The organism is Erwinia rhapontici (assembly GCF_020683125.1).
Taxonomy (GTDB): Bacteria; Pseudomonadota; Gammaproteobacteria; order Enterobacterales; family Enterobacteriaceae; genus Erwinia; species Erwinia rhapontici.
On record NZ_CP085628.1, the window covers coordinates 57,002 to 107,282 of the forward strand.

The window sequence follows — 50,281 nt, forward strand, 5'->3', positions numbered from 1 at the left end:
CAGCACCAGATGGTTGGCATCGTTGAATACTTCATAATGCGATGCCTGACCGGCGCTGATGTACCAGACAGAGAGTGGCGTCCAGGCCGCGCATGTCGCGGCAATGGTGGGAATGGCCACACAGGGCACATCCAGCCGCCGGGCCAGCGCTTTGGCGGTGTCCAGCAGGGCACCTCCACCGACACCGATCACCACCTGGCGATCTTCACCGGCAGCCTGTGCCAGCGCGATGAGATCCGGATCGGTACAGTGCCCGCCAAACGGCAGGTGACGTGCACCCGGCAGAGAGAAACTTTCGGGTAAAAAGGGGTGTGTCGCGGCAATGGCACGTTCACCATAGATCCAGACGGCGCGGGAAAGCTGTTCCTGATGATAAAAATCGTCCAGACGCAGCAGGGCACCAGGATGAGAATAGTAATTGGCCGGGCCGACCACGACCTGAATATCGGTATTGTTCATAAAAAGTCCTTTGTTTCTTTCTATCCTGGGGCTGTGGCCGGTGTGAGGCTAATACTTTTTTTATAGCTTTATATTCTTTTTACTTCTTTGTCAGTGGGTTGGCTGCTGTGAAAAAGTGACAGGCCGGGCCGTCAGCGACTGCGGCCACTAAAAACGATACGTCACTTTTCTTATTCCGCTACAGGGATTTTTACATGAAACCACTTATTCCTTTACTGGCACTCTGGGTTGCCAGCGTTTTACCGGTTCACGCCGCCACGCTGGTTCCGGTACCTGAAAAAATTGCCAGCCATAATGGCCCGGTACGTATTGCGGTGATCCGCAATCTGGGGTCGGACGATAACACGACTCAGTTCGTCCAGGGCGCAACCCAGCAGGCGAAAGCGCTGGGGTTTAAAGTCAGTACCTTTTTAAGTAACGGTGACGATGCCCGTTTTCAGGACTTCGTGAATCAGGCCATCAGCCAAAAATATGACGGTATTATTTTGTCTCAGGGGCGCGCACCTTATTCCAGTGCCCTGATTAAACGCATTGCCGACAGCGGTATTGCCGTGTCGGTATTTGATACGGCGGTTGATGGCGAGATCCCGGGTGCCACCGTAACCCAGCAGGACGATGCCTCGCTGACCACGCTCTCCTTTGGCCAGCTGATCAAGGACCATAACGGCAAAGCCAACATTATCAAGCTGTGGGTGGCGGGCTTCCCGCCGATGGAACGTCGCCAGGCAGCCTATAAAGCGTTGCTGCAGGCGAACCCGGGTATTCATGAGCTCGAGTCAGTGGGTGCCGTCTCGTCCGATGTACAGGGCGATACCGCTAACAAAGTGGGCGCCTTACTGGCCAAATATCCCAAAGGGAAAGTGGATGCGATCTGGGGAACCTGGGATGCTTTCACACAGGGTGCAGTCAAAGCGTTAAAAGAGAACGGACGTACCGAGATCAAAGTTTACAGTATCGATGTCTCTAATCAGGATTTGCAACTGATGCGTGAAGCCGGCAGCCCGTGGAAAGTCACTGCGGCGGTGGATCCCAAGTTGATCGGCGCCACAAACGTGCGTCTGATCGCACTCAAACTGGCGGGTGAAGTGACACCTGCGACCTATGACTTCAAAGCCACTGTGATCCCACAGGCGCTGCTGGTCAGCCAGCCAGGTCCGGTAAATGTGGCGGGTCTGAGCAAGGTGATCCCGGGCTGGGGCCAGACGGAAGATTTTATCGCGCCGTGGTTCGCCACGCTGGAAGCGAAGTACAAAAAATAAGGAGTGGCAGATGAGTAACGCGCTTCCCGTGCCGGAATACAGCCGCAATATGCGGCTGATCGGCCACAGCGATCAGGGTGGACGCCCTGATGGTGTCCAGCTGATGGTCCATCGTGGCTATGCCTATATCGGCCATATGGTGTCACAGGGTTTCTCGGTGGTTGATGTCCGTGATGCCAAAAATCCCCGTACGGTGGCGTATATTCCCGCGCCGCCAGGCACCTGGAATGTGCATCTTCAGGCTCATGACGACCTGTTATTGGTGATTAACGCCCGCGATCTGTTTGCTGACGTCCGTTTTGCCGATGAAAAGGTGTACTACACCCGTTCGGTTGGTGAAACGGTCAGCGATGTGAAGGACAAAGGCTGGAGTGCCGGGCTGCGCATTTTCGATATCTCCACCCCTGACAAACCCCGTGAGATCAGTTTCCTCTCCCTTAACGGCATCGGTATTCACCGTATCTGGTACGTGGGTGGCCGCTGGGCCTATGTCTCGGCACTGATTGACGGCTTCAGTGATTATATTTTCCTGACCATTGATCTGGCCGATCCGCGTAAACCGGAAGTGGCCGGGCGCTGGTGGTTGCCGGGCATGAACACGGCTGCCGGAGAGATGCCGGACTGGGAAGAGGGCAGGCGCTACGCCCTGCACCATGCCATCATCAGCGGGGATGTGGCCTACGGCAGCTGGCGTGACGGCGGGCTGACGCTGCTGGATGTCAGTGACCGGTCAGAACCTAAGCTGATCAGTCACCGTAACTGGAGCCCGCCGTTTGGGGGCGGGACGCATACCGCGCTGCCGCTGCCGGACCGGGATCTGCTGGTGGTGCTGGATGAGGCGGTACTGGACAATCAGGAGGATGGTGAAAAGCACATCTGGCTGTTTGATATTCGCGATAAAGCCAATCCGGTCAGCATCTCTACCTTCCCGCAGCCTGACGAACGGGACTATGTGGCAAAAGGGGCGCATTTTGGCCCGCATAATCTGCATGAGAACCGTCCCGGCAGCTTTATCAGTTCGACTCTGATTTTTGCCACCTGGCAGAATGCTGGTGTCCGGGCCTTCGATATCAGCAACCCTTACCGCCCGGTGGAAACCGGTGCGCTGGTGCCTGCTGCACCGGATCGGATGATGGATACCCGTCCCGGCCGTCCGCAGGTGATTCAGTCCTGCGACGTTTTTGTTGATGCTCAGGGGGTTATTTACAGTACCGATTATAACGGCGGGCTGTCGATTATTGAATATCTTGGGTAATGACTGAACCCTCGCTGAAGGCGCCGATCCCGGCGCCTTTTTTATTGTCACGCCATCGGGATACTCTGCTTATGATGCTGCTATTTAAATTGTTATGATATAACATACATATTATCTCACTCGTCATATTCAGGATCACACGGCCGATGCAGCGCATACCCTTAACCATCCTCAATGGATTCCTCGGCGCAGGGAAAACAACCCTGCTGAAAAGCCTGCTGTTGCAGGCGCACCGGCAGCATCTGTTGGTCAGTGTGATCGTCAATGATATGAGCGAGCTGGATATCGACGGTGTGCTGATTGCCAATACGGAAATTGTCGGACGTGAAAAACACAATTTCATCACCGTGTCGGCCGACAGCATCAGCAGCCCCGGCGGCATAGCAAAACTGGCCACCGCGCTGGATGAGCTGATTGCACAGAACCGGCCGGACCATCTCTTTCTGGAGACCTCAGGCAGCAGCCACCCGCTGCCGCTGATTAAGCTGTTGCGCCACCATCCTCATGTCAGGTTGCAGGGGCTGCTCTCCCTGATGGATGCCGTGATGCTGGAAAATGATTATGCCGGGGGGAGTACGCTGCTTCCCCGCTGGCAGGAGAATGTCCGTCAGCAGCGGCGGGGGGTTGAGGATCTGTTGGCCGAACAGTTGCTGTTTTGCAGCCAGTTATTGCTGACCAAAGTCGACCGTCTGCCCACCGACAGCGTGATAAATATTGCCCGCACGCTCCATACAATCAATCCCGGCGTGGCCATTGTGGCCCTCCCCTGGGGCAACATTGAGCTGGACGATGTGCTGGCGATGCCCGACTACGATTTTCAGCGGGTCGCCACACTGATTGAGGAGCTGGAAGTGGCGATTGAGCATCCGGCAGACCACCAGTCGTACGATATTGAATCGCGGGTGATCCACGACGAACGTCCTTTCCACCCGCAGCGCCTGTGGGATACCTGGCAGCAGCATCTGGGTGAGGGCATTCATCGTAGTAAAGGCTTTTTCTGGCTGCCTGGCCGTGACGATCTCGCGCTGCTGTGGAATCAGGCCTCTGGCAGTATCAGCCTGGAGTTTATCAGCTACTGGAAAGCCGGCGTGCTGGCACATAAAGACAATCGTCTGAATGACGAGGAGCGCCATATTTTACAACAGCAGCTGGAAGCGATGCCCGGACGTTTTGGCGACCGTCGTTGCAGCCTGACGGTGATCGGGCAGCGCCATCAGCTGGATGATTTTTGCCAGGCGCTGCGACGTTGTTTTCTGACGGAAGAGGAAATTGACTGGTGGCAGTCCGGGGGAGAATTTATCGATCCCTGGCCACAGCGGGTAGGGCGGTTGAAGAGCTAAAGATCAGCGTTAGATTTATTCCACAGCGCCCCTACTTGCCTGAAAGGTGCTGTGAAACGTCATCAATTGCACTGACTACCCTGGCAGAATTCTCCTGAATCTGAACGATAATCCCCCCGGCCTCCTGCACCAGCGAAAGTCCCTCGTTGGCACTGACAAGGTTTTTGATAATATTATTCTGTGCCTGCACGGCTATTGCCTGATTTGTCTCAAGCACGCTGGCTATCTCCAGGCTGGCTTTATTCATGTTAGCGGCCAGCAAGCGGACTTCATTCGCCACCACAGCAAAACTGCGCCCATGCTCTCCGGCTCTGGCGGCCTCTACAGCAGCATTTAGTGCCAGAAGATTCGTCTGTTCAGATATCCGGCTGATCGTCTTAATCAAATTCCCGATGCGGAATGATTCGCTATTTAGACAGGAAATGTTCTCAGAAACGCTGTTGAGTCCTGCCACTACGGTATTCACCTTGCCCGATGTTTTTTCTATAATATCGACGCCTGCCAGTGTGTTTTTACTGCTTTCCTGTGCGGCGTTATAGGCATGATTTGCGGCCTTTCTCTCCTGTAACTGTTTAAGGACCTGAGGGGTGACGTCGGTCGCAAATTTGACAATTTCATTCAGATTTTTTTCTTCATCAAATACTGGATTATAGGTTGCCCGCAGCCATACGGCACGCCCTTGCTTGTCCGAACGCTGGAACTGTCCTGAGACAAAATTTCCTGCGCGCAGCTGCTTCCAGAAATCCTCATACTCACGGCTGTGCTTAACCTCTGGTAAGCAGAAGATACTGTGATGCTGACCAATAACCTCGCCAGCGCTGTAGCCCATGGTTTTGAGGAAATTGCCGTTGACTCTTTTAACGTTGCCCTCCAGGTCAAAAGCAATGACCGCCATAGAACGTTGTATGGCGTTTGTCATTGCACGTTGCTCCTGGGCATCGGCAATCCGTTGGGTAATATCAGATGCAAGCTTGACTATTTTTATCGTTTTCCCCCGGTCGTTGAGGACAGGAACATAATGAGCTTCAAGCCAGACCGGCTGACCGCTCTTCGTCAGTCTGAGGAACTTATCGCTGAAGCTCTCACCTGCAGCAAGGCGTTTCCAGAACCGGTCATAGTCAGGAGAAAGCAATGTTGATTGGGCACAAAAAATACGATGATGCATGCCAGCCACATCGTTCAGTGAGTAACCCATCTTTTCGAGAAACAGGGTATTTGCTGTTATCACCTTACCTTCAGGGGTGAACTCAATCATGGCGATGGCGATGGCGTTGGCAAGCGATGAAAGCGTGCTTCGTTCTCATGACGGCCGCGAGAACAGCCTGTTAAAGAATTTAAAAAGGTTCTTAGCAGCGTACCGGCTTCAAAGGGTGGCAACTCATGTGCGCACCGTTTAGTTGCGCACAGGGAGTAATTAATCAGGTTACATTTATATAGCTCGCAAGTATATAGCGCGCTATAAATATAGTTACTGTGAGTGTATCTTCATATCAGGAGGCCGAGTTACCCGTACCAGCGGGTGTGAACTGCCATCTGATCTAATAATTTAAAACTTAAAGGGAGGCGTGTTTCTTTGTCCTGTGCGCCATGCCCTTTTTCACAACCACTGCTTTGCCTCGCCTCATCCCAACAATGAGCGCAAGCAAAATTATTGCTATGGAAGCCCAGCCCCAGGCACCCGGTTTTTGATGGATGATGAAAACAGAGCTAATTGTTCCAAATACAGGGATCAGCAGTGACAACGGCGCCACTCGGGATGCCGGATATTCACGCAGCAGCAGATTCCATCCCCAATAGCAGAAATGGGTGGCTGCATACACCTGGAATGTCAGAGAAAAGACTTCCACGCTACGCATACCAGGCAAGAGAGCGTAGAACGGGGCGGTCCCGTGCCACCACCATGTCATCACCAGGAGAGGGATGGGGGAAAAAATGCTTGCCCATACAACGAAAGCGAATATCTCTTTGACTTTGGATAGCTTGATGATGATATTGCCAACACTCCAGGCTACCGCACTGATCATCACCAGAATAAAACCGATTGTCGTGGATTTTCCCGGGCTTTCCATCAGTATGCAGACCAACCCGATTGCAGCCAAAAAAAGGCCGATCAGTTGTGGCCATGTCAGACTTTCACGAAACAACAACACACCCCAGCCAAGTGTAAAAAACGCGCTAAATTGTATTAGCAGAGCTGCACTACCGGGCGGCACCCCCATTGAAATACCCAGATTGATCAATGCCCACATGGCTGCGCCGAAGATCAATCCATATGCAACCAGCCAGCGCAGTGCAACCTGGGGGCGTTTAATAAAAAACACCAGCGGAAATGCGGTAAATGAAAATCGTATAGCGGTCAAAAGCAACGGATCAATTCTGGCCAGCCCAAGTTTGGTTATTGGGAAGTTGATCCCCCATATTGCCGTGACCAATATGGCAAGGATAATGTGTTTTCTGTGCATGACTGGCGACCCTTATTCTCGAATTATGAAAGACTTCCTTTAATATCCGACAAAGATGCCATCGACCGGTGTGGCCTGCTTTCTTTTTTAGGTCGATTATGTTTAAAATTGGGCCATGCAAACCGATCCCTGTGATGTATACGAAGACACGCCTCTCGATCTGGTGGTGACGAAGAAGGACTACGCTGATGGCGAACTGTTCCCCAGGCATAGCCATCTGAGGGGACAGTTCGCTTATGCTGCCTGCGGTGTCATCACCGTCGAAACTGAACGGGGTAACTGGGCCGTCCCACCACTCAGAGCAATCTGGGTGCCTGCGGGTATGCCCCATGCCATGCACATGCGCGGGCCTGTGACTATGTTGAATACCTATATTCGTCCGGACGCTGCGCAACGCCTGGGTTTTCCCCTTCATTGCCAGGTTTTTGGTGTATCTCCACTGGTCAGGCAACTTCTTGAAAACGCTGTTGACGTACCGGCTCTCTTTCCTGCCAGCGGGCGTGATGGTTACCTGTTGGGGCTGCTGCTCCATGAGATCGCCAGACTACCCCCGTTATCGCTTAACGCTCCTATGCCTGATGAACCGCGTCTTGCCCGTGCGTGCAATGTGTTTTTGAATGCACCTTCTTTGGAAATGGGGATTGACGATATGGCAGAATGCTCTGGTATGAGTCGGCGTACATTCACGCGGCAGTTCCGCCTGCATACGGGAATAAGTTTCATCGAGTGGCGACAGCAGGCTTGTCTTCTGGCTGCTGTGGTTCGTTTAGGGAACGGGGAGTCCATCACGCGCGTTGCCCTGGAGCTTGGATATAGCAGCCCTGGCGCTTTCTCGACGGTCTTCAAAAGTGTGTTGGGTGAGAACCCAAGTCGATACTTTTTCTGATCATGTAAAACAAAGGAATGAAGTAGATGAAAATCGTTGAGTTATTGCAGTGTGGCCGACGTTTTCGGACTTTCAACGTCGTCGATGATTTTAACCGTGAAGCTCTGGCTATCGACATTGACCTGAATATCCCGGCGCAGCGGGTCGTGCGGGTGCTGGACAGAATAGTAGCAAACCGTGGATATCCACTGAAGATGCGGATGGATAACGGGCCGGAACTGATATCACTGGCACAATGGGCTGAAGAGCGTGGCGTGATGCTGGGATTTATCAAGCCGGGTAAGCCAACACAGAACGCGTTTATAGAACGGTTTGCTCGAACGTACCGGACCGGAATACTGGATTTTTATCTGTTGAGAACACTGAATGAAGCACGGAAAATAACGGAACGCTGGCAGACTGAGTACAACAGTGAGCTACCTCATGAGTCCCTGAATAACCTGACGCCGCAAGAATACCGTCTGATGGCTGAGAAACAGGAAATCTCAAAAAGTGCCCGGAACTAAAGCTGTGATACTTTCAGTAGCAGCATGGGTTTCATTCACGATGTTCAAACGATATAAATCTCGCTGATAAAATCATTCATCACACACAAATAGCCATCACCCCAAAAACCTGTCAGTATACATTCCATATATGTTTCGTATAGGTGCCATATGGGAATCGTCAAAATTTCCGACCTGATGCATGAGAACCTGCGCATTGCCAGCCAGGCGATGAGTCGTTCGATCAATTCACAGGCGGAGCACTGGTTAAAAATCGGCATGCTGGCCGAGCTCTATCCCACGCTCACGCATCATGAACTGGCCAGAGCGCTGGTGCAGGCAGAGCTGGATGGGGGGATGGAGATGGCCCGTATTCTCAATGGCGACGTGAAAACAGAAAAGGCGGTCTGAAAACGATGGTAACTCTCCACTCTGCTGATGAAATCGAACGTGCACGCGCAGCGGGCCATGCCGCGGCACAGGTCCTGGCAATGATCGTTCCCTTTGTGCAGGCCGGTGTGACGACCGATGAACTGGATCGGCGCTGTCATGACTATATTGTCAATGAACTGGGCATCATCCCGGCGAATATTGGCTATCACGGCTACACCCGCACCCTGTGTACCTCCGTGAATCACGTGGTGTGCCACGGCATCCCGGATAACAAGGCGTTGCAGGAAGGGGACATCGTGAATATTGATGTTGCGGTAATCAAAGATGGCTGGTTTGGTGATACCAGCCGCATGGTGTTTGTCGGAAAACCTTCAGAACAGGCGCGGCTGCTGGTTGAAGTGACTTACCAGTCACTGCTGGCGGGGATCCGGGCGGTACGTCCGGGTGCCCGGCTGGGAGATGTCGGTGCTGCCATCCAGCAGGTGGCGGAAAAAGCCGGTTTCTCGGTGGTGAGGGACTACTGCGGGCACGGTATTGGTCAGGTTTATCACGATACGCCAGATGTGCTGCACTACGGCACGGCAGGGCGCGGGATGCGACTAAAGCCGGGAATGATTTTTACCATTGAACCGATGATTAATGCTGGAAAGGAAGAGACCGATGTACTGTCCGATGACTGGACGGTGGTGACGCTGGATGGTTCGTTGTCCGCACAGTGGGAACACACGATTGCGGTGACGGAAACGGGGTTTGATTTACTGACGCCGTGGCCGGATGGCACGGGGCAGTACCCGGCGGTGTAAACAACAGGGTGAAGCTTCTTCACCCTGTTTTACAACAAGCACTGATAGCTGCCTTTTAAACTATCTATTTTTATTGGTTTTTTTCTTGGCCATAAAAAAATTACAATACAGCTGATTAGTAGTATGGAAATGCTTGTTAAAAACCATCTATCGGGAGAAAGTATAAATGAAAGTAAACAAACGAAAATGACATATAACTCAATAAAAAAATAATCAATAAGTGATTTTATGAAAAAGTTATTTTTGAGCATTTTTGTTTTCTGCTTTTTGGAAGATAAAGCGCGAAATTAAGTATGATACTACACTTGATATTACCAACAGTAGAATAAAAAACGAATCAAAGTCGCTCTCAGAGCTAAAAATGTTTGTTGTTTTGGCAATGCGGTAAATTATATCAGATGGAAAGAATTTAAAGATAAGAATGAGGGCAGTGGTGATGACCACTATGAATGTGATTAGCAAGGTTAGTGTGAAAAAATCCATTTCTTCAAAGTACAAACTCCTGTATTGTAATTTCCGCATATAATACTACATCTGATAGAAAAGGAAATCTATTATGTGATTAGCATCACATCTTAAAGTTAAAATGGAATCGGAACGAAGCGCAGCGCTGGCTCTGGATAAGGCTGCAGAAGCTTTCAGAACGGGTAGTACTCAAGTTCTTAATGATGTTAGAGGTGGATTTGAGAGGGCAACCTGGTACGGTTCATGCCTGTTTGACAGATATAATGATGTATGTTCTGAACTCAATAATGAGAATAAAAGGTTTTTCTTATCTATTTCTGAAGTTTATAAAAGAAATGATGTGATATTAGATATGGTAAAAATATATTTGAACTATGAATTGGACAAAGTTGATGGGAAAAACAATCTTATTCAAGAGTTAGATGGAAAAATACTACGCGTAAAAATTATGGAGGATTTATTTTGTCTAAATGGATATCAAAGAAGCTGAGTTTTGTCTTTATTTTCATGTTATTTACCATTGCTTTTTTTGAACTATTTTTTAGATTTATTCCAATAGATATCGCTGATAAGTTTGCATCTTATTCAAATCCTTTTTACATCTTTAGTAATCTTAGTGTCATTGTCGTCGCGCTTATATTGATATCTTTAGCCGCAACAATATTTCTACATTCGATAATATTTCGAAAAAACAATAAGTGATATAAGGGTGAAACTTCTTCACCCTGTTTTGCTATACGCAGCTTACGCGGCGGGCACGAAAGGTTCGCCCAGCGTCAGCATCAGGCGGTTGGCCCAGGCGAAGAACGCGGTGGACTGCACCAGATCGAGTAACTCCAGTTCGCTCAGCCCCTGGGCGCGCAAGGTCTCCAGCTGTGCCAGACGGGGTGTCGGCGGCGTGGCTGAGAGGGACGCGGCAAGGTCGATGATCGCCAGCCAGCGGTCATCCTGATCGGCCGCCAGCGGCTGGCCCGGCGCGATATCAATAAAACGCTGCACGTCTTCCGGCTGTTTCGAGAGTTGTCCCGCCTTACGCGCATGAACAGAGGCGCAGAAGATGCAGCCGTTGACTTTACTGGCCACCGTTGCAGCCAGCTCACGCTCTTTGCGCGGCAGTCCGGCTGCTGTATAAAAAATCCCTTTATCCGTCAGCGTGCGCTGTTCCAGCAGCGGCAGGTTACGTGCCAGCAGGCGGAAGTAATCAGACTCTGAGTGACCGAATTTTGCCAGCGTGGCCTGCTCGACCGCATTAAATTCCGCCAGAGGTTTGGCGGCCAGCCACGGTTCCCAGCCCAGCTCATCACGGGTAAAGCGCACGGGCGCCTGCTGGCCACTCAGCGTGTGCGGTTCGGTGCGCCAGACGGCGGCCGGAGTCCGCTCGACAGTGCCTGCGGCCACATCTTCGCCACCCAGCAGGCGCAGGCCGCGTAATAGACGGCTCTGGAAACTCACAAACGCCACCAGCTGTGACAGCGTCACGATAGCGGCGGCTGACCATCCTGCCTGCTCCAGCTCGCGCAGATGCTCAGGCTCAGCGGCTGCGGGTTTAAATGTCAGCCGCTCCGCGTGAGCCAGTGCGCTTTGCCACTTTGTTTCCGGCTGCGCCCCGGCCTGGCGTGCGGCGTAATGCTCTGCCAGGCGTGATTCGCCGTGCCAGTGGGCCACCTGCTGGGCAATCGCCAGCCGTGCGATCAGGGGGAAGTCATCGCCGTTGTGTACAGAGAACAACACCTCGTAGCTGCCCTGAGTATGTTCAGTGGCGGCATCACGCGTCTGGCGTGCGGCGGCCAGTGCACTTTCCGGGGCGATCCCGGCCAGCTGTTGCAGTAAATCAATGGACTGTGTCATACGGTTTCCTTGTGGGAGAAGGCGGTAACAGGGGCGCGCCAGCCAAGCGCCGGGGCGACGTCAGTGGCCAGCAGCTCAATGGAGGTCAGGATCTGCTCGTGCTGTGGATCGATCGAATGCACCTGGAACGACACGTCAGTGACACGGGCCAGGGCGGTGTCGCGCTGCAGGGATGTGACCACCTGTTGCGGCGTACCGAGATGCACATCGAAGGCGGCAATATAATCGTCCAGCGTATTCCCCGGCACCACATGGCCCGCTGCACGATGTTGCATAGCCTGTGCCGTCAGGCCTGGCAGTGCCAGGCGGCGTGCTTCTGCCCCGTCGCGACTGACGAAAGCCGTACGCGAGGCAAGAATGCGGGGAATCGTCCCTGCGGGGAGCGCCGCGAGATAGGCATCGATCATCGGGTTCTGTATCTCATCCAGCGGCAGAAGAGGGGTGCCGACAGGCCGCGGCTGCGTGCGCGACAGCATCAGGCCATGCCCGGCTGCACCGGCGCGGGCGGCACCCGCCACGGAGAAGGTCGCCTGCCAGATGCGTTCTGCCAGCTGTGGTGCGGCCGGGTAGAGGCGGTTGTCGTCATGGCCCAGGGTATCACCGCCCCAGGCCTGTAGCAGGGTGTTCAGCCCGGTATTAAAGGCGGCGGCGCGCTCATCAAAGGTCAGCCCGAACGGCAGAAATGACGTGTGCGTTCCGCCGGAACCCAGCCCCAGCTCCAGACGCTGGTGGCTCAGCAGGTCGAGCACGGCGGCGTCTTCTGCCACGCGCAGGGCATTTTCCATCGGCAGAGTGATAATGGCCGTGCCCAGGCGGATACGCGAGGTCTGCGCCGCCACACTGGCAAGAAACAGCAGCGGAGAGGGCAGGCCGCCTTCGTTCTCATGAAAGTGGTGCTGGGCGATCCAGGCGGTATCATAGCCCCAGCGCTCCGCGTGCTGGATCTGCAGGGTGGCGAGACGATAGCGTTCTCCGGCACTGGTTTTATCCAGCAGGCGGGTGAAAAACCCAAGGCGTTTGGTGGTCATGCGGTGTCCTTAGCGCGGGTCAGCGCAGGGATGGCGGCGATCAGTTCACGGGTATAATCGCTGGCCGGAAGCGAGAAAATGTCGGCAGTATTGCCGCAGTCAACCTGTTGCCCGGCACGCAGTACCGAAACGCTGTGCGCCAGCTGGCGAACCGTGGCGAGATCGTGAGAAATAAACAGATAGGTCAGCCCCAGCTCCTGCTGCAACTGTTGCAGCAACGTGAGGATCTGCGCCTGAATGGTGACATCCAGCGCGGAGGTGGCTTCATCCAGCACCAGGATCTGCGGCCGCAGCACCAGCGCCCGGGCAATGGCCACGCGCTGGCGCTGGCCGCCGGACAGTTCATGAGGCTTACGATCCAGCAGGGCGAGAGGCAGCGCCACGCGGCTGGCCACCTCTTCCACTCGCTGGCGGCGTTCTTCCCGGCTGACCGGAGCAAAGTTCAGCAGCGGCTCTTCAATCACCCGAAACAGCGTCTGGGAGGGATCGAGTGAGGCAAACGGGTTCTGGTACACCAGCTGGATCTTCTGCCGCAGCTGGCGCAGGGCTTCACCGTGCAGTCCGCTGATATCAATGCCGTCCAGCACGATGCGCCCGCTGTCAGCCTGCTGGAAGCCCAGCAGAATGCGGGCAAGAGTGGTTTTACCCGAGCCGGACTCGCCTACCAGCGCATGAGTGGTGCCACGTGCCACGCTGAAGGACACGTTGTTCAGCGCCTGAAAACCTTCCTCTTTGCCCAGGGAAAAGTATTTGTTCAGGCCGCTGATCTCGATGGCGGGCTGGGAAAAACTGGCTTCAGGCGGCGTGGCGAGCGTACCGGAAAGCGCAGGTGCATCGGCAAACAGCTGGCGGGTATACGCATGCTGCGGGCGGCGGATAATCGCATCGGTGCTGCCCTGCTCCTGAATCTCCCCCTGGCGAAACACCAGAATGCGGTCGGCTCGTGCCGCCGCCACCGCCAGGTCATGGGTAACAAACAGCACCGCCGTGCCGGACTCGCGCCGTAGCTCGTCAATCAGATCAAGAATGCGTTTTTGTACCGTAACGTCCAGCGCACTGGTCGGTTCGTCAGCAATGATCAGGGCCGGTTTCAGCGCAATGGCGATGGCAATCAGTACCCGCTGTTTCATCCCGCCGGAAAGCTGGTGCGGATATTGCCGTGTGCGCTGTTCAGGGTGTGACAGGCCGACGCGGGCGAGCAGGGCGATCACCCGTGCTTCGCGTTCCCGGCGTGACAGTCGTTCATGCAGCAGCAGGATCTCACCCACCTGGTCGCCAATGGTTTTCACCGGGTTCAGTGAACTGCCAGGGTCCTGTGGGATCAGGCTGATGCTGGCACCGCGCAGGGCATCCAGACGTTTTTGCGACCAGTGGGTGATCTCGGTACCGTTGAGCCAGATTTTCCCGCTCTCGCGTTCACCGTTTTGCGTCAGCAGGCCGATAATCGCCTGCGCGGTGGTGGTTTTACCGGAGCCGGATTCCCCCACCAGCGCCACCACTTCTCCACGGTTCACCTGGAAGGAAACATTGTGAACCACGCGTTTATGCTGCTGGCCACTGCGGTAGGCGATGTTGAGGTTCTCGATTTTCAGTACCGGAGTGATGGATTCGCTCACCGGCGGCCTCCTGAATAGTGATGGCTGATACGGTTAGCGGCCAGTACCACTGCCACGACGATCACGCCGGGGAAGGTGGTCAGCCACCAGGCGGTGGAGATGTAATTACGGCCTTCGGCAATCAGCAGGCCCCATTCCGGGGTCGGCGGCGGTGTACCGTAGCCAAGGAAGCTCAGCGTTGAAATTGCCAGAATCGCGCTGCCGAACTGCAGCGCAGAGAACGCCAGCACCGGAGTCAGTGAGTTCGGCAGGATATGACGCCACAGCACGGCGATAAAGGTGCCCCCGCTGCCGCGGGCAGCTTCAACGTATTCTGAGTGACGTACGCGCACCACTTCCGAACGGGCCAGACGTGCGAAATTCGCCACTGAGGTGATACCCACGGCAATGGCGGCGTTGACCGTGCCAAAGCCGAGCAAAATAATAATACTTAATGACAGCAGCAGGCCGGGGATCGCCAGCAGAACGTCGACCAGGCGCATAATCACGCCCTCGCTACGGCCGCCCAGCGATCCGGCGGTTACGCCCAGTAAGGTGCCGACCGTCAGGCCCAGGGCCACGGCCACCAGTGCCCCGCTCAGTGAATGGGAGGCGCCCCATACGATGCGGGCATACACATCGCGGCCCAGCTGGTCCGTACCCAGCCAGTGACCGGCCTGCGGTGCCAGACGCTGCGCGCCGGCAACGCCTTCCGTGCTGCTCCAGTCGGTGAACCAGCCGGGCACCAGTGCCCAGAGGATCACCAGAACCATCACTGCCCATGCCAGCGTCAGGCCCGGGTTCAGGCGCTGATACCACCCGCTGCCTGCACGGCGATGGCGGGTTCCTGTGATGCTGTTCAAATCCACCAGGCTCATGATGTCGCCCTCGTAAAATGTTTCAGTCGCGGATCGAGCAGCGGTGAGAACAGATCGACCAGCAGATTAATCAGCACAAACCCGGTCGCTGAAATCATCACTACCGCCTGCAATACCGCCACATCCTGATTGTTGACCGCCTGCTGAGTCAGCTGGCCGAGGCCGCTGAGACCAAAGACCGTTTCGGTGATCAGTGCGCCGGCAATCAGTTCACCCAGCAGCAGCCCGGCGATGGTCAGTACCGGTAGCAGGGCGTTGCGCGCCACGTGATGCCAGAGTACGCGCCGCTGGCTGGCACCTTTGGCACGCGCGACCGCCACGAACGGCTGGGTCTGGACCTGGTCAATACTGCGGATCAGGATCTGCGCCAGCGGGGCGGAAATCGGTACCGCCAGCGTGATGACCGGCAGGATCAGTCCGACCCATTCGCCGGGGTTAATAATCGGGATCCAACGTAGCTGGAAGGAAAATACCTGGATCAGGGCAATCCCCAGCCAGAAGGTCGGCAGTGAGATAAACAGCGACGGTAGCGCCTGCAGGGCATTACGCAGCCAGCGCAGGCCCACCAGGCTGGATGAGAAGGCAATCAGCACCGCCAGCAGGGTAGCCAGCAGAAACCCCGGCACGGCCAGGCGCAGGGTGGCGGGGAAATTCTCCGCCAGAAGCTCACTGACCGGCACCCCGGCCTGCACGGAGAAACCAAAGTCACCGTGCAGCATGCTTGCGAGGGTATGCAGATACTGCTGCCAGAGTGGCGTACTGGCACCGTAGGCCTGACGCATCTCTTCGATCTGTGCCGGGCTGAGGCCAAGGTCAGGATTCTGAAACTTAATCAGGATCGCATCGCCGGGCAGTACCTGGAGCAGAATAAAAGAGACGGTAAACGCCGCCCACAGTACCAGCAGTGCCTGCCCCAGCCGCCGGGTAAGATAACCGGTCATGGTGGCTTACCCCCGTTTTTCCAGCCAGACAGCATAGAAGCTTGGTCGGCCGACGGCTTCAAACGTCAGACCTTTCAGCCACGGCGCGCCCGCAAACACCTGCGGTTCTTCGAAGATAGGAATGTTATAGGCGTTATCGATCAGATAGCGCTGAGCGTCGCCCGTGAGTTCCAGACGTTTTTTCGCATCGGTTTCGCTGGCGATGCCGTCCAGAATGGCATTCAGTTTGTCGTCGCGGAAGTTTTTCACCAGGCTGCTGGAGCCGCCTTTCTGAAGCAGCGCATCACGCACGGTCGGATAGAACGAGCTTTTCACCACATCCGGGTCGGCGCGGCCCACTTCGGTCACATTGAGCGGGGTTTTCAGCGGATCAAGGCTGTCGACGGTTTTGCTGCCCGCATCGCCTGCACGCACAGTCAGGGTGACCCCCACCTGCTTCCACTGCTGAGCCACCAGCTGTAACACTTCTTTATTCTGCGGCTGTGGCAGGGACTCATACACCGCCAGTGCCAGCTTTTTACCGTCTTTCTCACGGATGCCGTCGCTGCCCGGTTTCCATCCTGCTTCATCCAGCAGTTTTTTCGCCAGTACCGGATCAAACGTCAGTCGATCGCTGAGGTCGACGAAGCCTGCGGCTGAAGTGGCCAGTACCGACTTCGCCTGTGGGTAATTTGGAGAGAACAGCGTATCAACGATCTGTTTGCTGTTGGTGGCATGTAACAGCGCTTTACGCACCTTCACATCGGCGACCAGCGGGTTATCCGGGCGGAAGCTCAGGCTGTCATTAACACCGCGTGTCGGAGCCGCATAAATCGGGAAGTTCTGCTGCTGTGCCTGTTTCTCATCATAAGCCTGCACCTGGCGGATGGCATCCGCCTGGCCTGCCAGCAGCGCGCCGATGCGCACACTGTCTTCCGGCGTCACGATAATTTTGATGCCATCGAGGTTCGCCCGCCCCTGCTGCGCGAGGTTTTTTGGCCCCCACTGATAGTCTTTGCGCACCGCCAGATCGACTTCACGCCCCAGCTTCTCGCCACTGACAACAAACGGCCCGGAACCGATGATGTGGCGGGCATCGCCCAGGGCATCAAAGTTACGTGCCAGCGTGCTGAGTGATACCAGACCGGAACCGATGGTGGCGGTACCCTGCAGGAAGCCAGGAGACGGCTTTTTAAAGAAGAATTTGACCTTCAGCGGGTCAACCACTTCGCTGTGATCGTAGTTATTGATCACCTCTGAAACGGGCAGACGCTGGGCTTTATTCCCCAGGCCGTAAGTATCAAAGTTTTTCGCTACTGCTGCGGCGTCCAGCGGTGTGCCATCGGAGAAGGTGACGCCCGGGCGGATTTTGAAGGTGTACTCGGTATTATCAGCGTTGTGCGTCCAGCTCTCTGCTATCCACGGCTCCACCTGCAGGGTTTCCGGGTTCTGCCAGGTCAGCTTATCGGTGATCTGGTTCAGAATCCCGCCGTTCGGATAGAAGCCCCCGGCCGGAGGATAAAGATTGGTGTGAGCCTGCTGCTCCAGATACACCAGGGTGCCGCCCTGTACAGGTTTGTCTGCGGCCAATGCGGCGGTGGCGTTCAGTAAGGCAATGGCCCCGGCAAGTGCCGTCAGGCGAAGAGCAACGCGCATGGTGAATTCCTTTATTGTCAGTGTGCTAAGTGGCTGACAATAAATATCAGGCCTGACAAGGGGTCAGGAGAACCAAGAAATTCATCTGGCTATTTGCGTTTTTTGCATAACGATCAGGCGTATTTTTGCACACAGGTCATTTCAGGGGTGATCGCATCTCCCTGCTGGTTGCACACCCGCAGCGGTGCCAGCGGTTTACCGCTGGTGGTTTCCAGTAAATCGGAATGGGTTTCACCGGCAGCAAACAGATGCTGTTCCCCAAACTGTTGCAAAGAAACAATCAACGGAAACAGGTCCCCGGCGCGGTCGGTCAGCACATACTCCTGCCAGGCCGAGCCATCAGAGGCCGGTTGCACCCGCAGCAGTCCGGCTTCGACCAGCTTTTTCAGCCGATCGGCGAGAATATTGCGTGCCACCCCCAGGTTACGCTGAAACTCGCTGTAGCGGCGCACGCCGTCAAACGCATCGCGCAGGATCATCAGCAGCCAGCGATCGCCAATCAGATCAACACTGCGTGCGACCGGGCAGGACGACTGGCTGAGAGGTAAACGGTCAGTCATGATTTTTTCCTCGTCAATTTAGTTGCATTTTAAAACCACTTGCGGCAGGCTGCAAATGGTTTTAATTTGAAACCAATTGGGGCATGGCATGAATACATGGGTAGCGAAGAGCGCGGACAGTACAGGCTTATCGTCATTGCAGGTAAGTCTGTTTGCCTGCAGTAGCGGCCTGAGCGTGGCGAACGTCTATTATGCGCAGCCGCTGCTGGATGCGCTGGCGCACTCTTTTTCCATCTCCTCTGCGGCTGTCGGTGGGGTGATTTTTGCCACCCAGGTGGGTTGCGCACTGGCGTTGCTGCTGCTGGTTCCGCTGGGGGATGTGTTTAACCGGCGTCGACTGATGCGCTATCAGCTTGCCGGATTAATTCTGGCGCTGTTACTGGTCTCTGTGGCCACGCATGTGCTGATGTTACTGGCAGCGATGTTGCTAATCGGCCTGCTGGGAACGGCAATGACGCAGGGCATGATTGCCTATGCGGCCGCGGCGGCCAGCCCGGAAACGCGTGGGCGTGTGGTGGGTGCCGTTTCCGGTGGCGTGGTGATTGGATTACTGCTGGCGCGTGCGGCCGCGGGTCTGGTGTCAGATATTACCGGCTGGCGTGGCGTTTACGTCTGTTCTGCGCTGGTGATGCTGCTATTGGCGGCGATCCTGTGGCGCAGGCTGCCTGATTTACCTCAGGCTGCGCCTGTACGCTGGTCACAGGTAATGTTTTCTCTGTGGCGTCTGCTGCTTACTCACCGGGTATTGCAGGTGCGTGGTGTGCTGGCGTTACTGATGTTTGCCAGTTTCAATATTTTCTGGAGTGCGTTGGTATTACTGTTGCGTGCCCCGCCCTGGCAATTGACCCATGGACAGATTGGTGCACTGGGGCTGGTGGGCGCGATCAGTGCGCTTATCGCGGGTCGTGCCGGACGCTGGGCTGACAAAGGGCTGGCAGAACGCACCTCTTCGCTGGCGCTGGTGGTACTGCTGATGAGCTGGTTGCCACTGTGGCTGGGGGCAGGGTCATTGCTACTGCTGATGGCCGGGATCCTGCTGCTGGATGCAGCCGGGCAGGCATTACATGTCAGCAGTCAGAGCCTGATTTTTGCCAGTCAGCAGGAAACCGGAGGGCGGTTGATTGCGGGTTATATGCTGTTTTATTCCGCTGGCAGCGGCGCTGGAGCGCTGATTTCAACCCAGGCGTTTGCCTGGGGAGGGTGGGACGCGGTGTGCCTGTGCGGCGCTGCCGTCAGTCTGCTGGCGTTACTGTTTTGGGTGATGATGCGATTAATACGAGGTCAGTTATGAACGAACGGGAATTACTCTCTGCCGCAGATGCGCGTGCCCTGAGCTACAGCGCCTCGCTGGCTACCCGCCGGGTGTTTCCCGATGCTGCGGCGCTTGCCGGGCTGGCGCGTTTTGATGAAGCGCTGCCGGTGAACGGGTTACCCGCAGAGCAGACGCTGGCGTTGTTGGATGATGCCGGATCGCCCGCCACCACGGCATCCAACGGCCCGAACTATTATGGTTTTGTTATCGGTGCCTCACTGCCCGTGGCCGCGGCAGCCGAGCGGCTGATGATTGCCTGGGATCAGTGTGCTTCTGGCTGGGATAACTCACCCGTTTCCGCCACGCTGGAGCGGCTGGCTGGGCGCTGGCTGCTGGAGGTCCTCGACCTGCCACGTGACAGTACGGTAGGGTTTGGCACCAGCGCCACGGCCTGTACGCTGAGTTGCCTGGTGACGGCCCGGCGTGAGTTGTTACTGCGTCAGGGCTGGGATATTGACCATGACGGGCTGGCAGGCGCGCCGGAAATCAGGGTGGTTGTGTCCGAACTGACGCATATCACGGTGAAAAAAGCCCTGCGGGTTCTGGGCTTCGGACTGCGTCACCTGAACGTTGCGCCGGTGAACGGTCGGGGACAGATTGATGTGACGCGCCTGCCCGCCCTTGATCACCGCACGATTCTCTGTTTACAGGCTGGCGAGGTAAATACCGGCGAATTCGATGATTTCTCGGCGCTGATCCCGGCGGCGAATGCTGTCGGTGCCTGGGTACACGTCGATGGTGCCTTTGGTCTCTGGGCGCGCGCCTCAGCGCTGAAAACGCTCACGGAGGGTGTTGAGAAGGCGGACAGCTGGACGACTGACGGACATAAGTGGCTGAATACCCCTTATGATTGCGCCATGGCGATCTGCCGTCATCCGGGTGCGCTTGCCTCGGCGATGAATGCTGATGCGGCCTATGCAGTGGCGGCACCGGATGCGCAAAAAAATCTGACGCTGGAGTTTTCCCGTCGCCCGCGGGGTATTCCGGTCTGGGCGGCATTGCGTACGCTGGGTCGTGAGGGCGTGGCCACCCTGGTTGAGCAGCATTGTGCGCTGGCGTGTCAGATTGCGTCAGGTCTGCAGGACGCCGGGTTCGAGATATTGAATCGGGTGATACTCAATCAGGTTTTATTTCGTGCACAGGACGATGAACATACTCAGCGCGTACGTGAAGCACTTCAGGGATCCGGAGACGCCTGGTTTTCAGGGACGTTGTGGCAGGGAAAAGCGGCATTACGCATCAGTGTGTGTTCATGGCGAACGCAGGAGGAACATGCGAAGAAGCTGGTGGTATTATTGAGGCAGTTGTTTGAGCAGACGCAGTCTGTCAGCTGAAAATGCATCCGGCCGCCTGTCAGGCGGCCGGTTGGCATTTACTTGATCAGGAAATCTTCAAGTTTTTTGCCGGCATCCAGTGCCTGCTTAATCACAGCCGGGGTACGCCCCTGGCCGGTCCATGATTTCTTCTCGCCATTTTCATCAGTATATGAATATTTGGCTGGGCGTGGAGCACGTTTAGCGCGAGTCTTACCCGTCGTATTATCGGCAGCAGTCAGTTCGCTTAAGTCGATACCGTCTTCCAGCAGCATCTGGCGATATTTAGCCAGTTTCTCTTCTTTTTCTTTAATCTCAGAAGCAATAGCGGCTTCTGAGTCACGTCTTTCGTTCACTACCGCTTCAAGTTTTTCCAGCATCTCTTCCAGTTCAACTAAAGACACTTCACGAGACTGGGCACGAAGGGTGCGAATATTATTTAATACTTTCAGCGTTTCGCTCATAACGGAATCCGTAACCTGTAAGTTGGTTTAAATTAGTAACTATTGTGACAAGACTCAGTGTACAGACAAATGAAGAGTGAAAAAACACTAAACGAAAAAAATGTTAGTTCAAATGTTACCTGGATACCATTTTACTCTGCTATTGGGTAAGTCTGGGCGTCATTATATTTACAACTTATGGGATAAATCTTAACAATAATTTTGATCGAGGCATTTACTTCTGAAACTTTGATCCTATTCGCCACGCGTAAACCCTACTATATCTTCCATGGTCACGCTCTTTACAACATGTTGTAATAAATGATTTTTATGTTTTTCAATATAACTACTTTGATGCATTTCTCACATCGTGTTAGTTACGGCATCACGCAATATGGCTGAGTACCGTCAGGCAACCATCAAGTCGTTGTGTATTGCAGATTGGGAAATTGAGCGTGTTCTTGAGGGAAGTAAAAAATCGATGTCATTTCGACGGATTTTTATCCGTGTGATAGGAACCGTTCATCCTGTTTTCCTATTTTTACCCTGGTTCGGGATGAGCATGAATGTTGCGTCAGGTATTATCACTGTTGTTTGAGGTCGATTGGGACGGGGTAAAAGACAAAGGAGACGCGTTTTTTTCGGGATTGGGAGTGACTTATACTTTTTAGTTACAACATGCTTTTGCGTGAAATATAACCTGACCTGCGACTATCTTCAGTATAGTCGCCTGGGTCTTTCAGTATAAAAAAGGTTAGTTTCCTGATGAAACCTTCTTTCCGGGGTTAATCTATCTTCTCCTCTTCGCCCTATATCCTGTTCGTGCGTTCTGCCGTAGGGTGGCTGAATTAACACAACAGAGTGCGGGCACTCTGAATGAAATAGACCGGCGAGTTCGATATTTCGTTTGTGTCGCCCTTTTTGATTGGTCATTTCCTGCTCCGGTTATCCTGCTGCCGGACATTTCCTGGTATCCATCCACTGTCAGTGACAGGTCATTCCTTCGGCTTATTCTTGATTGTCGTAAAGGGGTATCGATAAGGTAATAAATGCGACAGCGGCAGATACTGGGGAGGGGCTAATCCGATGTAACAATCAGTGCTGCATGCCCCGATGGGATAAGGAACATGTCTTCGACATGTTAAGGTATAAAAGAGATGCCCTTGTTTCCATAATGCTGGCCAGATGAGGTGTCCGAGATCTGGCCGGGGAAGAGGTAAACCGGGTGGTCGGGCTTGATATTCTTCATGGCCTGTCATCCTCTACAAGAAATCGAAGTGAAAGCGCTGTGTAATCTTTATGACTCCAGACCTATTAAGTCTGGAGTCATATGCTTTTACGCGATAAAATCAACCTCTCAGTAGCGTTAAAAGCCCGTTGGCAATGTCTCCGAAAGGTGAAGATGATAAAATCATATGATAAGAGAATCTCAGGATTACAGGATGTCTGAATCCCAGAATCCTGAGGTTCTTACTTCTCCGCATGTCGGGCGTCATGTGGTGTTGTGGCTGAACGCGGTAAGTACGTCATCCCTGACCGAGCTGGAAGCCAGCGGCGATGAAGGGTCTGTGGCGCAGGTGATGAAACTCTGGGTCAGGTTGTCGCTGCTGCAAACGCGCCGCCGCCCGGAGATTGCTATCTCATCCTTACTGAAGCATGTGCTACCGGCGATAGGTGAACGTCCCCTGTCATCCATTACACGACTTCAGCTTAACCGGTTGTTTAATATTCTGATCGCCGACGGCAAAAAAGAAGAGGCGCGGCGGGTGTTTGCGTTGTGCAAGCAGTTCTTTGCCTGGGCCGAAATGCAGGGCTATCTTGAACACTCCCCCCTCAGTGCGATGAAAAAACGTGATGTCGCGGGCAGAAGTGCGCCTCCGGGTAACCGTACGCTCAGCGATGCTGAAGTCTGGGTCTTCTGGCACGGCCTGGATGCCTGGGACCTCTCAGAACAATGCCGCTGGGCACTTCGCTTCTGTTTACTGACGGCCCGCAGGCCGGATGAAGTGGTGCAGGCGCGTAAAGACGAGTTCAATCTGACTTCCGGGATCTGGCGGCAGGGCACGCGTAACAAATCGCAGCGCGAACATATTCTTCCGCTGACTCCTCTGATGCGCGTCTGTATTCACGCGCTGATGCAGTCCAGTCCGGAAGAATCACCCTGGCTGGTGCCGTCCCCCGTGACGTTGTCACAGCCTTTATCACGCGGTGCCATTACACAGGCACTGCGTCGTATGATACGGGCTGACCGTGGTCTCGGAATTGCCCCCTTTACCACCCGTGATTTGCGGCGCAGCGCGCGTTCAAGGCTGGCCGCATTGAACACGCCGAATGATGTCGCCCGTAAGATCATGAATCATGCGCTGGAAGGGATTGACCGTGTTTATGACACCCACAATTATTTGCCGCAGATGCAACACGCGCTGAATGCGCTGTCTGACAGTATTGAACATATTATCGCCGCTGAGTCTTACCACCTGCTGGAACATCGCTATCCCGGGGAAAAACTTCAGCTCGACGAACGCGCACTGCTATACATGGAACCTTAACATGACCACATCACCGGTTTATCGTAATGAAAAGTTCATCCCACGCCATTTCACGGGCAGCATTGTGGAAAACACGCAGTTCATCAACTGCGATTTCTCGGGCTGCGACCTGACCGACACGCGTTTTCTTCACTGCCAGTTTTACGATCGGGAAAGTGAGCAGGGTTGTAACTTCAGCCGGGCAACATTGAAGGATGCCAGCTTTAAGCACTGTGATATCTCGATGAATAATTTTCGTTCTGTCAACGCGTTGGGCATTGAAATCAGTGAATGCCGAGCGCAAGGGGCTGACTTCCGCGGTGCCAGCTTTATGAACATGATCACGACAAAGAGCTGGTTCTGCAGCGCGTTTATCACCAAAACCAATCTGAGCTATGCCAACTTTTCCAAAGTGGTGCTGGAGAAATGCGAACTGTGGGAGAACCGCTGGGTGGGTACCCATGTGCTGGGGGCGACCTTCAGCGGTTCCGACCTCTCCGGCGGTGAATTCAGCGCATTTGACTGGCGTTCGGCTGACTTCACCCACTGTGATTTGACACGTTCCATCACCAGCGAACTCGACCTTCGCAGCACTGACCTGGAGGGGGTAAAGCTGGACAGCGCTCAGGTCAGCATTCTGGTTGAAAGGCTTGGGATTATGGTCGTGGATTAACCGTCTTCAGCGGCAGGAAACCCGTGCTGTCGCGCCGACAATATGATCAGCCACGTCAGGATAAGTAACACCAGTAAAACCGGTGAGAAAAGGGTGGGACCAAAGCCGTTTAGTATCGCGGCACCCGCCAGCCCACCGCCGGCAATCGCCATATTCCATGCGGTGACCAGCATCGACTGCGCAACGTCAGCGGCATCCCCGGCGCTGTTTGCCAGCGCGGTCTGAAACAGGGCCGGGGCACCTCCGAAGGCCAGCCCCCAGACGCCTGTTGCAAGATAAATCACCAGTGGATTTCCCGACGTCAACGCCAGTGCTGACAGTGCGAAAAGCGCGGTAGCCAGCAAAGACAGCCCTCTCAGCCCGCCGTCCACTCGCGTCCCGACAACCCCTATCCCCAACAGTGACGTCAGGCCAAACACCAGCAGGATCAGGCTGATGCTGTTGCCCATCCCTGCATGCTGGAGAAACGGTGAGATATAGGTGTAAAGGATGTTATGCGCCAGCACGAATATCAGGGTAACCAGCAGGATGGGGCGCACCCCCGGAAGTCGAAGAACATTCAGCAAGCGCTGACGTTTTGCCGCTGCCTGACCGGGGAAATCAGGCACGCTAATCATTATCCATCCCGCCAGGACCAGAGTCAGCACGCTGATCGCCAGGAAACAGCTCCGCCAGCCGATGATCTCACTCACCCAGGTGCCCAGCGGAATGCCTATTGATAACGCCAGCGGCGTGCCGACCATCGCCAGGGCAATGGCGCGTCCTTTGATGGACTCGTGCACCATTCTGGCGGCATAACCGGCAATCAGTGCCCACAATAATCCCGCCGAAACACCGGCAATGAAGCGTGCGACCAGCGTCAGCGCATAGTGGTGGGAAAGTGCCGTGAGGGTATTAGCGACAGCAAACCCGGCAATGGCGCTTAACAGCAGAGGCCGGCGTCTCAGCGTTTGCGTAGCGAGCGTTAATGGAATGGCGGCCAGAAGAGAACCGATGGCGTACACCGTGACCAGTTGCCCGGCCAGCGCTGGTGTAATCAGCAGGCTGCCACCGATCTGTGATAACAGACCCGCCGGAAGGGCTTCGGTGAGAATGGTAATAAATCCCGCCGTGGCCAGCGCGAGCAGGGCGGAGACAGGCAGTTTTGAGGATACATCCATCATTTTCATACGCCGTACACCGTATCACGTTGCTCATCGATGGCTTGCTGTACCACGGTTTGGAAGGCCGCCGGGAGGTCATCAGGGCGGGCCAGTGAAGATAAAAGGGTGTGCATCAACAGAGTCTCATCATCAGTAAGGGGATCGTCATCACACCTTAATCGACACCTCATTAAAGAAAAACCAGGGTATAGTTCAGTTAACTACGGAATAAAATTCTTGAATGGAGTAATGATGGACAGTCTCAGTGGATTTAGCGTCTTTGTGCAGGTGGCTGATACCCGTAGCTTTGTGAGCGCCGGTCGTCAGCTGGGTCTGTCGCCTTCAGCGGTGGGGAAAAATGTGGCGCGGCTGGAAGAAAAACTCGGTGTACGTCTCTTCCACCGCAGTACCCGCAGCATCACCCTCACGGCGGAAGGGGCACTGTTTCTGGAGCGCTGCCGTCGTATTCTGGCGGAGGTTGAGGCCGCGCAGCTGGAGCTGTCTCAGGCGAGCGGAAAACCCACTGGTCGCCTGCGTATCAGCCTGCCGATGGTGAGTACGCTGATGCTGCCGGTGCTCGGTGATTTTATGCGCCAGTATCCGGATATTGCGCTGGACCTGGATTTTACCGACCAGTTAGTGGAGGTCATTGAAGAGGGATTCGATGCCGTGATCAGAACCGGTGAACCGGCTGATTCGCGCTTATCGGCCAGGCATCTGGGCTACTTCAGCGCTTTGCTGGTTGCCTCTCCGGCGTATCTGGCAGAGAAGGGAACGCCTCAGGCTCCTGGCGATCTGCTCCGACATCACTGCCTGCATTATCGTTTTCCGCATACCGGTAAGCTGGAAAAATGGCCGCTGCGCGGGGCGGCCGACCTGGCGATCCCCACCTCAATGGTTTGCAATAATATCGAAACTCGCGTCTGCTTTGCACTGCGTGGACTGGGGATTGCCTGTCTGCCGGATTTTGCCTGTCGTCATCTGGTGGCTGACGGCAGTCTGGTGCCGATCCTCGGAGACTTTGTCGAATGGCAGGGGACGTTTCATATCCTGTGGCCCGCCAGCCGCCATGCTTCACCGAAAATCCGTGCGCTGGTTGATTTTCTTGCTGCCAGAGTGTTTCCGTCATGAGAGCGGGGCAGGTTAGTGCGCCGGGTACCCGGCTTTATGGTAAATTAACCCGTTTTTTGTGAGCCGAAGAGGGAAAATGAATACTCCGTTAAACCGCACCACCCGTGAAATGCGCAAAAATAATGTTGCGCGGGTCGTTCGTACGCTGAAATCACTGGGCCCGGCGACCAAAGGTGACGTGGCAGCCCAGACAGGGCTGAGTGCGGCCACCTGCGGAGCCGTGCTTAACGAATTGACGCTCAGCGGAGAAGTGCTGGCGCTGGAACATGAGGCTTCCCGTGGCGGCAGGCCTGCACAGCGTTATGCCTGTAATCCTGATTTTTTCTCTGTCCTCAGCCTCTACGCGGCAGGCAGTGATGATGACGCTGAACTGGTCTGGTCGTTAACCTCTGCCACCGGCCGCCTGCTGGCAAGCGGCGACCGTCCCTTTTTGCCGCTAACCGCAGAGACGTTTTATCAACTCATCGATACACTGCTGTCTGAGTTCCCTGGCGTACAGACCATTGGCTTAGGTCTGCCCGGGGTGATCGTCGATGGTGTGGTCACGTCCTGCGATATTTCACTGTTTACCGACAGGCATATTGTTGAGGAAATCCGTTTAAAGTCAGGTTGTTTCACTGAAGTCGGCAACGATATCAACTTCACTGCCTGGGGCTTTTACCGCAGCAGCTGCGCGGGAGTCAGCGCACCGGTTGCCTATATCTACAAACCGGAAGTCCCCTGCACGGGATGTGGGATTGTGATCAACGGGCAGGTGCTGGCCGGCGCGAATAATTTTGCGGGGGAAGTGTCCCGGCTGCCCTTTTCTGCCACCGCGTTAACGCTGACGCAGGAACTGGCTAATATTGTTGTCTCGCTGGCGGCGCTGATCAATCCTGTGACGGTCGCGCTGTCAGGGCCTCGTCTGTGCGAAGCAGATTTGCCCGACATCATGCAAATCTGCCAGCAATCTATTCCGCAGAAACATCTTCCTGCGCTGATCTATCGCCCCTCGATTCGTCAGGACTATCTGCAAGGTATTGCGGAGCTGACGCTGGAAAACTACAACTTCCATCGCTTGTTTATCGTGTAGATCCTGCTCTTCATCCCTCGGGTTCTGTGTTAAACCTTTCCGTCGCCGATTGACATCCTTTTCGCTCACGCTTTATACTTTTACTTATTAAATGTCTTTTAATAAGTAATTAAAGAAAAGGATAAATTGCCGATGACAGTCAAAAACGACCCGCAAGAGACAGGAAGCCCCGCCCGGTGTAGGGCTACCCGGGCCATTTTTTTTGTCACGGGTATGGCAATGGGGTTATGGGCCGCACTGGTGCCTTATGCTCAGATGCGAACCCATGCCGAAGCGGGTCAGCTGGGCCTGTTGTTACTGTGTCTGGGCGGCGGATCGCTGATAGCGATGCTCGGATCAGGACGTATTATTGGCCTGGCAGGGTGCCGACGGGTGATTATCGCGGCGGTGGTGTTGTATTGTCTGACGCTGCCGTTGCTGGCAACGCTCAGTGATATCCGTTTACTGGCCATCAGTCTGTTTGTTTTTGGCATGGGAATCGGACTGGCAGATGTGGCGATGAATGTGCAGGGAACCCTGGTCGAGCAGGCCGCCGATAAACCCCTGATGTCCGGGTTTCACTGTCTGTGGAGCGTGGGAGGGATTGCCGGAGCCGGTGGTGGAGCCATGCTGCTGAGTGCCGGTCTGACGCCGCAGGCCACGTCATTCTGGGCGATTGCGCTGGTTGCGCTGGTGACCGCCTGCTCTTTTCCCGCCTTACTTGCTGCCAGTGGCGAAACCTCGCAACAGGAGAAGGGGAACGCCAGCCGCCCCAATTTCCGTCTGGTGCTGATGGCGATTATGGCAATGATCTGTTTTATGGCCGAAGGCGCGATTCTCGACTGGAGCGGTATTTTCATCACGCAGGATCGCCAGATGGCGGTTGAACATGCCGGATGGGGGTTTGCCACCTTTGCGATTGCGATGTCCCTGATGCGTTTTATTGGTGACCGTGTGGTAAAGCTACTGGGGCGTAAGCGCGTGCTGATGTCGGGTGGAATACTGGGTATTGCGGGTTACCTGATTGTTGTGCTGCTACCGGGATGGGGATCTTCCCTGTTCGGCTTTGCCCTGGTCGGTATCGGTGCTGCCAACATTGTCCCTGTCCTGATCACCCTGGCAGGGCAGGAGAAAGCGATGCCGGTGCATCGATCCGTGGCGATGGTCGCTACGCTGGGCTATTTCGGGGTGCTGGGCGGTCCGGCCGTGATTGGCTGGATTGCCCATCTGGCCAATCTCTATGTGGCCTTCTCTCTGGTCGCGATGGCATTTGTGGTGATCGTTCTCGGTGCCTCTAAGCTGAAATACGCATAAATTAACGAGGAGTGGTAATGAGCATCAAACTGATTGCGGTGGATATGGATGGCACGTTTCTGAATAGCCAGGGTGACTATGCACGCGCCCGTTTTGCTGACCAGTACCAGCAGATGAAGCAACAGGGGATTAAATTTGTGGTCGCCAGCGGTAACCAGTATTACCAGCTGAAAAGCTTCTTCCCGGAGATTGATGCTGACATTGCCTATGTGGCGGAGAATGGGGGTTACATTGTTGACAGACAGCAGGAGGTCTATTGTGGCCGGCTGGCACCCGATGACGTCAACAGAGTGATCGCGACGATTGGGGCGATGACCGGCGTCCGTTTTCTGGTCTGCGGTAAAAAGGGCGCGTATATGCTGTCCAGCGCGGGTGAAGATTTCTTTGCCGATATGCGTGTTTTTTATCATCACCTCGACAGGGTTGATGATTATGCAGAGATCGACGATACCGTTTTTAAGTTTGCCCTGGGTTTTCATCAGCCCGATGTCAGTGAGCTGATGGTGAATATTGAGCGAGAACTGGGCGATATTGTTGTACCCGTTTCCAGTGGTCATGGCTCTGTCGATTTGATTATCCCCGGAAATCATAAAGCCAATGGGGTGAAACGCATCCAGCAGCGTTACGGTATCGAAGATAATGAGGTACTGGCATTTGGTGACGGTGGAAACGACCTGGAAATGCTGCGCCATGCGGGCTTTGGTTTTGCCATGAGTAACGGATCAGAAGCAGCAAAAGCGGCCGCTGGCTATCTGGCACCGTCGAATGATGAAGAGGGGGTGCTTCAGGTTATTGAGCGCTGCTTGTCTGGAGAAGGTCTTTTTACGACGAACGTATAAAGTGAATGTTGCTGAATCGGTTACCGATGCTTAATGTATCGATAACTGACTCAGTGATATGTATGTTGTAACTATAATGCGTTACTTGCTCAACCAACCCGCCTCTCTTCCGTCTTTATCGCAAACTGGTTCTCAGGCTCACTCAACCCCAGTTGTTCACGCAGAGTATTGCCTTCATAGTCGTGACGGTACAGGCCGCGCTGTTGCAGGATCGGGATCACCTGATCGACAAAATCATCAAACGCCGTTGGCGTTCCGCCGCGTACGATAAAACCATCGGCCGCGCCACGGGTAAACCACTGTTCCAGACCATCCGCGACCTGTGCTGCCGTGCCGGAAAAAGTCGGGCGCGGAGTGGCCGCTTCCAGCGCAGCCTGACGCAGGGTTAAACCACGGTCGAGCGCCTCTTTCTTGATGGTATCGGTGGTACTGCGAAAGCTGTTCTGCCCCAGATCACCAATATCCGGGAACGGTGCATCCAGCTCATGCTGGCTGAAATCGTAATGTTCGAAGTAACGGCCAAGGTAGTCCAGCGCTTTTTCCGGCGTGACCAGCTGTGCCGTTTGCTGATAACGACGCTCAGCATCGACACTGTCGTCACCGATAATGACACTGATGCCCTGGAAAACGCGGATATCATCGGCATTGCGCCCGCGCGCCACCATCTGGCGACGCACATCTTCACGAAACGCCCGGGCAAGCTCCGGAGTTTCCTGGCGGGTATAAATGGCATCGGCGGTTTCGGCGGCAAACGCTTTACCGGCCTCAGACGCTCCCGCCTGGAAGATCACCGGACGCCCCTGCGGCGAACGGCCAACGTTCAGCGGCCCCTGCACAGAGAAGTAATGACCTTTATGGTTCAGCGTATGCAGCTTCTCCGGCGCAAAGAACTCGCCGCTCTGTTTATTACGCACAAAGGCATCTTCCTCCCATGAATCCCAAAGACCTTTGGTGACCAGTAAATATTCGCTGGCGATACGATAGCGTTCGCTGTGCTCAGGATGCTGGTCACGGGAAAAGTTCTTCGCCGACCCTTCCAGTGGCGAAGTCACCACATTCCATCCGGCACGTCCGCCACTCAGCTGATCAAGGCTGGCAAACTGGCGGGCGACGGTAAACGGCTCGCTGTAAGAGGTGGACAGCGTCGCCACCAGGCCAATTTTCTGCGTGACCAGCGCCAGCGCTGACAACAGCGTGACAGGTTCAAAACGGTTGAGGAAGTGTGGGATCGATTTGGCATTGATGTACAAGCCATCCGCCACGAACAGGAAATCAAATTTTGCCCGTTCTGCCTGCTGCGCCAGCGCGGTGACATATGCAACGTTGATACTGGCATTGCTGACCGCATCAGGGTGACGCCAGGCCGACATATTGCCGGATGGCCCCTGGATAATGGCGCCCAGACGGATGCGGGTTTGAGTCTGACTCATGATAGAACTCCTTTCAGGGATAGCTCAGGCAGCGCGGCCGGGCAGTGCCGGTAGCGCTTCCAGTAATTGTCGGGTCCAGGGATGAACAGGGCGGTTAAACACCTGTCCGACCTCACCGCTCTCCACCACACGGCCTTCTTTCATCACCAGTACCCGATCGGCAAGGTGGTGGATCACGCCGAGATCATGTGAAATAAACAGCAGTGCCGTCCGGTGTTCGGCCTGCATATCGGCCAGAAGATCGAGGATCTGCGCCTGCACAGAGACATCGAGTGCGCTGACGGGCTCGTCGGCCACCAGCAGTGCCGGATTAGGCGCAAAGGCACGGGCGATGGCAACGCGCTGACGCTGACCGCCGGAAAGCTCTCGCGGGTAGCGCGTCAAAAGGCTCCGGCTCAGACTGACTTCATCCAGCAGCTGTATCACCCGCTGCCGGCGGGCTTCGCCATACACTCCTGCGGCATCCAGGCTCTCACCGATCAGCCGTTCCACGTTGTAGCGCGGGTCAAACGAGCTGAGCGGATCTTGCGCAATCAACTGCAACTGCTGACGGCGTGCACGGCGCAGTGTTTCCGGCTGGTGACTCCAGCGCTGCCCGCCAAGGGTGATCTCACCGCGCTGCGGCTCCGTCAGCCCCAGCACCAGCCGGGCCAGCGAGCTTTTGCCGGAACCCGACTCACCCACCACACCCAGGGTTTCCCCGGCGCGCAGTTCAAACGACACATTGTTCACCACATGCCGGTCGCCATAGTATTTGTGCACGCCATTGACGTTAATCAGCACGTCACCGGGAGGCGCTTTCTCCGGTAATCGCTGTGGTTCGGGCGAGGCCAGCCGCAGGCCACGGTTCTGTGGTCGTGGGATAGCCTGCAACAGACGGCGGGTCCAGGGATGCTGTGGCTCCGTCAACAGCGCGTGGGTCGGACCACTCTCCACCACTTCACCTTCACGCATCACCAGCACACGATCAGCGAGCTCGGCCACCACCGCCAGATCGTGACTGATAAGCAACAGTGCCTGACCCTGTTCACGCCGTTTGCGCAGTAAGGTGAGGATCTGCTGTTGCACCGTCATGTCCAGCGCCGTGGTCGGTTCGTCCGCCACCAGCAGGGCAGGTTGCCCGGCCAGCGCACAGGCAATCAGCACCCGCTGACGCAGGCCACCGGAAAGCTGATGCGGATAAACCGACAGCCGCTGTTGCGCATCAGCCATACCTGCTTCGTGCAGCAGTTGCAGGCTGCGCGCCTTAATCGCTTCAGGCGGGGTTTGCCGGGCAGCCCATAATGCATCGGCCAGCTGTTGCCCAACGGTACGCAGCGGATCGAGTGACACCAGCGCATCCTGTAGCACATAACCGATTTGTCGCCCGCGCACCGTGCGCCACTGACGCTCAGAATGGTTCAGAGCCGGTTGCCCCATAAGGCTAAACGTCTCAGCGCTGAGCCTGGCCTCCGCGGCCTGTAACCCCAGCAGCGCTCGCGCCGTCGCCGTTTTACCCGAACCGGACTCCCCCACCAGCGCAACCGATTCACCGGATTGCAGGGTCAGGCTGAAATCGCGCACCGCGTGGTGGCGCCCAAAATGAATATTAAGGTTGTGAATATCAATCAGTGCCGTCACGGTCGTTTCCCTTCAAAATGCGCCTGCCAGTGGCGGCCGAGAGTATTGACCGCCACAACGGTTAGCGTGATGGCGACACCCGGCCAGACGCCGGTCCACCAGGCGTTGCGCAGATAGTTACGCCCTTCCGCCAGCATAAGTCCCCATTCCGCTGTCGGCGGCTGTGGCCCCATACCGAGGAAACTCAACCCGGCTGTACCGATAATGGCCGTTCCCAGCCCCAGCGTTGCCAGCGCAGGCACCTGGGCTATCGCATGGGGCAGCACATGGCGCCATACCAGCACCCGCCAGGGCAGGCCAAAGGTACGGGCCTGTTCCACGTAGCCCGAACGCGCCACCAGGAACGTCTGCGCCCTGACCACGCGGGCAAAGCGCGGCACCGATGCCACACCCAGCGCAATGATCAGGTTGGTTGTCCCGGGTCCGGTAAACGCAATCAACATCAGCGCCAGCAGCAGATCCGGGAAGGCTGAAATCACATCCAGCGTGCGGCCAATGGCTTCATCGAGAACACCCCGCGCCAGCCCCGCCAGCAATCCCAGCAGACAGCCACCCAGTACCGCCAGCATCATCGCGGCAACGGAAATCAGCAGTGAATAACGGCTGCCGTAAATCACACGGCTTAGTACATCGCGCCCCAGCTGATCGGTCCCAAACCAGTGCTGCCAGGAGGGGGCCAGCATGGCGTTAACCGGGTCAGCTAGCAGCGGGTCGTCCGGTGCCAGCCAGCCGGGGAAGCAGGCTGCCAGCATCAGAACGGTAAGAAACAGCAGTGACAGCAGCAGCCCAACGGGCAGGCGCAGCGGTACGCGTAAACTGGTGATATCCGACATTTTTACTCCTGTGCCTGATGGCGTAAGCGGGGATCCAGTAACAGATAGAGAATGTCCACCAGCGTGCTCATCACCACATAAATCAATGCGGACAGGATCGCCACGGCCAGTACCACCGGCAGATCTTTCCCCAGTACCGCGTCCACCGTCACTTTGCCCAGACCGGGACGGCTGAACACCTGTTCGGTGATCACCGCGCCACTGAGCAGACCGCCCACCAGCCAGCCGGTGAGGGTGACCGCAGGCAGGGCAGCATGACGCAGGGCATGGCGCAGACGTATCTGCAGATTACCGATGCCCCAGGCCCGCAGCGTCAGCGAAAACGGCTGATCGAGCGCATCTTCCAGACCGCGACGCAGCACCTGAGACACGACCGCTCCCTGGGCCAGCCCCAGCGACAGCGCCGGCAATACCAGCGCGGAGAAATTGCGATCCCCGGCCACCGGAAACCAGCGCAGCGTAAAACTGAAAACAAACAGCAGAACAATGCCCAGCCAGAACGACGGGGTGGAAGCCAGTACCAGCTCCAGCCCGCTCGCCAGCCGGCGTCCCCAGCGACGATGCGCCGTGGTCACGGCGACGACCAGTGCAAAGATCACGCTGACCACCAGCGCTGCACCGGTCAGTTTCAGCGTGGGCAATAACTGTGATCCCACCAGCGGTCCCACATCGACGTTCAGCAGATAGGAACGACCAAAATCACCATGAGCAATTCGCCACAGATAGCTCAGATACTGCTGCCACAGCGGTTGATCCAGCCCCCACTCGGCGCGGATAGCCGCTTCGATGGCCGGTGTACGTACCTGCTCACCCACCAGCAGGCTGACAATGTCACCCGGTGCCAGCCAGACGCCAACAAACGACAGACTGACCGCCGCCCACAGCACCAGAACACCACCGCCAATGCGGCCGCTAATACGCCACCACAATGTGGTGGCAGGGGCCGGACGTGACCGCACGACATGCTTCAGGAGGGGCGTGGTTTCGCTGCTCATGATGTTCGCCTTTAGTGATCGCTTAACCAGATGTCGTACGCATTTTCCGGCATCTGTTTGAAGGGACGGAAGCCGGCACCCTGCACGTAGCTGGCGGCGGCAATCTGATCTTCCGGCTCATATAACGGGATGGCCACCGCCTGCTGCACAATCGCAAACTGTTGCAGCTGGCCATAGAAGCCGCGACGCGCAGAGGTATCGAGCGTGGAGGAGGCGGCTTTCAGCCACGGCAGCAGTTCAGGTGCCGATGTGCGGCTGTAGTTAATAGCCCCTCCCGCCTTCACCGGCAGGTAGTGGTTTTCAATATCGATACCGTCAGTTTCGGTATTGGAGTTGGCAATCGAGCCAAACTGCCCGCTGTTACGCAATTCGCTGTAGGTGCCGGAGTCGACATAACGCAGCTTCAGCTCAACGCCCAGTCGCTGGCGCGCCTGGGCCTGAATGGCCTGCAACAGCACGTCACGCTGATCGCGCACCGTGGCCTGCGCCTGAATAATTTCAATGCTCAGTCGCTGACCGTCCTTCGTACGGAACCCTTCCGCATCCCGCGATGTCCAGCCCGCTTCGTCCAGCAACTGGTTACCCAGCGTCGGGTTATTGCCGTATTTGCCTTCCAGACCTGCGTCATACAGCGGATCAACCGGTGAGGTGATGCCCCAGACGCGGGTGCGTTCGCCGCGATAGATCGACTTCAGGATCGGATCAATATCCAGGCCCTGTAGCAGCGCCTGACGCACTTTCTTCTCACGGGTCGGGCCATATTCCACATTCAGGAAGAGCGAGTAAGGCGTGCCGGCATTCAGCGCATGCTGATAGCTGAAGTCAGGGTTATCTTTAAATTCAGCCGCATCGTTCCCGGAAACCCCTTCAATCAGATCCACCTGACCTGATAACAACGCCCCGGTACGCACTGAAGATTCAGGCAGGAAACGGTAGGTCACACCATCAAGCCAGGCCGGCCCCTGATGCGCCGCGTTGGCCGATGCCCAGCGATAATCTTTGTTTTTCACATAGACAATCTGCTGGCCTTTTTCGTAGCGCTGGAGAATAAACGGCCCCGTTCCGGCGAGATCGGTTCCGCCTGATTTCAACTGCGGCGACTGCCAGGATTTTGGCGAAATCAACTTCAGCCCGGCAGCAAAGGAGAGGAAGGGCGAATACGCGTCTTTCAGTGTAATCACCAGCGTACTGTCATCCGGGGTTTCCACCGTGGCGATATGGCCGCCCAGTGCACACAGGCTTGAGCCTGCGCAGTAGGCCGGATCCTGAATATGGCGGAAGTTTTCCGCCACCGCATGGGCGTTGAACTTTTCACCATCGGAAAAGTGCACATCCTTACGCAGGGTGAAGTGCAGGCGTTTCCCGCCGTCTTCAACGCGGTAGCGCTCGGCCAGCCACGGAACGAAGCTGCCATCGGCCTTACGTGCCAGCAGGGACTCATAGGCCACGCGCAGGATCAGTTCGGCCTTTGACTGGCCATTGAGCTGAGGGTTGAGCGTATTAGGCTCGGTTTCCACACCCCAGGTTAAAGTGCCTCCGGAACGCGGTTTATCAGCAGCAAAAGAAGAGGCAATAGAGATCGACAGCAATGACAACGTGGCCATCATGGCCACTTTATTATTTAAGCGCATAGTTTTCCCAGATAAGTCATCAACACGTTCAGGCGGTGAGTGAGGTTTCAATAAAGTCGTGCACGTATTCTTTTATTTTGGCGTTTTGATATCGCTGCTGATCGAGCACCCTGGTTAAATACACCAGTTCCACGCCCAGTGGATTAATTGCCCGGTGAAAAGGTTGATAGCCGCGGCGTAAATAGAGATCGGTCAGCCAGGGATGTTTAATGGCGGTGGCTAAATAAACGGCAGGCGATTTTAAGGTGTCGCGCAGAAAACTTTCTTCGACATAGCGGATAATCCGGCTGCCTTGCCCCTGGCCTTTGTGCGCAGGATCAACGGCAAACCAGTGCAGGAACGGCCACGGCGCCAGTTGCCGCCTGGTCTCAGTCCACGGGAAGCGTACCGTCAGCGTGGCCACCGGTTGTCCGTTCTGTTCCAGGACGAAGGTGGATTCACTGGCAATGACGGCGGCAACATCCCCCACCGAGGCCTGGGTAATGGTGAAATGAATACCCTGCGTTAATAACGGTGCATAGGCACGTTGTAACAGATCATGCAGTAATTCAGCGTCTTCCGGTTTAGCTAAACGAATACGTTCAGTCATGATCGCTCCACCTTTGTGGCGTTAAGGTGAGACAATTATTAACAGCATGATGAATAACTGTGAAAGATAAATATATGATAACGATGCGTAGTTAAAAGCTTACTCTCAGGCAGGAAAGAAAATACGTGCTGATGGGATAAAACCGGGTTCGGGGCACTGACGTGCCCCGGAATAATTAATGGCTTAACTGAGTGGTATAATTTGCCGCCACCCAACGGTAACCGCTGCCGTCACGTTTGACATGACCGAATCCCGGGAAAGCAATATGTGCGGCCGCTACCCAGTCACCTTCCTGCGCCATCTGCGCCAGTACCGCTTCACGCGTCCGTACGGCCTGCTGCTGATCCACATCAAAGTGAATCGCCACATGCGGATCCGGCATCTGCACCGTTTTCGCATGAATGATATCGCCCCACAGTACCAGCGTCTGCCCTTCACTTTCCACGCGATAGAGCACACTGCCCGGTGTGTGTCCTGCTGCCGGAACCGCCCGGATGCCAGCGAATACCGTAGCCGGCGCAGAGAAGGTCGTCAGGCGACCGGCATCAATTACCGGGCGCAGCGTACGTTCAGACTCGGCAAAGGTATGCGCCTGGCTGGTTTCCACCTTGCTGGTGTTAGCAGGATTGAGCCAGAAATCCGCATCTTTCTTTTCCACATACACCTGCGCATTGGGGAACGCCGGCCTGCCGCTGCGTGAAACACCCCCAGAGTGATCGGCATGGATATGCGTTAACAGCACCGCATTGATGGTCTCTGCCGGATAGCCTGCTGCCGCCAGATTTTCCAGTAAATGCCCGCCGTTGTGGCCGAACAGATCCCCGGCTCCCGCATCCACCAGTACCCGCTGCTGGCCATTATCAATCACAAAGGCATTGATCGAGGTCTCCACCTGCGGAGTCATGGCATCGGCGGCCAACCGTTCACGCAACTGCTGCGGGGAGATATGAGTCAGTAATTTGTCCAGCGGAATCGTGACCGTGCCGTCAGACACGGCGGTGATGCGCAGCTTGCCCAGCGTCATACGGTAATAGCCCGGAGCCTGAGTTTCCAGCGGAGCTGGCGCTGTCGCCGCCAGGGCAGTGCCGGAAAGGGCCAGGCTGGCGATCAGCATTTTCAGAAGCGTCATGATAGTCTCACTTAGTCGTGTTGTTTTGGCGTGGATGACAGTATCCTGACCGCCTCATCATCATTCAAATCGATTAAAATAATGAGCAACATCAGAGAAAATGATTTTAGTCGCATTGACCTGAACCTGTTGACGGTGCTGCTGGTGCTGCACCGGGAGGGGAGCGTATCCCGTACGGCTGAGCGGCTGCATCTGGGGCAACCTGCCGTCAGCGGCGCGCTGGCGCGGCTGCGCACCATGTTTAACGATCCGCTGTTTGTGCGCACGGCAAAAGGCATGGCGCCGACGCCGCGTGCGGAGGCGCTGGTCGCCTCACTGCTGCCGATGATGGAACAGATGCAGCAGGTGCTGTTTCAGCCGCCCACATTTAACCCGACAACGGACGAGCACACTTTCCGCCTGGGGATGAGTGACTGGGTGGAACGCTGGCTGATGCCGGGGCTGCTGGCGACACTCGCCAGCGAGGCACCCGGGATCCAACTGCAGACGACGGCCAGCGATCCGTTTCTCGACGAAGAGCTGGTGCAGCGCGATAAGGTTGATGTGGCGATCTCTGTCGGGCAGGGGGCGCCTGCGGATGTCATCCGTGAGCCTGTCGTTCGCATGGGGTTTTGTACGCTCTGGCACCCCCACCAGTTAGCACTTACTTCGCCGCTAACCATTGAAGAATATCTCTCTCACGATCACCTTCTGGTTTCTTATCGGGGAGCCAGCCACAGCCAGATAGACGAACAGCTGGGCCGCCAGAATCTCACTCGCCGGGTACGCTATGTGACGCCGCACTTCTCGTCACTGCCGTTAATGCTGAAACAGATCCCCGCGCTGACCACCGTTCCCGCCGGGCTGGCCAGCGGCTGGGTTGAACATTATGGCTTACAGCGCAGCGCCGTTCCGGTCAGCGCCCCGGACTTTACGCTCTCCCTGATGTGGAACACCCGCCGCAGTCACGACCCGGCATTGCTGTGGCTACTGGAAAAACTGCGGGGGGAGATGGGTAAAACGGGTGAGGATGAAACGACAGCCAGCGCGGATTGGATGTCTGAGCGAGACCAACCGACATGCCAGGAACGAGAGGATTTTTAATGTGAAAGGCAGAAACGGAGTACGCCAGTGAAGACGTACTCCAGGCGGTAAGGCTTTATCCGTTTTATCAGGCTGTTTAATCGCATCCCGGCTCGGATTCATCGCCCATGGCATAAGTACACTCGAAAGGGTCATACCATTTGTTGTCTTTGTGAAAAAAATAGATGGCCTCTTTGTTCCCGAAGTTACCCGAAGTGAATCCACTTGACTGTAGTGTAAAGCTCACTGAATTTCCGTCTTCGAAGGTAACTTTTCCTACTGTTATGCACGGTGAATAATACTGATGCCCTACTGAGCCACCTTCGTCCATTTTATCAGCCTGATTAAAGTAGTCAGTAAGTTGTTCCTTAGTAGGTCTGAACAATGCACACCCTTCCTGCTCAACCTTACTGCGCCCTTCATCGACGATGTCATATTTGAGGTTCTCAATATTTTTGACCTCCTTTGAATATGAAAAACCTGAAAATAAATAAATGATAAAAAATGCCATTAACTTTATATTGACCATTTTTCAGTTCTCGCTGCTGTACGTGTCTTCAAACGGATCTGTCCATTGATAGTCATCATAAAATAATGTTGCCACATCTCCAGTATCCCAGAGCAAGGTTCCCCCGCCACTGGAGGATATTTTCCACTCGCCTCGTGTGTTATCGCTAAACTTAACTTCACCTCTGGAAAAGCAGGGAGAATAGCGATCGTGAACATTGAATTTTAATGGAACTGGATAAGATTTTGAAAAAAAGGATCTTACATCCACCTCTGTAATGACGAATGTCCGACAGCCACTTTTAACATTTTCCGATGCATCTTCGCTTTTACCCACTTCATTGATTTTTATCTCAACAATTTGCCTGGACGGTACATGTGTTGCAAAAGCTACAGGGATGGCGAATACCAATAATAATATAAAATAGCCGTGCCTTACCATTTTTCAGTGCCTGCCTCAGTCTTAACTTTGTATGACACTTCCGGATGTCTAAACACCTCAGACATTGATATTTTCAACGTATCCGACAATTCATAAACAAGCCATTTTAATGCACTGTTTTGTGCATCATTGACTGTTTCATAAATGGCATTTTCTCCCTCACCGGAAACAGGTTTACCCACAACTTCAATGCCTAATGAGTCGAAATTCGCTGGATACCTTTCAGGATATGATTTCTTCTGTTCTAAATGAGAAAGTTTTTTATATTTATTTAAAAATGGTCTTATTGTGGAAATCTCAGATGGAGTGCATTTTTTCTCCATGTAACACCTGGATCTTATATTTCCAACATGATTTGTCACTTTAAACAATGACGCGGTTTGATAGATCTTACCTTCTTTATCTATCAAGAAATGAGCGCCGTTTGCACCTGCACTTTGGTAGCTATTGAAAGCACTCTCAGCAGTTGAACCACCGGTCTGATGCACCACAATCCCATTCACTTGATCCATATCCCCACGTTCTATCGTACGGAATCGTTTTACACTAATACGTGTTGCATCTACTAAACCATTTTTATCCACAAATAACATATTTACCCTTCCTTGTGTTCAGCTTACTTAAATGATGGCATTCGCTTTAATGTCGAACCCTGTAGAAATCGTACCCACAGATGTCCCTTCCGCATTCTGTAGAACATAATCAACCTTTACGCGTGAGAAAGAGAGTGCGACCTCCTCTCTGGCGGCAGGCATGGTGTTATAACCGACAGACTCAACCCCGGTAATAATAATTTCCTGAAGCGTGATACGCAGATATTCCAGTGGAGAACCGCCTGCTTTGCGCATGATCAGTACCGCCTCCGGGATATGTTTTCCGGTCAGGCAATACTGCAGAAGGTTTGGGCTGGCTTTATCGAAATAATGTTCAAAACGAAGATCCCCGACAATGCATTTCCCCGCACCGCCACCACTGCCAGAGTGCATATTCGCTGTTTGGCCCACAGACTAGTCCCAGCTAAGAACCTCAATATCTCCTTTGTGCGTAGCGTCCAGAGATTCCCCTGTAATACCCTCGATCTTTATAAAAACGTCCTGCGCCATAATTTCATCCCTGTTGAATACCAGTAAAAAATCTACACCTCAGGTAACGGGTTGAAATCCATGCATAACCCGTACCGCATGACGGGCAGCCTAAATAAAATAACGATCTGTTTGTGCCTGTCAGATCACACTATCCTCATAATGGACAAAAAATGACCTGATCTACTTCACCTTAAGACTGCTGTTCCGCTATCGCCTGTTGCAATACGCGGTAAACACGGGCATTCAGATGCGCCACGTTGAAACGCAAATATGCTGTCGCTGACTGGGAAACGCTGAACACATTCCCTGGGGCAAGTACGACACCCTCTTCCCGGCAACGCTGGGCGATCAGTGCAGAGTCAACGCCCTCCGGCAGGCGACACCAGAGGTAGAAACCGCCGCGTGGCACCAGCCACGGAGTAATCCCCAGCGCGCTCAGGCGTTCGGTGGCCTCTTTTCTGGCGCGATCCAATCGCGTGATGACCTCAGCCAGATGTTTACGATAGCTTCCCCCGGCCAGCACGCTGGCGATCAGCTCGCTGGAGAGCGGGCTGGGACCGCCGAAGTTAGTGGCAATTTGCAGATCGGTCAGCCCTTCAATCCACTCTGCGCGGCAGGCGATATATCCACAGCGTACGGAAGCCGAGAGCGTTTTCGAGAAGCTGCCCGTGCGGATAACACGATCAAGCCCGTCGGAGATTGCCAGCCGAGGGGAAGGATCGGGTTCGAAGTCGGCAAAGATATCATCCTCAATGATCAGGGTGTCGTTTGCCGCGGCGGCACTCAGCACCCGATAGGCGGTTTGCGCGGAAAGACAGGCGCCGGTGGGATTATGCAGCGCGGAGTTGGTGATATACAGGCGCGGACGAACCGTCGCGACAACCTGCTCAAACACCGCGATATCCGGCCCGGTTGGGGTATAGGGCACACCGACTATATTCACCTGATGAGCACGCAGCAGTGCCTGGAAATTGAAGTAGCAGGGGTCGTCCACCACCACGCTGTCACCTGGACGCAGCAGAAAGCGGCAGAGTAAATCCAGCGCCTGGCTGCCCGACCCGGTCAGCATCAGTTGTTCCATCGAGGCCGAAAGCCCTTCGCGGGCGAAACGAGCCAGCAGCAGATGCCGCAGAGTCGCTGACCCTCGCGAACTGCCATAATCCGTCAGTAGCGTATCGGAAGAACGCGTCAGCTGGCGTAAACCTTTGCGCAGCGCCTCATGGGGCATCCAGTCGGCAGGCAGCCAGCCGCAGCCGGGCGTCAGCTCCCCGGCGCTGGCATCCAGCGACTGGCGCGAGACCCAGAACGGGTCAACTTCGCGTCGCCGCGAGTTGCTGTTATCCGCCAGACTTCGGGTGACCAGCGGGGTGCCAGAAACGTAGAAACCCGCCCCACGCCGCGCACGGATCAGCCCTTCGGCAGCCAGCCGTTCGTAAGCCTCCACCACCGTAGAAGGGGAAACCGTCATCATGGCGGCATAGCGCCGCACCGATGCCAGCCGATCGCCCGGCACCAGTGCGCCTGTCGCTATCCTGCGGCGAATATCATCAATCAGTGTTTCTGTGCGGGTCATGCGTTTTCAGCCATCAACTGTATGGGTGGTGTAAGCCATACAGAACAACAAAATTGTATGGCAGTGTATCTTCGAACTGCACGCGATGCGCTCTACTATCTGCGGGAGTTTACCGTTTATATTCATAGCAGAGGACATATGGCGCGAGCAACAGCAGGGTGGTGGAGTGGGCTTTCCGGGGTGATCATTTTCAGCGGGTCACTGCCTGCGACCAGGGTAGCGATCGGGGGATTCTCGCCGCTGTTTCTGACCTCTGCCCGCGCGGTCATTGCCGCGTTACTGGCCGGGGGATTATTACTGCTATTACGTCAGAAACGTCCTGCGCGCAGTGATGCCCTGTCGCTGTTAATTGTCGCCACTGGCGTCGTCGTGGGTTTTCCGCTGCTGACCGCGCTTGCCCTGCGAGAGATGACTGCGGCGCATTCGCTGGTGTTTATCGGTCTGTTACCGCTTTCCACCGCCATTTTTGGCGTACTCAGAGGCGGTGAACGCCCCCGCCCGGCATTCTGGCTGTTCTCCCTGCTGGGTGCAGGCATCGTTGCGGGATTTGCCATCGCAAGCGACCAGGCGGGATCGTTAACCGGGGATCTGCTGATGGTGGCCGCTATTCTGCTGTGCGGTCTGGGCTACGCAGAAGGGGCCGGGTTATCGCGGCGGCTCGGTGGCTGGCAGGTGATCAGCTGGGCACTGCTGCTGGCGCTGCCGGTGATGGTGGTGACAGGGCTGATCAATTTGCCGCATAGCTGGCATGGCATCAGCGTTCCCGCGTGGTTCAGCCTCGGTTACGTCTCTCTGTTCAGCATGCTGATTGGGTTTATATTCTGGTATCGCGGGCTGGCACTGGGGGGCATTGCCGGGGTAGGGCAGCTCCAGCTTCTGCAACCTTTTTTCGGGCTGCTGCTCAGCGCCCTGTTCCTTCATGAACCGATAGCCCTCGGAATGGTGACCTGTGCGGGCGCGATTATTCTCTGTGTGGCGGGGGCGAAACGTTTTGCCTGAAAGGGGATACCCGGAGGAACCGGGTATCAAAACTCAATCAGTCGCTGATACAAAAGCTGCACAATATCCTGTCGTTGAGACAGTACCGCGTGTGCCCGAATCCGAAACCCGTCGACGGAGTAAAGTACCCGGTAATCCTTCTGCGTATTGCATTCGCGATAGCGGTCAGAACCAATTTTTAGCAATTCAGGGCACAGCTGACAGCCCACAGGAAAAGCGGACACTTTGCTTTCGAACTCATCAATAATGCACTCAATGACGGGCAAAGGCGCAACGCCGCAGGCGATAAGATGATTTCTCAACTGCAATAATGTGCTTCTTGCCGTCCCGGTGTATTCAATCGTGACATCTGCCATTCCGGTTAGTTATCCAGACTGGCTAACAGTTGATCGCGTGAGTAAACCTTACCCTCAGCCGCATCTTTTTCCGATAACGTCATCAGTTTCAGCAACGCAACGGCACTGTCGCGAGCCTGCCTGTCAGCATAGGATTCGATAACGTAGGCCGGGATGCCATTCTGCGTCACGATGATAGGCTCGGAGACGTCGAGCGTGGCGGCATTTTTTTTAATGTGGCTGATCGTTTCTACTCTCACTGGATTCTCCCGTTGAACGTGTTGCGTAACCGGTCTGAATATAGACCATTAAAAGATGATTATCCCCGTTGGATGCAAAAAAAACCAGACCGGAGTCTGGTTTTTATACCCGTTACGCTTCGGGGAAAGGCATGGCGTTACCCGGCGCTTCCCGGTGAATATGCAGGAAGGTCAGGTGCCGTTCATACTGGTCGAGAATGTCATTGATGATCTGCTCACGGGTGTAGTCCATCAAATCGTTACCCTGTGTCCCCTCCAGCAGGAAGGTCTCCAGACGGAAGTAGTCCGATTTCCCGCTGCGTGCACGATAAGTAAACGCCGGAACCGAATAACGCTGCGGCCAAATCTGGTAGAGGAAGCTCTGCTCATCAGCCATATCTACCAGCAGTTCCAGATGGTTCAGACGCTCGTCATCTACGGCGGGCAGCTCATTCACCTGCACCTTCGCCCCACGGCGCTCCAGCTCACGTCCCACTTCTTCCATGGCAGGGCGGCAGACCTCATCCAGCATTTTACGCGTATGAGTCGTGCCCGGATAGTTCATCACACGCGAGATACGCTGTTTCCAGTTCAGACGATCGTCGCGCGATACCGGCACCGGTGGCGTGTTCACTGTCGCACTGGCACGACGGTGATCTTCCACGCGCAATGATTTATACAGACCGGCCATGACAAAGAAGATCACAAAGCTGAACGGCAGGCCCATGATCACCGTGGTTTTCTGTAATGCCGTGACACCGTTCACCATCAGCATCCCCAGTGTCAGCACACCAATGGCAACCGACCAGAAGATACGCAGCCAGTTGGGCGCATCATTATTGATGTCGGCCAGACGCGAGGTAAAGTTACCCAGCACCAGGGAGCCGGAGTCAGCGGAGGTAACATAGAACAGCAGTCCGGTAATGGTGGCCACCGAGGCACTGAAGGTAAAACCAGGATACTGCGCCAGCAGACTGTAGAAACCCCGCTCCGGATGCGCCATGGTCTCTTCAGCAAAAGCCATATTGCCGTGAATGATCTCATACAGCGCGCTGTTACCGAAGATCGACAACCACAGCAGGGTGAAGATAAACGGAATGGTCAGCGTTCCCACCACAAACTGACGAATGGTACGTCCACGGGAGATACGTGCGAGGAACAGACCGACAAACGGCGACCAGGCAACCCACCAGGCCCAGAAGAACAGCGTCCAGTTGTTCATCCACTCGGTTGGACGGTCAAAGGCGAAACTGTTCAGCGTCATGCCCATAAAGCGGTTGATATAATCCCCGACGTTGAGCACCAGCGCGTTCAGCAGGAAGCTGGTATCGCCAACGAACAACACGAACAGGATCAGCCCAAAGGCCAGTAACACGTTGAGTTCCGACAGGAAGCGAATGCCTTTATTCACCCCGGAGGTCACAGAGATGGTGGCCATGATCACCGACAGGACAATCAGCCCGGCCTGCGCTGTCAGCCCTTCCGGTACGTCAAACAACACCTTGAGCCCGTAGTTAAGCTGTACCACGCCAATACCGAGCGTGGTGGCAATACCAAAGATGGTCCCCAGCACGGCAGCGATATCCACGGTATGACCAATGGGCCCGTTAATGCGCTTACCAAAAATAGGGTAGAGCGCCGAACGGATAGTGAGCGGCAGGCCATAACGGTAGCTGAAGTAGCCGAGGGCGATGCCCATCAGGGCATACATGGACCAGCCAGTCAGACCGTAGTGGAACAACGTCCAGACCATCGCCTGACGCGCCGCTTCCATCGTCTGGCCCTGGCCTTCCGGTGGCATCATATACTGGGTGACCGGTTCCGCCACCGAGAAGAACATCAGGTCGATACCGATACCCGCAGCGAACAGCATGGCCGCCCAGCTCATCAGGCTGAATTCAGGTTTCGACTGTTCGGGACCGAGCTTGATGGAGCCAAAGCGTGAGCAGGCCATGAAAATGACGAATACGATGTACAGCGTGGCTGCCAGCAGGTAGTACCAGCCGAAGGTATTGGATACCCAGTCGAGGGTGCGATTAATCCAGCGGTCGGAAAAATCAGTGAACAGGATAGTGGTAAAGGAGAACAGCAGGATAAGCGCTGCTGAGGTATAGAAAACCACGGGATTAATACGATCTTTTTGAGGTTTTCCTGGTATTTCAGTCGTCGGCATAATGTCTCCGCAAAAAATGCTCAAGAAAATAACCTGAAGTCCGCTCTGCGAAGCGCGCATTAGCGCATACTGGGTAACATCCGCCGTATATCCGCTAATTACACTGGGAGAACCATCAGGGTGATTATCAGGTGTAATATATTGATTAATCGTTAGTGTTTTTGATCTACGTCGCCCCCTGAAAGTAAATTTTGTGTAAACAACAACAGGAATGATAGGTTTTATTGATTGAGCATTCAATTAAAAAAAACTTCATCGTCTCATTCTGTCCCATTTTTTCCGTACGAAAACCTCATGTCACTTGACGATTGTCACCCGGTAAAATACAACTAGTCCCTGTCAGGGGAGTCTCGCCAGAGAGACTGAGAGGCTAATGAGCGATTTTTCGCGGCTTAGCGACCCTTAGAACCTGACCCAGTTGATACTGGCGTAGGAAGACGCGTACCCGATGGCGTATCAGCCAGGGTACCTGCCACGTGGGCTGGCTTCTGATCGTCCCCGTCTTTTCCTTACTCTGTATCACGGGTCTCCGCATCGATTGAGAGGCTAACGTGAAACCATTTATTCCCCCCTTTATTTGTACCGGAAACCGCACATCATGAGCCGCTGGTCGGTGATCGGTGATGGCGTCGCCGGGCTTTGTGTTGCCACGTTACTTGCTGAACGGGGTGAATCCGTTGAAGTGATCACCGCAGAGCAGCACTGTGCCGCATCGCACTGGGCGGGCGGTATGCTCGCCCCCTGGTGCGAAGGTGAAAGTGCCCCCGAAGAGGTGATCGCACTGGGTCAGCGTTCCGCGCCCTGGTGGTCGGCCCGCATTCAGGGAGTGGAACATCAAGGCACTCTGGTGGTGGCACCCGCACGTGATACCCCCGAACTCAGCCGTTTTGCCCGCCTGACGCGGGCGCATCAGTGGGTAGAGCCGGCATCGCTGGAACCCGCGCTGGAAGGGCGTTTTGCCCGTGGGCTGTTCTTTGCCGGGGAAGCACACCTTGATCCACGCAGTGCGCTGCACCAGCTACGGGCGACCCTGCAACGCAGGGGTATTCCTTTTCATACGGGCAATCCCGGCGGGACAGTCATTGACTGCCGGGGGATTCATGCAGCCCCTGATCTGCCTGAGCTACGCGCCGTACGCGGGGAGATGCTGATCCTGCACAGTGAAGAGGTGCAGTTCTCACGCCCCATCCGCCTGCTGCATCCCCGTTTTCCCTGCTATCTGGTGCCGCGTGCCGGAGGGCGCTTTATGCTGGGTGCAACGATGGTGGAAAGCGACGATAACAGCCCGATCAGCGCACGCGCCATGATGGAACTGCTCAGCGCCGCCTGGGCTATCCACCCTGCGCTGGCTGAAGCGCGGATACTGGAAAGCGGCACCGGGTTGCGCCCCGCTTATCACAATAATATCCCCGCCATTCGCTACCAGAACGGCGTCTGGTCCCTGAACGGCATGTATCGCCACGGCTTTCTTCTCGCGCCAGTCATGGCGGAAAAACTGATGCTGCAACTGCAGCAGGAAAACCTGATATGAAAATCCAGCTTAACGGCCTCCCGATCGACACCACCGCCCGCACGCTGGCGGAACTTTTGCGTGAACAGCAGATGGATGCGGGCTGCGTGGCCAGCGCCCTTAACGGCGAGTTCGTCCCACGCTCGCGCTATGAAACACAGCCACTGACCGCAGGCTGTGAGCTTGAAGTGTTATCACCGATGCAGGGAGGGTAAAACATGTTTTACGATTTTATTCCGCAGTCACGTTTTTTGCTCGGCACTGCCGGGTATCCCTCTCCGGCGATCCTGCAACAGGCGATTGAGGCCTCCGGCAGCGAAATCATTACCGTCAGTCTGCGCCGTGAAGGGCGGCAGGGTGCGGCATTTCGCGACCTGCTAACCGGGCTGAACAAGCGGGTGCTGCCCAATACCGCAGGATGTCATAGTGTAAAAGAGGCGGTGACCACGGCGCATATGGCGCGCGAAGTCTTTAATACCCGCTGGATAAAACTGGAGGTGATTGGTCACGCTGATACGCTGCAACCCGACCCCTTTGCCCTGGTGGAAGCCGCCCGCATCCTGTGCGCTGAGGGATTCCAGGTGTTTCCCTATACCACGGAAGATCTGATCCTCGGCGAAAAGCTGATTGAAGCGGGCTGTGAGCTGCTGATGCCGTGGGGCGCGCCGATTGGCTCCGGCCAGGGGTTACGCAACATTGAGGGGCTGCGTTCAATGCGTGCCTGGTTTAAAGGCATTCCACTGATTATCGATGCCGGGATCGGCGCACCCAGCCAGGCTGCACAGGCAATGGAAATGGGCTTTGACGGTATCCTGCTGAATACGGCCGTGGCCAAAGCACAGGATCCGGTACGCATGGCCGGGGCGTTTTCTGCCGCTATCCACGCCGGTCACGATGCCTGTCATGCCGGCCTGGTAGAGCGCCGTGATATGGCCAGCGCCTCCACGCCGATTTTTGGTATGGCGCAATTTCTCTCACGGGAGCCATAACGGATGGACCGATATCAACGACAAACCATGCTGCCTGAGATCGGCGAGGCAGGGCAACAGGCCCTGCTGCAAGCCCGCGTGCTGGTGATCGGTGCTGGCGGGCTGGGTGCCACACTGCTGCCACTGCTGGCCGGGGCCGGGGTGGGCTACATCAGGGTGTATGACGGGGACCGGGTAGAGGAGCACAACCTGCACCGCCAGACGCTGTACAGTATGCAGGACTGCGGGAAGCGTAAAGTCGACTGCGCGCAGCGTGCACTCAATGCACGTAACCCGGACTGCGTAGTCGATGCACGGCCGCAGGCACTGAGTGCCAGCATGATGGCCGACGCGCTGGACGGTATCGATCTGGCGATCGATGCCGCCGATAATTTTGCCGTCACCTATCTGCTTTCCGATACCTGTCAACCGCGTCATATTCCGCTGGTCAGCGCCTCGGTACTCGGTCGTCAGGGCTATGTTGGGGGCTTCTGTGGCACTGCCCCGAGTTATCGTGCCCTGTTCCCGCAACTGCCGGGCAACGCGGCGAACTGTAACACGGCAGGTGTCATGGGCCCGGCGGTGGCCACGCTGGGTGCCATGCAGGCGCAGATGACCCTCAGTATTCTGCTCGGGCTGACGCCTTCACCGCTGGGCTGTCTGATCAATTGCGACTTCACCACCTGGCATTTCCGCCCGTTCCGTTTTGACGGTGCCGGTGAGCCTGACCAACCTGTCGTGCCGTTTATCGATCGCCACCTGCTGAACAGTGAAGACTGTATTGTTGAACTGCGCAGCCGCGAGGAAGCCCCCGACAGCGTGGCGAGTCACGTTCACCGGGTGCTGCCTGAGGAACTCAATCACTGGCAGCCCCCTGCGGATTGCCGCATCGTTCTGGTGTGCGCCAGCGGGATCCGCGCGGCAAAAGCGGCGAAGGACCTGCAACTCCGGGGCATCACTCAGCTGGCGATTATGGCGGCAAATCGATAGAAAAATAAAAGACACCCTGTGGAAGGTAAGGGATGACAGCTTTAATTGTTATGTTATAACATAACAATAATGTTTATGCGGGTGGCCCGGTACTGCCCGGCGCAAACACGCTGTCAACGCCTGAGAGGATGTC

At 55.4% G+C, this 50,281-nt stretch carries 47 protein-coding genes, 2 pseudogenes and 1 riboswitch (1 of these 50 only partly in view); of the genes and pseudogenes, 22 read left to right on the plus strand and 27 right to left on the minus strand.

What is annotated here, in order from left to right:
* On the minus strand, nucleotides 1-459 hold the start of the coding sequence (locus LJN55_RS23645) for an oxidoreductase (protein WP_227536465.1). The gene continues 630 nt to the left of window position 1, outside the view; the window shows 459 of its 1,089 coding nt (coding positions 1-459); the start codon lies at nucleotides 457-459; its stop codon lies off the left edge, out of view.
* Between the two features lie 194 nt (nucleotides 460-653).
* On the opposite strand from LJN55_RS23645, the gene LJN55_RS23650 reads away from it, so the two are divergent.
* The 3 genes from LJN55_RS23650 to LJN55_RS23660 all read left to right on the plus strand — a co-directional run bounded on the left by LJN55_RS23650 (nucleotide 654) and on the right by LJN55_RS23660 (nucleotide 4,313).
* A complete protein-coding gene (locus LJN55_RS23650) occupies nucleotides 654-1,718 on the plus strand; it encodes a sugar ABC transporter substrate-binding protein (RefSeq protein WP_133846722.1) in 1,065 nt (354 codons plus the stop codon).
* 10 nt (nucleotides 1,719-1,728) lie between these two features.
* Nucleotides 1,729-2,973 carry an LVIVD repeat-containing protein gene (locus LJN55_RS23655; RefSeq protein ID WP_227536466.1) on the plus strand — a complete coding sequence of 415 codons (1,245 nt, stop codon included), beginning with the start codon at nucleotides 1,729-1,731 and terminating at the stop codon, nucleotides 2,971-2,973.
* A gap of 146 nt (nucleotides 2,974-3,119) precedes the next feature.
* Complete coding sequence (locus tag LJN55_RS23660; RefSeq protein WP_227536467.1) at nucleotides 3,120-4,313, plus strand: CobW family GTP-binding protein; 1,194 nt, start codon at nucleotides 3,120-3,122, stop codon at nucleotides 4,311-4,313.
* A 31-nt stretch (nucleotides 4,314-4,344) separates the two neighbouring features.
* On the opposite strand, the gene LJN55_RS23665 is transcribed toward LJN55_RS23660, so the two are convergent.
* Nucleotides 4,345-5,568: a methyl-accepting chemotaxis protein gene (locus LJN55_RS23665; protein WP_265106046.1), complete on the minus strand. Its 1,224-nt coding sequence runs from the start codon at nucleotides 5,566-5,568 to the stop codon at nucleotides 4,345-4,347.
* Between the two features lie 298 nt (nucleotides 5,569-5,866).
* Nucleotides 5,867-6,775, minus strand: coding sequence for an EamA family transporter (locus tag LJN55_RS23670; RefSeq protein WP_133846718.1), 909 nt, complete (start codon nucleotides 6,773-6,775; stop codon nucleotides 5,867-5,869).
* Between the two features lie 115 nt (nucleotides 6,776-6,890).
* Here LJN55_RS23670 and LJN55_RS23675 point away from each other — a divergent pair, with 115 nt between their 5' ends.
* The 5 genes and pseudogenes from LJN55_RS23675 to LJN55_RS23695 all read left to right on the plus strand — a co-directional run bounded on the left by LJN55_RS23675 (nucleotide 6,891) and on the right by LJN55_RS23695 (nucleotide 10,297).
* Nucleotides 6,891-7,661 (plus strand): AraC family transcriptional regulator, encoded by a 771-nt coding sequence (locus LJN55_RS23675; protein WP_227536468.1) that lies wholly within the window; start codon nucleotides 6,891-6,893, stop codon nucleotides 7,659-7,661.
* A gap of 38 nt (nucleotides 7,662-7,699) precedes the next feature.
* Nucleotides 7,700-8,167 (plus strand): annotated as a pseudogene (locus LJN55_RS23680) (integrase core domain-containing protein); the annotation flags it as partial.
* 150 nt (nucleotides 8,168-8,317) lie between these two features.
* Complete coding sequence (locus LJN55_RS23685; protein ID WP_159338387.1) at nucleotides 8,318-8,557, plus strand: ParD-like family protein; 240 nt, start codon at nucleotides 8,318-8,320, stop codon at nucleotides 8,555-8,557.
* Nucleotides 8,558-8,562: 5 nt separating this feature from the next.
* Nucleotides 8,563-9,342, plus strand: coding sequence for a type I methionyl aminopeptidase (gene map / locus LJN55_RS23690; protein ID WP_133846709.1), 780 nt, complete (start codon nucleotides 8,563-8,565; stop codon nucleotides 9,340-9,342).
* A 586-nt stretch (nucleotides 9,343-9,928) separates the two neighbouring features.
* Nucleotides 9,929-10,297, plus strand: coding sequence for a hypothetical protein (locus tag LJN55_RS23695; RefSeq protein ID WP_227536469.1), 369 nt, complete (start codon nucleotides 9,929-9,931; stop codon nucleotides 10,295-10,297).
* 254 nt (nucleotides 10,298-10,551) lie between these two features.
* Here the strand turns inward: LJN55_RS23695 and LJN55_RS23700 are convergent, their stop codons facing one another.
* The 7 genes from LJN55_RS23700 to LJN55_RS23730 form a co-directional block, all read right to left on the minus strand.
* Nucleotides 10,552-11,655 carry an alkylhydroperoxidase domain protein gene (locus LJN55_RS23700; RefSeq protein WP_227536470.1) on the minus strand — a complete coding sequence of 368 codons (1,104 nt, stop codon included), beginning with the start codon at nucleotides 11,653-11,655 and terminating at the stop codon, nucleotides 10,552-10,554.
* Nucleotides 11,652-12,683 (minus strand): putative FMN-dependent luciferase-like monooxygenase, encoded by a 1,032-nt coding sequence (locus tag LJN55_RS23705; protein ID WP_227536471.1) that lies wholly within the window; start codon nucleotides 12,681-12,683, stop codon nucleotides 11,652-11,654. Before LJN55_RS23705 ends, LJN55_RS23700 begins: the two co-directional genes overlap by 4 nt.
* Nucleotides 12,680-14,299, minus strand: coding sequence for a dipeptide ABC transporter ATP-binding protein (locus LJN55_RS23710; protein WP_227536472.1), 1,620 nt, complete (start codon nucleotides 14,297-14,299; stop codon nucleotides 12,680-12,682). The genes LJN55_RS23705 and LJN55_RS23710 overlap by 4 nt, the downstream gene beginning before the upstream one ends.
* The gene (locus tag LJN55_RS23715) at nucleotides 14,296-15,156 is read right to left on the minus strand and encodes an ABC transporter permease (protein ID WP_227536473.1); all 861 of its coding nucleotides are present in this window, start codon (nucleotides 15,154-15,156) and stop codon (nucleotides 14,296-14,298) included. The genes LJN55_RS23710 and LJN55_RS23715 overlap by 4 nt, the downstream gene beginning before the upstream one ends.
* A complete protein-coding gene (locus tag LJN55_RS23720) occupies nucleotides 15,153-16,097 on the minus strand; it encodes an ABC transporter permease (RefSeq protein ID WP_167863530.1) in 945 nt (314 codons plus the stop codon). The genes LJN55_RS23715 and LJN55_RS23720 overlap by 4 nt, the downstream gene beginning before the upstream one ends.
* Nucleotides 16,098-16,103: 6 nt before the next feature.
* Nucleotides 16,104-17,732 carry a TIGR04028 family ABC transporter substrate-binding protein gene (locus LJN55_RS23725; RefSeq protein ID WP_227536474.1) on the minus strand — a complete coding sequence of 543 codons (1,629 nt, stop codon included), beginning with the start codon at nucleotides 17,730-17,732 and terminating at the stop codon, nucleotides 16,104-16,106.
* Between the two features lie 113 nt (nucleotides 17,733-17,845).
* Nucleotides 17,846-18,292: a winged helix-turn-helix transcriptional regulator gene (locus LJN55_RS23730; RefSeq protein ID WP_133846793.1), complete on the minus strand. Its 447-nt coding sequence runs from the start codon at nucleotides 18,290-18,292 to the stop codon at nucleotides 17,846-17,848.
* Nucleotides 18,293-18,380: 88 nt separating this feature from the next.
* Between LJN55_RS23730 and LJN55_RS23735 the strand changes: the two genes are divergently transcribed.
* Complete coding sequence (locus LJN55_RS23735) at nucleotides 18,381-19,583, plus strand: MFS transporter (protein WP_213202501.1); 1,203 nt, start codon at nucleotides 18,381-18,383, stop codon at nucleotides 19,581-19,583.
* Entirely contained in the window at nucleotides 19,580-20,938 is a 1,359-nt protein-coding gene (locus tag LJN55_RS23740; RefSeq protein WP_227536475.1) for a pyridoxal phosphate-dependent decarboxylase family protein, read from the plus strand. Before LJN55_RS23735 ends, LJN55_RS23740 begins: the two co-directional genes overlap by 4 nt.
* A 38-nt stretch (nucleotides 20,939-20,976) precedes the next feature.
* On the opposite strand, the gene LJN55_RS23745 is transcribed toward LJN55_RS23740, so the two are convergent.
* Complete coding sequence (locus LJN55_RS23745) at nucleotides 20,977-21,381, minus strand: H-NS family histone-like protein (RefSeq protein ID WP_159338394.1); 405 nt, start codon at nucleotides 21,379-21,381, stop codon at nucleotides 20,977-20,979.
* A 1,421-nt stretch (nucleotides 21,382-22,802) separates the two neighbouring features.
* On the opposite strand from LJN55_RS23745, the gene LJN55_RS23750 reads away from it, so the two are divergent.
* Together LJN55_RS23750 and LJN55_RS23755 are read left to right on the plus strand one after the other, a co-directional pair.
* Nucleotides 22,803-23,909, plus strand: coding sequence for a tyrosine-type recombinase/integrase (locus LJN55_RS23750; protein ID WP_133846789.1), 1,107 nt, complete (start codon nucleotides 22,803-22,805; stop codon nucleotides 23,907-23,909).
* A gap of 1 nt (nucleotide 23,910) precedes the next feature.
* Nucleotides 23,911-24,561, plus strand: a complete 651-nt coding sequence (locus LJN55_RS23755) for a Qnr family pentapeptide repeat protein (protein ID WP_171149740.1) — start codon at nucleotides 23,911-23,913, stop codon at nucleotides 24,559-24,561.
* Here the strand turns inward: LJN55_RS23755 and LJN55_RS23760 are convergent.
* Nucleotides 24,558-25,724 (minus strand): MFS transporter, encoded by a 1,167-nt coding sequence (locus LJN55_RS23760; protein WP_133846787.1) that lies wholly within the window; start codon nucleotides 25,722-25,724, stop codon nucleotides 24,558-24,560. The two genes, LJN55_RS23755 and LJN55_RS23760, sit on opposite strands and share 4 nt — an antisense overlap.
* Before the next feature lie 231 nt (nucleotides 25,725-25,955).
* Here LJN55_RS23760 and LJN55_RS23765 point away from each other — a divergent pair, with 231 nt between their 5' ends.
* The 4 genes from LJN55_RS23765 (at nucleotide 25,956) to LJN55_RS23780 (ending at nucleotide 30,038) form a co-directional block, all read left to right on the plus strand.
* On the plus strand, nucleotides 25,956-26,834 hold the full coding sequence (locus LJN55_RS23765) for a LysR family transcriptional regulator (protein WP_133846809.1): 879 nt from the start codon (nucleotides 25,956-25,958) through the stop codon (nucleotides 26,832-26,834).
* 76 nt (nucleotides 26,835-26,910) lie between these two features.
* Nucleotides 26,911-27,906, plus strand: a complete 996-nt coding sequence (locus LJN55_RS23770) for an ROK family transcriptional regulator (protein WP_227536476.1) — start codon at nucleotides 26,911-26,913, stop codon at nucleotides 27,904-27,906.
* Nucleotides 27,907-28,125: 219 nt separating this feature from the next.
* Complete coding sequence (locus tag LJN55_RS23775) at nucleotides 28,126-29,199, plus strand: MFS transporter (RefSeq protein ID WP_227536477.1); 1,074 nt, start codon at nucleotides 28,126-28,128, stop codon at nucleotides 29,197-29,199.
* 17 nt (nucleotides 29,200-29,216) lie between these two features.
* Nucleotides 29,217-30,038: a Cof-type HAD-IIB family hydrolase gene (locus LJN55_RS23780; RefSeq protein WP_133846785.1), complete on the plus strand. Its 822-nt coding sequence runs from the start codon at nucleotides 29,217-29,219 to the stop codon at nucleotides 30,036-30,038.
* Between the two features lie 89 nt (nucleotides 30,039-30,127).
* Here LJN55_RS23780 and LJN55_RS23785 read toward each other — a convergent pair whose 3' ends face one another.
* The 7 genes from LJN55_RS23785 to LJN55_RS23815 all read right to left on the minus strand — a co-directional run bounded on the left by LJN55_RS23785 (nucleotide 30,128) and on the right by LJN55_RS23815 (nucleotide 38,265).
* A complete protein-coding gene (locus tag LJN55_RS23785; RefSeq protein ID WP_227536478.1) occupies nucleotides 30,128-31,468 on the minus strand; it encodes an LLM class flavin-dependent oxidoreductase in 1,341 nt (446 codons plus the stop codon).
* Between the two features lie 24 nt (nucleotides 31,469-31,492).
* On the minus strand, nucleotides 31,493-33,088 hold the full coding sequence (locus tag LJN55_RS23790) for a dipeptide ABC transporter ATP-binding protein (RefSeq protein ID WP_227536479.1): 1,596 nt from the start codon (nucleotides 33,086-33,088) through the stop codon (nucleotides 31,493-31,495).
* Nucleotides 33,085-33,921 (minus strand): ABC transporter permease, encoded by an 837-nt coding sequence (locus LJN55_RS23795; protein ID WP_227536480.1) that lies wholly within the window; start codon nucleotides 33,919-33,921, stop codon nucleotides 33,085-33,087. The genes LJN55_RS23790 and LJN55_RS23795 overlap by 4 nt, the downstream gene beginning before the upstream one ends.
* A gap of 2 nt (nucleotides 33,922-33,923) precedes the next feature.
* Entirely contained in the window at nucleotides 33,924-34,916 is a 993-nt protein-coding gene (locus tag LJN55_RS23800; protein WP_167863522.1) for an ABC transporter permease, read from the minus strand.
* An 11-nt stretch (nucleotides 34,917-34,927) separates the two neighbouring features.
* Nucleotides 34,928-36,547, minus strand: coding sequence for an ABC transporter substrate-binding protein (locus LJN55_RS23805; RefSeq protein WP_227536481.1), 1,620 nt, complete (start codon nucleotides 36,545-36,547; stop codon nucleotides 34,928-34,930).
* Between the two features lie 28 nt (nucleotides 36,548-36,575).
* Nucleotides 36,576-37,136, minus strand: coding sequence for a GNAT family N-acetyltransferase (locus tag LJN55_RS23810; protein WP_227536482.1), 561 nt, complete (start codon nucleotides 37,134-37,136; stop codon nucleotides 36,576-36,578).
* A gap of 175 nt (nucleotides 37,137-37,311) precedes the next feature.
* Entirely contained in the window at nucleotides 37,312-38,265 is a 954-nt protein-coding gene (locus LJN55_RS23815; protein ID WP_227536483.1) for an MBL fold metallo-hydrolase, read from the minus strand.
* An 81-nt stretch (nucleotides 38,266-38,346) separates the two neighbouring features.
* Here LJN55_RS23815 and LJN55_RS23820 point away from each other — a divergent pair, with 81 nt between their 5' ends.
* The gene (locus LJN55_RS23820) at nucleotides 38,347-39,348 is read left to right on the plus strand and encodes a LysR substrate-binding domain-containing protein (RefSeq protein ID WP_159338402.1); all 1,002 of its coding nucleotides are present in this window, start codon (nucleotides 38,347-38,349) and stop codon (nucleotides 39,346-39,348) included.
* Between the two features lie 76 nt (nucleotides 39,349-39,424).
* Here the strand turns inward: LJN55_RS23820 and LJN55_RS23825 are convergent, their stop codons facing one another.
* The 5 genes and pseudogenes from LJN55_RS23825 to LJN55_RS23845 form a co-directional block, all read right to left on the minus strand.
* Nucleotides 39,425-39,856, minus strand: coding sequence for a hypothetical protein (locus tag LJN55_RS23825; protein ID WP_133846776.1), 432 nt, complete (start codon nucleotides 39,854-39,856; stop codon nucleotides 39,425-39,427).
* A gap of 3 nt (nucleotides 39,857-39,859) precedes the next feature.
* Complete coding sequence (locus tag LJN55_RS23830; RefSeq protein WP_227536484.1) at nucleotides 39,860-40,276, minus strand: hypothetical protein; 417 nt, start codon at nucleotides 40,274-40,276, stop codon at nucleotides 39,860-39,862.
* Complete coding sequence (locus LJN55_RS23835) at nucleotides 40,270-40,869, minus strand: peptidoglycan recognition protein family protein (protein WP_227536485.1); 600 nt, start codon at nucleotides 40,867-40,869, stop codon at nucleotides 40,270-40,272. Before LJN55_RS23835 ends, LJN55_RS23830 begins: the two co-directional genes overlap by 7 nt.
* 27 nt (nucleotides 40,870-40,896) lie before the next feature.
* Nucleotides 40,897-41,379: pseudogene (locus LJN55_RS23840) on the minus strand (Hcp family type VI secretion system effector).
* A gap of 172 nt (nucleotides 41,380-41,551) precedes the next feature.
* Nucleotides 41,552-42,934 carry an aminotransferase-like domain-containing protein gene (locus LJN55_RS23845; protein WP_227536486.1) on the minus strand — a complete coding sequence of 461 codons (1,383 nt, stop codon included), beginning with the start codon at nucleotides 42,932-42,934 and terminating at the stop codon, nucleotides 41,552-41,554.
* 138 nt (nucleotides 42,935-43,072) lie between these two features.
* Here LJN55_RS23845 and LJN55_RS23850 point away from each other — a divergent pair, with 138 nt between their 5' ends.
* Nucleotides 43,073-43,933 (plus strand): DMT family transporter, encoded by an 861-nt coding sequence (locus LJN55_RS23850; RefSeq protein WP_227536514.1) that lies wholly within the window; start codon nucleotides 43,073-43,075, stop codon nucleotides 43,931-43,933.
* 26 nt (nucleotides 43,934-43,959) lie between these two features.
* Here LJN55_RS23850 and LJN55_RS23855 read toward each other — a convergent pair whose 3' ends face one another.
* The 3 genes from LJN55_RS23855 to LJN55_RS23865 form a co-directional block, all read right to left on the minus strand.
* On the minus strand, nucleotides 43,960-44,289 hold the full coding sequence (locus LJN55_RS23855) for a type II toxin-antitoxin system RelE/ParE family toxin (protein WP_212816246.1): 330 nt from the start codon (nucleotides 44,287-44,289) through the stop codon (nucleotides 43,960-43,962).
* 5 nt (nucleotides 44,290-44,294) lie between these two features.
* Nucleotides 44,295-44,528, minus strand: coding sequence for a type II toxin-antitoxin system Phd/YefM family antitoxin (locus LJN55_RS23860; protein WP_133846771.1), 234 nt, complete (start codon nucleotides 44,526-44,528; stop codon nucleotides 44,295-44,297).
* A gap of 112 nt (nucleotides 44,529-44,640) precedes the next feature.
* Nucleotides 44,641-46,680 (minus strand): choline transporter, encoded by a 2,040-nt coding sequence (locus tag LJN55_RS23865; protein ID WP_133846770.1) that lies wholly within the window; start codon nucleotides 46,678-46,680, stop codon nucleotides 44,641-44,643.
* 331 nt (nucleotides 46,681-47,011) lie between these two features.
* Nucleotides 47,012-47,133: riboswitch (TPP riboswitch) on the plus strand.
* 145 nt (nucleotides 47,134-47,278) lie between these two features.
* Here LJN55_RS23865 and LJN55_RS23870 point away from each other — a divergent pair.
* From LJN55_RS23870 to LJN55_RS23885, 4 genes are read left to right on the plus strand one after another with little or no spacing between them, the layout of a single operon-like run.
* Nucleotides 47,279-48,211, plus strand: a complete 933-nt coding sequence (locus LJN55_RS23870) for an FAD-dependent oxidoreductase (protein WP_227536487.1) — start codon at nucleotides 47,279-47,281, stop codon at nucleotides 48,209-48,211.
* Nucleotides 48,208-48,405 carry a sulfur carrier protein ThiS gene (gene thiS / locus LJN55_RS23875; protein WP_133846768.1) on the plus strand — a complete coding sequence of 66 codons (198 nt, stop codon included), beginning with the start codon at nucleotides 48,208-48,210 and terminating at the stop codon, nucleotides 48,403-48,405. Before LJN55_RS23870 ends, thiS begins: the two co-directional genes overlap by 4 nt.
* Before the next feature lie 3 nt (nucleotides 48,406-48,408).
* On the plus strand, nucleotides 48,409-49,179 hold the full coding sequence (locus LJN55_RS23880; protein ID WP_133846767.1) for a thiazole synthase: 771 nt from the start codon (nucleotides 48,409-48,411) through the stop codon (nucleotides 49,177-49,179).
* Nucleotides 49,180-49,182: 3 nt separating this feature from the next.
* On the plus strand, nucleotides 49,183-50,148 hold the full coding sequence (locus tag LJN55_RS23885) for a HesA/MoeB/ThiF family protein (protein ID WP_133846766.1): 966 nt from the start codon (nucleotides 49,183-49,185) through the stop codon (nucleotides 50,146-50,148).
* Nucleotides 50,149-50,281: the final 133 nt, after the last annotated feature.

Coding starts and splice junctions, on each gene's coding strand:
- LJN55_RS23650 (WP_133846722.1), top strand. CDS start 654: ATGAAACCACTTATTCCTTTACTGGCACTCTGGGTTGCCAGCGTTTTA.
- LJN55_RS23655 (WP_227536466.1), top strand. CDS start 1,729: ATGAGTAACGCGCTTCCCGTGCCGGAATACAGCCGCAATATGCGGCTG.
- LJN55_RS23660 (WP_227536467.1), top strand. CDS start 3,120: ATGCAGCGCATACCCTTAACCATCCTCAATGGATTCCTCGGCGCAGGG.
- LJN55_RS23665 (WP_265106046.1), bottom strand. CDS start 5,568: ATGATTGAGTTCACCCCTGAAGGTAAGGTGATAACAGCAAATACCCTG.
- LJN55_RS23670 (WP_133846718.1), bottom strand. CDS start 6,775: ATGCACAGAAAACACATTATCCTTGCCATATTGGTCACGGCAATATGG.
- LJN55_RS23675 (WP_227536468.1), top strand. CDS start 6,891: ATGCAAACCGATCCCTGTGATGTATACGAAGACACGCCTCTCGATCTG.
- LJN55_RS23685 (WP_159338387.1), top strand. CDS start 8,318: ATGGGAATCGTCAAAATTTCCGACCTGATGCATGAGAACCTGCGCATT.
- map (WP_133846709.1), top strand. CDS start 8,563: ATGGTAACTCTCCACTCTGCTGATGAAATCGAACGTGCACGCGCAGCG.
- LJN55_RS23695 (WP_227536469.1), top strand. CDS start 9,929: ATGGAATCGGAACGAAGCGCAGCGCTGGCTCTGGATAAGGCTGCAGAA.
- LJN55_RS23700 (WP_227536470.1), bottom strand. CDS start 11,655: ATGACACAGTCCATTGATTTACTGCAACAGCTGGCCGGGATCGCCCCG.
- LJN55_RS23705 (WP_227536471.1), bottom strand. CDS start 12,683: ATGACCACCAAACGCCTTGGGTTTTTCACCCGCCTGCTGGATAAAACC.
- LJN55_RS23715 (WP_227536473.1), bottom strand. CDS start 15,156: ATGAGCCTGGTGGATTTGAACAGCATCACAGGAACCCGCCATCGCCGT.
- LJN55_RS23720 (WP_167863530.1), bottom strand. CDS start 16,097: ATGACCGGTTATCTTACCCGGCGGCTGGGGCAGGCACTGCTGGTACTG.
- LJN55_RS23725 (WP_227536474.1), bottom strand. CDS start 17,732: ATGCGCGTTGCTCTTCGCCTGACGGCACTTGCCGGGGCCATTGCCTTA.
- LJN55_RS23730 (WP_133846793.1), bottom strand. CDS start 18,292: ATGACTGACCGTTTACCTCTCAGCCAGTCGTCCTGCCCGGTCGCACGC.
- LJN55_RS23735 (WP_213202501.1), top strand. CDS start 18,381: ATGAATACATGGGTAGCGAAGAGCGCGGACAGTACAGGCTTATCGTCA.
- LJN55_RS23740 (WP_227536475.1), top strand. CDS start 19,580: ATGAACGAACGGGAATTACTCTCTGCCGCAGATGCGCGTGCCCTGAGC.
- LJN55_RS23745 (WP_159338394.1), bottom strand. CDS start 21,381: ATGAGCGAAACGCTGAAAGTATTAAATAATATTCGCACCCTTCGTGCC.
- LJN55_RS23750 (WP_133846789.1), top strand. CDS start 22,803: ATGTCTGAATCCCAGAATCCTGAGGTTCTTACTTCTCCGCATGTCGGG.
- LJN55_RS23755 (WP_171149740.1), top strand. CDS start 23,911: ATGACCACATCACCGGTTTATCGTAATGAAAAGTTCATCCCACGCCAT.
- LJN55_RS23760 (WP_133846787.1), bottom strand. CDS start 25,724: ATGATGGATGTATCCTCAAAACTGCCTGTCTCCGCCCTGCTCGCGCTG.
- LJN55_RS23765 (WP_133846809.1), top strand. CDS start 25,956: ATGGACAGTCTCAGTGGATTTAGCGTCTTTGTGCAGGTGGCTGATACC.
- LJN55_RS23770 (WP_227536476.1), top strand. CDS start 26,911: ATGAATACTCCGTTAAACCGCACCACCCGTGAAATGCGCAAAAATAAT.
- LJN55_RS23775 (WP_227536477.1), top strand. CDS start 28,126: ATGGGGTTATGGGCCGCACTGGTGCCTTATGCTCAGATGCGAACCCAT.
- LJN55_RS23780 (WP_133846785.1), top strand. CDS start 29,217: ATGAGCATCAAACTGATTGCGGTGGATATGGATGGCACGTTTCTGAAT.
- LJN55_RS23785 (WP_227536478.1), bottom strand. CDS start 31,468: ATGAGTCAGACTCAAACCCGCATCCGTCTGGGCGCCATTATCCAGGGG.
- LJN55_RS23795 (WP_227536480.1), bottom strand. CDS start 33,921: ATGTCGGATATCACCAGTTTACGCGTACCGCTGCGCCTGCCCGTTGGG.
- LJN55_RS23800 (WP_167863522.1), bottom strand. CDS start 34,916: ATGAGCAGCGAAACCACGCCCCTCCTGAAGCATGTCGTGCGGTCACGT.
- LJN55_RS23805 (WP_227536481.1), bottom strand. CDS start 36,547: ATGCGCTTAAATAATAAAGTGGCCATGATGGCCACGTTGTCATTGCTG.
- LJN55_RS23810 (WP_227536482.1), bottom strand. CDS start 37,136: ATGACTGAACGTATTCGTTTAGCTAAACCGGAAGACGCTGAATTACTG.
- LJN55_RS23815 (WP_227536483.1), bottom strand. CDS start 38,265: ATGACGCTTCTGAAAATGCTGATCGCCAGCCTGGCCCTTTCCGGCACT.
- LJN55_RS23820 (WP_159338402.1), top strand. CDS start 38,347: ATGAGCAACATCAGAGAAAATGATTTTAGTCGCATTGACCTGAACCTG.
- LJN55_RS23825 (WP_133846776.1), bottom strand. CDS start 39,856: ATGGTCAATATAAAGTTAATGGCATTTTTTATCATTTATTTATTTTCA.
- LJN55_RS23830 (WP_227536484.1), bottom strand. CDS start 40,276: ATGGTAAGGCACGGCTATTTTATATTATTATTGGTATTCGCCATCCCT.
- LJN55_RS23835 (WP_227536485.1), bottom strand. CDS start 40,869: ATGTTATTTGTGGATAAAAATGGTTTAGTAGATGCAACACGTATTAGT.
- LJN55_RS23845 (WP_227536486.1), bottom strand. CDS start 42,934: ATGACCCGCACAGAAACACTGATTGATGATATTCGCCGCAGGATAGCG.
- LJN55_RS23850 (WP_227536514.1), top strand. CDS start 43,073: ATGGCGCGAGCAACAGCAGGGTGGTGGAGTGGGCTTTCCGGGGTGATC.
- LJN55_RS23855 (WP_212816246.1), bottom strand. CDS start 44,289: ATGGCAGATGTCACGATTGAATACACCGGGACGGCAAGAAGCACATTA.
- LJN55_RS23865 (WP_133846770.1), bottom strand. CDS start 46,680: ATGCCGACGACTGAAATACCAGGAAAACCTCAAAAAGATCGTATTAAT.
- LJN55_RS23870 (WP_227536487.1), top strand. CDS start 47,279: ATGAGCCGCTGGTCGGTGATCGGTGATGGCGTCGCCGGGCTTTGTGTT.
- thiS (WP_133846768.1), top strand. CDS start 48,208: ATGAAAATCCAGCTTAACGGCCTCCCGATCGACACCACCGCCCGCACG.
- LJN55_RS23880 (WP_133846767.1), top strand. CDS start 48,409: ATGTTTTACGATTTTATTCCGCAGTCACGTTTTTTGCTCGGCACTGCC.
- LJN55_RS23885 (WP_133846766.1), top strand. CDS start 49,183: ATGGACCGATATCAACGACAAACCATGCTGCCTGAGATCGGCGAGGCA.